We start from the raw sequence: 57,671 nt of genomic DNA, 5'->3' as shown, positions 1-57,671 counted from the left end.
GCCACCGCCGATGGCCGCGCGCTGCATGTGCGCATCGCCGTCGATTATTCCGCGCGCGACGCCATCCTCAATGCCGCGGCCAAGGCGGCCGCGCTGACCAGCCTGACGCGTGAAGCCTTCTCGCAGCTCGTCACGGGCGAGGCTGGCCTTCGCGACGTCGACCTCATCATCCGCACCTCCGGCGAGAAGCGGCTGTCGGACTTCCTGCTTTGGGAAGGCGCCTATGCCGAGCTGTACTTCACCGAGCGGATGTGGCCCGAATTCGACGCGGGCGATCTTGCCGAGGCGCTCGCCGCCTTCCATGGCCGCGAGCGCCGCTTCGGCGGGCTGCAAGCCATTATGCCCGGAGAGGCGCCCTCGCTCTCGCAGGTGTGAGGCGCCTCGGCGCCCGCCGGCTCCCCCACCGATTGCCGCTCGGCACGGATCGTGCTCTAGTCTTCCGGCGTTGTGTACCCCTGCGACGGGAGCGTTCGCACCATGCGCGCAGTCCTCGATTACTGCACCGGCGGAACGGAGCGGCAGCTTGCCGCCGGCACCATCATCGTCGCCGAGGGGGGCACCTCCGGCCATCTCTACGTGCTGATGCAAGGCAGGCTCGAGGTGCTCAAGGGCGAGATGGTGGTCGCCACCGTCACCGAGCCCGGCGCGGTGCTGGGTGAGATGTCCGTGCTGCTGGGCCAGCCACACACCGCAACGGTACGGGCCTGCTCCGACGCCATCGTCTACGAATTCGAGGATGCCGCCGCGTTCCTCGAGAGGGAGCCGGGCGTGGCGCTGCTGATCGCAAAAATGCTGGCGCAGAGGCTCAACGTCGCCAACACCTACCTCGCCGATCTGAAGCGGCAATATGCCGGCCACGGCACGCATCTGGCCATGGTCGGCGAAGTGCTCCAGAGCATGATCAACCTGCCGCCGGCTGAGGTTTCGCCCGGCTCTGATCGGCAATCCGATCCAAGAATGTGAGCCAGTCGGGCGGCGCCTCGATGGGGGCGGCGGGCCGCCGCAGCGGCGCATTCAGGTCGATCCATTGCGCCTCGCCGGCCGCCAGCCAGAACGCCTTGCCGGCGTCGAGATCGAGCACGATGCAGGTTGGGGGACGGCCGGGTTGCAGGCCCGTGTTGAAGACCCAGGTCTGGCCCAGCCGGTCGAACCACGATCCATTGCTGATGAAGGGCGATTGATGCACATGGCCCGAGATCACCATCGACGGCTGGTATTGCATGATCCACTGCACCAGCTCGACGTCGCCGAAGAAGCGCTTGCCGCCCCAGCTGGTCGGTGAATCCGCCGGCGGCGCATGATGCACCCAGATCCAACGCTGCGGCCTGACGGCTGCGGCATAGCGCAACTGCTCGATGAGGCGTTGCTTGACCTGAGGTCCATCCCACCACGGGCACACGGTGAACAGGGTATCGCCGACCGTCAGGCCGTCGCCGTCGCAGGCGATGCCGAGCTCGCGCACCTCCGAGATCCAGCGCGAAATCTTCTCACCTTCGGCGTTGCGCTCGTCGAGATCGTGATTGCCGGAGCAGAGGATCACGCGGGTCGTCGCGGCCAGCAGCGCGAGATACTTCTTCACCACCACGATCTGGGCGCGGAAATCCACCATCGAGCCGATGTCGAGCGCGTCGCCGGCGAAGATCACGAGGTCGAATTGCGGCGCCGCGCTGACCAGCCAGTCGAGCTGCGGCAGCGAATAGTGCAAGTCGGCCACGACCAGGCAGCGCATGGAAAATCCGACGGCCAGAGATCAAAATGTCAGGGAATTCCAAAACGATATAAAGCAAGAAGCAGACCAGCCCGGCCGCCCCTTTGCATCAATCCAATGAACGACAGCATGCTGCGTCCCGTCGCAGGGCGCAAGGGGCGGCAACGCGGGGCTGGACCGGATCGCCGAATTCTGGTGTCGTGGCCTGCCCTCAACACCCGTGTTCACATGACCCCCTTCAAGACCATTCGCGCCCGCGCCGAGAAGCGCAAGGGCGGGCCCAAGGCGCTGGACAAGTTGATGCCGGCCAAGCCGGACCTCAAGCAGCTCGCCAAGCTCGGCGACGATCGTATCCTCGCCGAAATGACCAAGCGGGTGTTCTGCGCCGGCTTTGCCTGGAGCGTGATCGACTCCAAATGGGACGGCTTCGAACAGGCCTTCCTGCATTTCCAGCCCGCCAAGCTCACGTTCCAGCCCGAAGACTATTGGGAAGGCCTGCTGCGCGACGCGCGCATCGTGCGCAACGGTGCCAAGATCATGTCGGTGCGCGACAACGCCGCCTTCGTGCAGGAGATCGCGAAGGAGCACGGCAGCTTCGGCAAGTTTCTGACGAAATGGCCGTCCTCCGACGAGATCGGCCTGCTCGACCTCCTCAACAAGCGCGGCAGCCGGCTGGGCGGCAACACCGGCCAGATGCTGCTCCGCTTCGTCGGCTGGGACGGCTTCGTGACGTCGAAGGACGTCGTGGCCTGCCTGCGCGCTGCCGGTCTCGACATCGCCGAGGAGGTCAAGTCGAAGGGCGATCTCGCCAAGGTGCAGGCGCAGTTCAACGCCTGGGCCGAGGAGTCCGGCCTGCCGTACACATATTTGTCACGCATCTGCGCGCTGTCGGTCGGCGAGAACAGCAGCGAGTAGCGCGTCGATCGATAGATCGTGTGCATCCTGTGGCGATCTTGTGCCGCGAACGCGGCCGATGAAACCCCGCGATCACGAAATACATTTCGCAGGAACATTTGTCCGCAGCACCTGTTCGGGACTCTGAGCCAGGCGCATAAGGGCGCAGGGAATGCTCGCTCCCGCCTGGCTCGATGAAACCGGATACAACAACGGAGCAGCTCATGAAGCTCACATCTGAACAGGTGAAGCAGACCGTCAACCAGCTCGGCGCTCAGGTGCTGCCCGACGAACATCCGGCGATGCCGCAGCTCAACAGCATGTTCGGCGAGCACACCTTCTTCGTCGACGAGATGGGCCTCAAGGTGCTCGAGCCGACGGGATCGCTCGGCGGCGACCGCCAGAGCGGCGAGGTCGTGAGCCTCGCTGATTGGGGCGATTCCGACCTGACGCGCCTGATGGCGCATGAGCCCGAACCGACCGGCGTGATCGTGGTGTTCGAGCATGTGAGGCATTGAGCAGCCCGACGGGACGTTTTGGAGACACGTGCGCCACGGCACTCCCGTGGCGCGCGGCTTTGGCGTGACTGGTGACGTGGTGATCAGCTCCGCCGTCTTGCGAACGGTCTGGTGCCGGTCGCATTATCTGTCGCGAATGCTCTGTGCGTAGCGCCACATTTCTCCGCGACAGGCCGGAAACAGCGCAACGATCGTGAGCGAAACCGCATATGAAAGGCAGAAGCAGGCTGCCAATTCCGGGATCCCTCCGATCGAACGCGCCAGCAGCCAGCGATGCAGCAGAGACACCGTCACCACGGAAGCGAGGGCTCCGGCGAGATGTGGCCCGACCACTTCCATGAGGTCTCGATGACGCACCGGGCCGCGTCGCCCAATCAGCCACCACAGGATGGGCGTGCGCACGCACTCGCTGATCGAGTATGCGCTGGCGACGCCGACTGGTCCGAACGGCAGCCCGCATATGAAAGCGAGAATCGATGTTGAGACATTGAACAGGCCCCAGCGCATGTATTCCTTGGTGCGGCCCTGGCTGAGGAAAAGCCAGTTGGCGGGGCTGTTGCTGGTCTGCAGCAGACCGGCGATGCTGAGGGCGACGAAGATCGGCGCAGCCTCGCTCCATTGGCCGCCGAGCAGGGTTTCGACCAGCGTATCGGCGGTCGCGATCATGAAGCCGACGCCAGGCAACACGAGCAGGAGCGCCGGCAGCACCGCGCGACGGAACGAATCCCGATAGCGCTCCGGCTCCTTCAGCAGGCCCGACAGCGTCGGCAGCATGATTCGCACCATCGGATTGCTGACTTGCTGAAGCGGAAACAGCAGCAACCGGTAGGCGCGGTTATACGCGCCAAGCGAGGCAGCCCCCCAGACCTTGCCGATCAACACCCCGTCGGTATTGCGGGACAGGAATTCGGCAAGATTGTAGCCGGTCACGCCGAGCCCGAAGTTCAGCATGTCGCGTGCAGCCTTGATCGAGCCGGGCCTCGACGGCAACCATCCCGAACTCAGCCACGCGCCGCTCGCGAGCACCAGACCTGATGTCAGGCTGCCGGCGAGAATGGCCCAATAGCTGTGATAGACGTACGCGACCGCGGCAGAGGTCAGTAATCCAGTCAGTGCGGCCGCGGACTCCAGGCCTGCCAGCGTCCAGAATCTCATCTGTCGCGTCAGCAACGACAAATGCTGGACGTCAGCGCCGCTGAGCAGCAACGTGACGCTCATACCAGATGTCAGTGGGGCGAGATTTGGCGCGCTGTAGAACCTGGCAACGAGCGGCGATAGCGCCACCTGTGTGGCCGCCAGTAGCGCGCCGACCGAGAGGTTCACCCAGAACAGCGCACTCAGCTCGTTGTGCGTCAACTCGTCCTTCTGCACGGTCGCGTGTCCAAGACCGAGATCCTGGAACAGCACCGCGAAGGCGAGCACCGGCGAAGCCATTGCATAAGTACCAAAGTCGACTGGCGTCAGTAGGCGCGAGAGCAGGATCACAGATCCGGTCTGCGTCGCTACACGCACGACCTGAGTGACGATCGCAGCGAGCGCACCTTTCCGTACGTTCCGGGACTGCTCGTCCTCGGACAAGCGCATGTTGAGTTGAGTCACGATCAGCTCCTCGAGCGGCGAACAACGAAAATTTCAAGCGCAGTTCGAAAGCAAGACGGTGAATCAAACGACAGTTTATCTTTTCGATTTCATGCGATTGGCGCTTCATTCATGTGCGATCAACCGGACGCCCTCATGCGCGGACCACCGCACGAGAGAGACATCGAGGCTATCGCGCGTGAGCAGCGTCGCGAAACGCCGACGACTATCCGTCAGTACGTGTCAATTGAATGGCGCGACCAAACTGCGTTCGCAAAAAACTTTACGTCGATCGCGCTCGAACGAACAGCCAATGGAGTGCATCTTGTTCAGAGCAGCGCGTCGAAATCGAAAAAGAGGCTGGTCTGTCAGCTTCACGTCAGGCAGTGCCTCGAAGATCGACACAGAACCGCTCGCAATAGTGTCAAACCTCTAGTCTTCGCGGTCCTCTTGCAACGTGTTCTTCAACGGGAATTTCGATGACGATCTGAGTTCCCGGACTCGCCTTGCTCTCGAGCAGCAAGCGCCCGTTGAGCGATGAGGTGACGAGATTGAACGCGATGTGCAGTCCCAGACCGGCATTGCCTTTCTCGCGACTTGTCGTGACGAATGGATCGAAGATGTGCGCCTGCAGGTGGTCAGGGATTCCGACGCCTTCATCAGCGCAGACAAGGCGGACTGATCTCGGATTCGGTTGGTTTACCGTGATCACGAACCGGCCGCCTCTCTTGTCAGGATACGCATGCGCTGCAGTGTTGAGGGCGAGATTGCTGATCACCTGAGCAAGCGCTCCGGGATAGCTGTTGAGCTTGATTCCCGCCGGGCAGTGTACCTCCACGGTCAGGGCATGATGCGACAGCAATGGCCCGAGCCGGGACATCAACTCCGATAGCCAATCCCTGAGCTCGAAACTGCGCCGGTCCTCATCGGCTTGATGGACCGCGACCTGCCTGAAGCTGTGCACCATTTCGGATGCGCGGTGCAGATTTTCGAAGGTCAGGTTGAGCCCCTGCTTGAGCCGGTCGATGCCCTTGGTTAGATCGGACCGCCGGACCGATGCTCCGCCCAATGCATCACTCATCGTTTGCAGGTCATCCTGCATGGCCGTCGACGTCGTCAAGGCGAGGCCGAGCGGGGTGCTGACCTCGTGAGCGACACCTGCCACCAATTGCCCGAGCGAGGCGAGCTTTTCCGCCTGCACGAGATGCTCCTGGGTCGCGCGCAGATCGCGCAACGATTTCTCGGAGCGTTCCTTTTCCTGTTGCAGCGCCTCGGATGTCCGGAACTGCTTTCGCGCCCGGTACTCGCGCGCAGCCACCGCGTAGAGCGACAATGCGTAGGCGTTGCCGACGAGAGAATGGTTGATGAAGCTCAGGCCGGTCGGCATTGTCGACGCGAATGTCTCGGCGACCAGCAACGCCACCCACGACAGCAGGCAGAAGATCGCCAGCGAGCCGATCCGCAAGGGCAGCATGGTCGAGACGAACAGTATGATCATCATCATGCCGGGCGCGGCAAAGGTGAAGCCCGAGGGAAGCACGAGATAGATGCTCGGCAAAATGCAGCCCGGGATGACGCAATAGATGAGAAAGATCGTCTCCGCCCATGGCTTCATCCGGCGCCGCGACAGCAGCGCCGTCAGCGGGAGCAGGATGACCACGGCGGTTCCACCGCGGATTGCGAGCGTGGTCGGCACGACTTCGGGGTAGAGCACCCAATCCCAGAGCGTGTAGCTGGCATAGGTGGCGGCGCCAAGCAGCATCGCGATCTGCGTCCATCCGAGACTGCCCCGGACATATTGGTCGACAAACCGGCGTTCCTCGATGCGGTCTTCGAAGCGCAGTCCGAGGCGTATCAATAAGGCAAGCATCCAAACTCAATCGCGAAAAGTCATGTCTGGTGTATCTACGACAGGTTTGGCGCCGCGTCGCGGATAAAGATGCCGCGTTCACCGAAGGGGCCTCAAGCCGCGTTCAGATGCCCAGCGTCAGCTGCGGCTCCGACTCGCCGGCGGGGTGGAGCGACGACAACGAGACCCCAAGCAGCCTGACGCGCTTGGGCAGCGGCATCTCGGCTTCGAGCAGGCCGCAGGCCAGCCGCTCCAGATCGTCGCGTCCGGCAACGGACGCCGCGACGGATCGGCTGCGCGTGATGATCTCGAAATCGGCGAACTTGATCTTCAGGGTGACGGTGCGGCCGCGATTGCCCGTCGCCTCGCAATGCCGCCAGACCTTGTCGACGAGCGGCCTTAGCTCGGCGGCAAGCGCGTCGAACGCATCGAGGTCGGTCGAGAACGTGTTCTCCGCGCCGACGGATTTGCGGATCCGGTTGGCGCGGACCGGCCGCTCGTCGACGCCGCGCGATATCCAATAATAATACGCGCCTGACTTGCCGAAATTCGCGTTCATGAACTCCAGGGATTGGTTGCGGATGTCCCGGCCGGTGAACAGGCCGAGCGCGTTCATCTTCGCAGCCGTCGCCGGACCGATGCCGTGGAATTTGCCGACCGGCAGCGGCTCGACGAAGGCCGGCCCCATCTCCGGCGAGATCACGAACTGGCCGTTGGGCTTGCGATGATCGGACGCGAGCTTGGCCAGGAACTTGTTGTAGGAGATACCCGCCGACGCGGTGAGGCCGGTCTCCGCCTTGATCTTCGCGCGGATCTCGAGCGCGATGTCCCGCGCCAGCGGGATGCCTTGCAGGTTCTCCGTCACGTCGAGATAGGCTTCGTCGAGCGACAGCGGCTCGATGACGGGCGTGTGCTCGGCAAAGATGTCGCGGATTTGTCTGGAGATCGCCTTGTAGACCTCGAAGCGCGGCCTGACGAAGATCAGATCGGGACATTGCCGCTTCGCCGTCACCGACGGCATGGCCGAGCGGACGCCGAACTTGCGGGCCTCGTAGCTCGCAGCCGCAACGACGCCGCGTTCCGCGGAGCCGCCGACCGCCACAGGCTTGCCGCGCAGCTCCGGATTGTCACGCTGCTCCACAGAGGCATAGAACGCATCCATGTCGATATGGATGATCTTGCGGACAGGCGAGGGCTCGCCGGTCGTCGGGTCGGATTCGCTCATGGAAAGATGATACGATCGCGTGGGGAGATGCGCGAGCTGAGGGATGCTTCCGTCGATCCGGCGGCTGAATTGAGCTGCACAATCGCGGCAGGGTCAAAAGCTATCTCAGGCTCGTGACGAGAGGCGCTCGTCAGTTCCGTTCAGTCGAGATGGCTTCGGCTCGGCCGCGATCGCTTGGGAGAGGCAGAGGCTCCTACTTGCCACGGATGAACTCAAGGAGCTGGCTTGAGGCTCCGTCGCCAACGCGCTGCGCACCTGCGACCGTGAGGTGATTGACGTCCCAATAGAGCCAGAGGCCGTCCATGGCGGTCGGACACTCGGCTTCTCCGCACAAATAGCGTTCTGGATAGAGCAGAAAGACCTGGTTCGGGTAGCGGCTCCGGATCTCCTCGAGCATGGCGTGGAATTCGCGATTGTCGGCCTGCACGCGATCAAGGGGCACGGCAGGACAGGGCTTGCTTGGTGCGTGCCAGAGGGGTCCCGGTGCGAAGCGGGACATCGGGCTGCGGCAGCCCGGCTCGACTCCGGGCGCTATGATCAGGATGCGCCGTCCGCTGCCGCCGAGCTCATGGATCGTGTTCTCGATGCCGGCCCGCCAGACCTGCAGGGCCGGTGCATTGACCTCCGGCGCGAGCTCGTTGCGGAGCGCATTGCCGTAAGTCATCCAGGATTGGCTGAGCACGATTGGAGCCTGGTTCTGCCTGATCGCGGCGAGGTAGGTATCGCGCTGGCGTTTGCAGTCCTGCGAGCCGTCGAACGCTGTTCGCACCAGCCCGACGAGCAACGGACAACCTTCGGCCGTATAGGCCTCTCCCCGGACGGCGGCGCGCTTTGCCGCCGGGTCCAGCGCTGCGACATAATGCTCGGCGAAGGAGTCGCCGAGCACTTGCACGCCAACGGGGTCGCTCAATGAACCGAAGGCACATTTCGATTGTGCGCTCTTGGCGCACGGCCAGAAGCCGAATCGCTGCAGATCGGCGACCTCGCGGGCCTGTGCCGGGAGCCGCCATGGCCAGCCATCTTGGCGGTTGGCCACAAATGCAACAATCGCGAGCGCGACGATCGTCGCGGCGGCGGGGCCGGCGACTCGCAGCAGTGACGAGCGACCCGCGCGATAAGGCTGTTCGATCAGCCGATACATCAGCGCAGCCAGCGCCATCGCGAGGACGACGATCAGCACTTTCACCGCGACCGACTTGGCGTCATCGCCCAGGATGTAGTTTGCGTAGACGATCAGGGGCCAGTGCACGAGGTAGAGCGAGTAGGACACCAGCCCGATCCCCGCACTCAGCGGATTGGTCAGGACAGGCGAAAGGACGTGACGCTCGCCCGCCAAGATCACGCAGGCTGCACCCAGGCATGGGATGAGGGCCGTCGCGCCAGGGAAGGAGGTCGCACTGTCGAAGCTGACGACCGCGTAAGCGATCAAAGCGAATCCGGCGGCAGCCAACAGCGAGCGCGCTCCGGCCGGGAAGGTCAGCCTCTGCTCAGCAAAGATGACCAGCGCTCCGATCGCAAATTCGAAGGCGCGACAGGTCGGCAGGTAGAAAGCACCCGAGCTGTCGGTTGCGAGTGTCGCTTGCGCGACGCCGAGCGAAAGAATTGCGATGCCAAGGATGAGCAAAGGCAGTGCGCGACCGAGCAATCGGCGCCCCAGCAGAATGAACACGGGCCAAAACAGATAGAATTGCTCCTCGACGGCCAGCGACCAGAAGTGAAGCACGGGGCTAGGATCGGTCGAGTTGGCGAAATAGGCGTGGCTGCCGCGCCAGAAGTAGAAATTCGAGACCGATACCAGCGTAGCCACGGCGTCTTGAGTCAGGCCCTTGAAAAGCTCCGGAGAGAACCAGAGGCCACCGACGGCCAAGATGCCGATGATGGTGACGATCGCTGCGGGAAAGAGGCGCCGGATGCGGCGCTCGTAAAATCGCTGGAGCGAAAATTCGCCGCGATCTGCCTCGCTGAGAATGATCCGAGAGATCAGATAGCCGGACACGACGAAAAACAGGTCGACGCCAACGAAGCCGCCGCCGAACGGCGGAACGTCCAAATGATAGAGGAATACGCTCAAGACGGCGATCGCCCGGAGCCCGTCAATGTCGCGTCGATGGGATAACTTTGTAACCAATTGCTGAATCCACTGGCGGCGGTTCGTCCGACTGCGGATCCGCGCGCGCCCGCTTGCCTTTAGCGCGCCCGCATGCGTTCCTCAACCGCAGGACGGGCCGAATTCTCCCCCAATCGGGCTCGCCCCGGTCAGGCCGTCTCCGTCAACGTCGGCAACCCATCCGACGCTGCTGCGAGAAGACGCAGGACTTTGCCATGGCGCTCAGCGCATCGCTTCTCGTCGCACGGCCGCGGCTGCGCCAGGCATCGAGTCGGATTGGCTCATGGAAAGATGTTACAATCGGATGATGAGAAGGGCGAGGTGACGGATGCTTCAGTTGTTGGTCTTCGTGGCGGGCGTCGTCGGCACCGGCTGGTTGATCGGAGCGACCAATCCCCCCGGTGAATGGTATGCCGGCCTTGCCAAGCCGAGCTTCGTCCCGCCGAACTGGGCGTTCCCGATCGCCTGGACCATCCTTTACGTTCTGATCGCTGTTGCGGGATGGCGGACCTTTCGCCGTGAGCCCAGGGGCAAGGCGATGCTGGCCTGGGCGGCGCAAATGGCGCTCAACTTCATTTGGTCTCCGGTCATGTTCACGATGCACCAGATCGGCGCCGCGCTCGTCATTCTCGTCGGCCTGTTCATCGCGATCGTGACCTACATCGGTCTCGAGCTGTCACGCGACAGGCTCGCCGCCGGATTGTTCGTGCCCTACGCAGCCTGGGTCGCGTTCGCCGGTGTGCTCAATGCGGCGATCTGGCGCTTGAATTGAGGCGCTGGGTCTCGACCGATTCAAAAAACAATCTCAGGCTTGTGAGTGGCAAGCATGGGCACGCGACCCAATATGAGCCCGCGGAGGACAGCCCATGCAATACAGCTCCGAGCTCATTCACACCATGCGTCAAGCGCTGGAGACCGTGATGGCGAGTGTGCCGGCCCATCAATCGGTGTTCGGCCTGAAAGCGGCCGTCGCCGAATGCATCCTGAAGGCCGCCGCACACGGCCACACGTCATACGATGGATTGGTGACGGCAGCGTCCGACCAGCTCCAGGCGATCATCGCGTTGCTGACGTGAGGGCCGGCCTCGTGCTCGTCTTCACGGTTCGGGTGCTGCGGGTCAGTGGGTGAGAGGCGCTGCTTCCTGCGCGCGGAGCTCTCGTCCAGTGCGCTGCCCAGCGCCGGGGTCATCATCGCGAGCAGCTCCGGATTGTGCCCGGGGAATATCGAACGCCCGGACAAATCTTACGCAATGCCGCCAATGATGAGATCGAAAGATCTTTCGTGCGTCGCTTTCGAGTAGTTTATCGCCCGGTGTAGCCGCCGTTAATGTAGACAGTCTGGCCCGTGACCCAATGCGATGCTGGCGACGCAAGGAACCGAATCAGCGGAACGACGTCGGAGACCGCGCCGAGGCGCCCCGCTACAGAAAGACGCGTCGCGTAGGCGATGGCGGCCGCGTCCTCGGGCGCCCGATAGAAGGGTGTATCTATTGGGCCGGGCGCAACGGCATTGACCGTGACACCGCGAGCCCCGAGTTCGCGCGCCATGGAGCGCGTGAACTGTTCGAGAGCTGCTTTCGATCCCTGATATAACGCATAGTTGGGAAGGTAGCCGTCGATCAGCGACGAGCATGCATTAATGATTCGCCCACCGTCCGGAAGATGACGGCTCACCTCCTTCATTATGAAAAAGCTCGCCTTGGCGTTCACTCCGAACACGTCGTCGTATTCGGCCTCGCTGATTTCGGCCACCGGCTTCTTGACCATGCGACCGGCGTTGTTGATCAGTATGTCGATGCGACCGAATTCGCGCAGCGTCGCCTCCACGAGGCGCGAGTGCGTCGGCATGTCGTGGAGTTCGCCTTCGATAGTGGCGGCACGAGCACCCTGTGCGCGGACAAGGTGCGCTGCAGTCTCGGCATCAGCTCGATCGCCCGCGTCATGATAGTGGATCATGATGCTCGCACCGTCCGCTGCGAGTCCTGCTGCATATGCGCGGCCGAGATTGCGCGGCCCTCCGGTGATCAGCGCGACTTTTCCCGCGAGAACACGGGTCGGGTCTCCCGACTGATTCGTTTGGGCGTCTGTTCGACCGACTGCAGCCGCCGTAGCCGCCGCCGCGGTGATGCCAAGTGTCATCGAACGACGCGATAGCCAAATGTTTTCGTTTTGAGTCATGGTTATCCTGCGCCTCCGCTTCAGCATGTCAGCAGGCCGTCGTTCACAAAAACGGCTTGGCTCTCCGGTCACGCGAACCTAGAGGCATGAGGCCGCTGCGCGGCAGGTCGATTCTTGCTGTCTTTTGCTTCAGCGCGCGCGGATATCAGACGGCAACAGACCTGTCCGGGCACGGAACTGACGACGAAAATGATTGATGTTCGAATAGCCGAGGTCGGCGGCGATCGCTTCAACGCTATCGGGCGTGTTCCGAAGGCGTTGGCGCGCGTGCTCTAGGCGGCGGCTCGACACATATTGATGCGGCGCAGATCCGGTGGCGGCCTTGAACGCCCTGGCAAAGTGAAACGGACTTAGTGCCGCAACTTCGGCCAGCCGCGCGAGCGTCAGATCCGTGGCGGTGTGTGCTTCTACAAAATCCAGCACTCTGCGCAGGCGCCGAGTATCCAGCGAGCCTTTTGAGCGCTCGATCGCCCGCCCTCCGAATTTTCCGCACAAGACAATCGCGTAGAGGGTCCGCACCAATGAATCGCGTTCGACGTCGTTCAAATGATGCCTCCCGCGCGCGGCTGCGCGGAAACGGTCAACGATCGCCCATGCGTGAAAGTGCTCCCAGCCATGAATATCGGCAAGATCGGCATGGCCCTCAGCACCAAGTTCCTCGGCAATTTGCCTCCGCAGCGAGCCATCCGCTGAAATTTCTACCACTTCAGCGGGCGAAGTTGTTCGCACCCATTTGACCGGTTCTCCGCCGGTCAGACCGATTGTTCCGGCAGGCGCATCGCGAGCGACCGTGCGTCCATTCGCCAGCATTACAGCGGCGTTCTTCTGGCCGTTAAACCCCACCGCGATCGCTCCAGGCAGCGCGAGCGATGCATCACCTGCGTCCGCCGCGGGCGGCAGACGGAGGTGCGCAACGCGCACGCTCCCCCATGTGAACCGGGCTATGTCGATGCGATTGAACATCCGACGTGAGATTTGGGGGACGGTGTACGTCGCATCAAGCCCGGTATCTCGCCGCCAATCGGTAACATTCGTCGCTCCGGGAGAGAGGCTCCGGCGGGCAGAACTGGCTCACGCGAGCCGAGGCCGTTGCATCGAAGACGTGATCGAAAAGGCTCTGGTGAATGTGGGGCGGTTCGGTAGCGCGAGCGACATTCCGCTGCTTCGCGCTTGGTCACTCTATCCTGATCTGGGGTGTGCTTCGCGATACAGGCCATCAGGGAGATTGATGAAGCGACCGGCCGGATGAAGCTGCCTGCCGAGGGCTAGTTGAGGTAGGGCTAGTTGAGGTAGCGCGCCGCATCGAGGGAGCTGCGCGTCAATCGGTGACAATATCGCGCAAATCACAAAGTGGCGCACCCGACACGATTCGAACGTGTGACCTTTGCCTTCGGAGGGCAACGCTCTATCCAGCTGAGCTACGGGTGCTAGTCGAGGTTCATTTAGCCGATTGGCGCGGGGCGGGCAACCGCTTCTCGATGGAAGCGCGCTTCAGGCCGATTTGCGCTTGACGGGGTCTGGAACCGGCTTGCCGCCGAGGGCGGCGAATTCGGCCAAAACCCGTTCGGCGCAGATGACGCGGTTGCGGCCGAGGCGTTTGGCGACATAGAGCGCCTCGTCGGCGGCGCCGAGCAGCCGGTCCGGGCTGCCGTCGGTACTACCAGGAATATGGCTGGCGACGCCGACGCTGAGGGTGACGTGGTCGCCGGCGCCCATTGCGCCATGGGCGATCGCCAAGGCCATCACGGCGCAGCGGATCGCCTCGGCCACCATGCAGGCGCTGTCGCAATCCATGTCGGGGAGGATCAGCGCAAACTCCTCGCCGCCATAGCGGCTGGCGAGGTCGAGCGGGCGCACTGCGTGCCGGTTGACGACAGAAGCGACCGCGCGCAGGCACTCGTCGCCGCTCTGATGGCCGTGCTGGTCGTTGAACAGCTTGAAATGATCGACGTCGACGAACAGCAGCGCCAGCGGCTTCTGCGTGCGCTGGGCGCGGGCCCATTCGCCGAGCAGCATCTGGTCGAAGGCGCGGCGGTTCGCGAGGCCAGTGAGCCCGTCCTTGGTCGCGAGCTCCTTCAGCGCCATCTCGGCGCGCTTCTGGTCGGTGAGGTCGCGCAGAGTCTCCACCACCGCGATCAGGTTGCCGGCCTCGTCGTGGATCGGGCCGGCGTCGATGGCGAGATAGAGCTGGCTGCCGAGCTTGGGCATCACGCACCAGTTCTCCGCGGAGAAGCCGAGCCCGTTGTGGCCGCGCGCGGCATATTCCGAATAATACTCCGGCAACTGCTCGGGCCGGTCGAGCGCGACGAGGTCGGCAAGGCAGGGGCGCTTCGTCTCGTAGAATGCCTGCCAGTGCTTGCTGGTGCCGATCACTTCGGCGGCCCCGACGCCGGTCAGCCGCTCGCAGGCTCTGTTCCAGATCACGACGCGGCGCTTCGGGTCAATCACGAAGGTCGGCACCACGAGGTGCTGCATCAGCCGGACGGCGTAGGAATCGGCGACATCGAGCGCCTTGCGCGACTTCGGCATCAGGCCACCGCAGCCACGGGCAAGCCATCGGAGGGACCGAACAGCTTGCGTACCTCGCTGGCCGGCTTCGGTGCACTGAACAGATAGCCCTGCATCTGCGTGCAGCCGAGCGCGCGCAGCATGTCGCGCTGCGCCTCGGTCTCGACGCCCTCGGCGACCGTGGTCATGCTGCTGGCGGCCGCGATGTTCACCACCGCCTGCACGATGATGGGCGAGCCGCTCGCCTCGGCGATGTCGACGACGAAGCAGCGGTCGATCTTGATCTTGTCGAACGGGAAGCGCTTCAGATAGCTCAGCGAGGAATAGCCGGTGCCGAAATCGTCGAGCGCGATGCGCACGCCGATCGACCGCAACTGGTGCAGGATCGAGAGCGCCGCCTCGTCGTCGCGGATCAGCACGGCCTCGGTGATCTCGAGCTCGAGCCGGCGCGGGTCGAGGCCGGAGGCGGCGAGCGCGCCCGCGATTCGCAGCGCCAGCGTGTCGCATTTGAGCTGCACGGGCGAGACGTTGACCGCGAGGCGCACATGCGCCGGCCAGGTCGCGGCCTCACTGCAGGCGGTGCGCAGCACCCAGTCGCCGAGCTCGGTGATGAGGCCGGTGTCCTCGGCGACCGGAATGAACTCCGCCGGCGACACCATGCCGCGCTGGGGATGGCGCCAGCGCAGCAGCGCCTCGCAGCCGGAGACTTCACCCGAGCGCAGGTCGACCAGCGGCTGATAGTGAATCTCGAAGCCGCCGTTGACGAGGGCCTGGCGTAAATCCTGCTCCATGCTGAGGCGTGCCTTGGCGCAGGCATCCATTGCGGGCTCGAAGAAGCGGTGGGTGCGCCGCCCCTCGGCCTTGGCCCCGTACATCGCGAGGTCGGCGTTCTTGACCAGCTGATCGAGATCGGCGCCGTCCTGGGGCGCCAGCGCGATGCCGATGCTGGCATCGGTGGAGAGCTGATGGCCGAGGCAATGATAGGGCTGCCGGATCGCCTGGTAGATCCGCTTCACGAAGGACAGCACGTCGGCGGAAGACCCGATGTCGGTCTGGATCACGGCGAATTCGTCGCCCCCGAGCCGCGCGATCAAATCGCCCTGCTTGAGACAGCCGCGCAGACGGCCGCCTATCGCCTTCAACAGCTCGTCGCCGACGTGATGACCGAGCGAATCGTTGATGCCCTTGAACTCGTCGACGTCGATGTAGAGCAGCGCAAACTGGCCGCCTTCGGCCACCTTCTCCAGCTCGCATTCGATCTGCTCGCGGAACAGGGCCCGGTTCGGCAGGTCGGTCAGCGCGTCGTAATGCGCCATATGCGCGATCTTCTCGTGATCGCGCCGCCGCTCCGTGACGTCCTCGACGACATTGATGATGTAGCGCGGCTCGCCCGACCTGTCGCGGATTCCGATCCGGGTGGACGTGATGTAGCGCCGCCCGATGCTTGGCGTGGTCCACACGTGCTCGTCCAGGAACAACCCGTCCGGCGATTGCAGCAGCTTGTCGTCGTCCCGGGTGATGATCCCGGCGGTTTCTGCCGGATAGAGATCGAACGCGGTCTTGCCGACGATCGTCTTGCTGGTTTCGCCGAGTTGTTGCTCGGCCACCTGGTTGGCCAGCAGGTAGCGCCGCGTGCGGGCATCCTTCACGGTGATCCGTGACGGGATATGGTCGATGATCTCGCGCAGGAAGGTGTAGTTGCGGTCGCGCTCCTGCTCCAGATTGCGCTGCTCGGTGATGTCCTCGATCGTGGCGACCCAGCCGCCCTGCGCGAGCGGCGTGTTGATGACCTGGAAGGCGCGGCCGTTGGCCAGCTGATGCGTTCTCGTCGAGACCGTGCCTTCGGCGACGACCCTCATGACGTCGGCGCAAAACGCTTCGACATCGCCATCGAATGCGCCGCGCTCCTTGCGATGATACATCGCCTCGCGGATGTGGCAGCCGGGCTTGATGACGTCGTGGGACAGGCCGAACATGTCGGCGTAGCGGCGGTTGCAGGTGACGATGGTGCCGCCCGCGTCGTACAGGATCAGCCCTTGCGACATGTTGTTGAGGGCGGTGTCGAGCCGCAGCCGCTCCGCTTCGATGCGCTGCTGGGCTTCGCGGTTCTGCCGGTTGATCTGGCGGATGATCAGATAGAGGATCAGCGCGATCACGCTGGCCGCGACGCCTGCCGTGGCCACCATGAAGCCGGTTTGCTGCCGCCAGTCCGCAAGTGCCGCTGCCGTGGTGTTGGTGGCGATGATAACCAGCGGGAAATGCGTCAGCGACGCAGCCGAGCCGAGCCGCTCCTCACCGGTGACGGGGCTCCTGCCGCGGAGCGTCTGCTGACCGCCTTCGGCCAGCACTTTCTGCATCAGCGGCCCGTCCTTGAAGTTCCGCCCGATCAGCTCCTCGGCGTGCGGATAGCGCGCCAGCATCTTGCCCTCGCGATCGAACAGCGAGATGGCCGTGCCGTCGGCGAGCGCGACCGAAGCAAAATATTGCTGATAGCTGCTCGGGTCGATCCGCCGCACCATGGCGCCGAGGAATGTGCCGTCCGCGCCGCGCAGCCGGCGTGCGACGACCGTGGTCCATTTGCCGATGATGAGGCTGCGGACCGATTCCAGGATGACCGGCTCGGCCGCCGGGTTGAACTTGAACGACTGGAAATAGCCGCGCGAGGAGATGTTGATCTTGGGCAGCGGCTGGGCCCGCGACCAGTTGATCAGATCGCCCTCGGCATCGTAGATCGCGATGTCGCCGAGATACGACACGGAGCTGATCTTGCTGCGCAGCATCTGGTTTGGCGCAGGCCCGGACATGCGCTCGCGGAACATCGCAGGCGAGGTGATCTCCGCCAGGTTCATCTGTCCGATCAGGTCGGCGGCGACGACGTCGGAATCCTCGAATTGCTGATCGAAATGCCGCGCGATCAGCTTCACCGTGTTTTCGAGCTCACGCTCGCGGTTGGCGAGGGTCCGCTCGCGGAATTCGCCGACCGCCATGGCCGTGACGATGAAAATGCCCGCGACCAGAAATACGCCGCACAAGGTCAGCCACAGGACAGGACCGCGGCGCGCCAAGGCCTCCCAGCCGTTCCCCGCGGCTAGAGACATTCCGGCTGCTACCTTGGCAAAGACCTGGCGCATTCCCCCTCCCTGGAAGAACAGGAATACACCGCACAAATGGCGCAAACCTTAGGAAAACCAGTTACCTGAGCGTTAATCCGGTTGCGTGATGGCGCCGATATGTAGCCGCGCTTGTATCGCGCCGGTTGTGCGGCGCCGCCGCAAACGCGGCGCTGCATCATGAATCATCGGTTAATGCGAGGCGCCAGCGGTCTTCTTGCCGCCGCCATGGCGCAGCCGTCCGACCACGCCGGTCGGGAAGAAATAGACGCTGGCGATGAATAGCAGCCCGAGCCACAGCAGCCAGCGGTCGGGATGCAACAGCCCCGGCAGCAGTGGCAGCCCGGCTTCGCCCGCCGCCTTGGAGGCGACGCCCATCAGCGACTGCAGATAGTTCTGGGCGAGGATGAAGATGGTGGCGCCGATGATCGCGCCGTAGATCGTGCCCATGCCGCCGATCACCACCATCAGCAGGATGTCGAGCATGATGGAGAAGCTCAGCGAGGTGTCGGGACCTGCATAGCGCAGCCACAGCGCATTCAGGATGCCGGCGCTGGCTGCGACGAGAGCGGCGAGGCAGTTGGCGTAGGTGAGGTGGAACACGGTGCGGAAGCCGAGCGCCTCGGCCCGGAAACGATTTTCGCGGATCGCCTGGAGCACGCGCCCGAACGGCGAGTTCACGACGCGCAGCAGCGCGAGGATCATCAGGGCCGAGATCGCGAACACCAGGTAGAAGGTCAGGATGCGGCCGTTGATCTCGAAGCCGAACAGGTTCTTGGAGATCAGCACCGTGCCGGGGCGCAGCAGCTCCGGCAGCTGGAAGCTGCGCCCGTCCTCACCACCGGTCAGCCAGGACAGCTGCGAGGCCAGCACCTGGAAGGCCGAGGCGACCGCGAGCGTGATCATGGCGAAGAAGATCGCCGCGACCCGCAGCGAGAACAGCCCGATGGCGAGCGCAAGCAGGGCTGCGAGCGGCAGGCCGGCGACGATGCCGGTGGCGACCGCGGCCCAGTTCGGACCCATGCCGTACAGCGCGATCGCGATCGCGTAGCTGCCGATGCCGTAGAACATGGTGTGGGCGAACGACACCGAGCCGGTATAGCCGAGCAGGAGATCGTAGGAGGCGACGAGGGCTGCGAAGATGCAGATCTTGGCCGCGACGTTCAGTGCCTTGGCGCCCGGGAACAGGAATGGCGTTGCCGCCAGCGCCAGGATGATGACGACGAGAACGAGCGTCAGGACGCGGCTGCGCGGCGGATCGCCTGAGAGGATCATCATCGGCTGGTCACCGCATAGAGGCCGCGCGGCCGCCACATCAGAATGGCGACCATCAGCAGGATGTTGGAGACGAGGGCGAGCTTCGGCACCAGGAAGCCGCCGTAATTGGCGACCATGGCGACGAGGATGGCGCCGATGAAGCAGCCGCCGATCGATCCCAACCCGCCGATGATGACGACGATGAAGATCAGGACGGTGAGGTCGTCACTCATGGAGGCGTGCACCTGCTCGCGGTAAAGCGCCCACATCACGCCGCCGAGGCCGGCCAGCGCCGATCCGGTCATGAACACGCCGAGGAACAGGCGGCGGATGCGGTAGCCGAGCGCCTCCACCATCTCGCGGTTCTCGACGCCGGCGCGGATCAGGAGGCCGAGCTTGGTGCGGTTGAGCACGAGCTGGATCGCGATGAAGACGGAAAGCCCGATCAGCATCGCCAGCACGCGGTACTTGGCGATCGCGACGTCGCCGATGATGAAGGAGCCGCGCAGCGAGGCCGGCAGCGGCATCGGGATGATCTGCGGTCCCCACAGCGCATAGAGCGTCTGCTCGGCGACGATCAGGCCGCCGGTGGTCATCAGGATCTGCTTCAGGTGCTGGCCGTAGACGGGAAGGATGAGCACGCGCTCGACGACGAGGCCGAGCGCACCCGACACCGCCATTGAGAGCAGCGCGGCTGGCCCCAGCACCGCGAGGTTCATCCAGAGCGAATCGGCCTGGATGGACGCCGCGAACGGCGCCAGCACCAGGGTCGCGACATAGGCGCCGACGGCGATGAAGGCGCCGTGGCCGAAATTGAGCACGTCCATCAGGCCGAACACCAGCGTTAGCCCTGAGGCCATGATGAAGATCATCATGCCCATGGCGAGGCTTGCGACGGTCAGGGTCAGCCAGGACGAGGTCGATCCGATCAGCGGGATCATCAGCAGCGCGAGCGCGAGCGGCAGCAGGATCGGCGCGAGATCGCGCTTCGGCTTCGGCAGCGGATCGGTTGCGGCAAGGTCTGTCACTGATGCGCCTCCAGGCTCAGGCCGAGCAGCCGCTCCTGCAGCGGCACGTCGGCGGCGAGTGCCGCCATCTCGCCGCGATGAACGATGGTGCCGTTGTCCATCACCAGCACGTTGTCGCCGAGCTCGCGGGCGGCAAAGAAATTCTGCTCGACCATCAGGATCGTGGCGCCCTTGCGCTTGATCTCCTTCAGGCACTCGATCAGCGCCATCACGATGGCGGGCGCGAGGCCCTTGGTCGGCTCGTCGATCAGGAGCAGCTTGCGCGGCTCGACGATCGCGCGCGCAATCGACAGCATCTGCTTCTGCCCGCCCGACAGGCTTCCCGCGCGCGACAGCCAGAAGCGGCGCAGCGCCGGGAAGAAGCCGAAGATCCAATCCAGCTGCTTGTCGTCGAGCGGCGCGTCGCGCGCCGCCAGCACCAGGTTCTCCTTCACCGTGAGATCGGAGAACACTGCCATGCTCTCCGGCACGTAGCCGACGCCGAGCCGCGCGATGTCGGGCGTCGCAAGGCTCTCGATGCGCTGGCCTGCCAGGGTGATCTCGCCTTTCGAGGCCTGCCACAGGCCCATGATGGTCCGCAGCGTCGTGGTCTTGCCGGCGCCGTTGCGGCCGAGCAGCATCGTGACCTGTCCTTCCGCAACGGCGAGATCGATGCCCTGCAGGATGTGATAGCGCCCGATATGGGTGTGCACGCCGGAAAGCTTGAGGAGATCGCTCATGCTGCGCTCCCTGCAGCGCTTTTGGGCGCGACGCCGAGATAGGCTTCCTGCACGATCGGCGAGGCGATCACCTCGGCGGGTGCGCCGTCCGCCACCAGCTGCCCGTTATGCAGCACGATGATGCGGTCGGCGAGCGAGCGCACCACATCCATCTTGTGCTCGACCAGGAGGATGATCTTGCTCCTGTCCTGCTTGAGCTGCGCGATCAGGTTCAGGACGATCGGCACCTCGTCGATGCTCATGCCGGCGGTCGGTTCGTCGAACATGAAGACTTTTGGCTCGAGCGCGATCATCAGCGCGACCTCGAGCTTGCGCTGGTCGCCATGCGACAACGCGGTCGCAGTGACGCCGCGGCGATTGCCGAGCGCGACCTGGTCGAGGATGGCGTCGGCGCGCGCGATCAGGTCACGGCGCACCATCCAGGGCCGCAGCATGTCGTAATGCGTGCCCGCTGCCGCCTGCACTGCGAGGCGGACATTCTCTTCCACTGAGAGGTTCGGGAAGAGATTGGTGAGCTGGAAAGCACGTCCGAGACCCGCACGGGTGCGCATTGGTGCGGAATGCTCGGTGATGTCGGCGCCGTCGAACACGATGCTGCCGCCGGATGCCCGCAGCTGGCCCGAGATCAGATTGAAATAGGTGGTCTTGCCAGCGCCGTTCGGCCCGACGATGGCGGTCAGCTCGCCCGGGCGAAACGTGCAGGAGACATTGTTGACCGCGACATGGCCGCCGAAGCGGATGGTGAGGTCGCGGGTTTCGAGGGTGAGCGGCATGGAGAGTCTGGCAAATGATGAAACGAGATAGATCCGCAGGTCACGCTGCGCTCCCTCCCCCGCTTGCGGGGGAGGGTCGGGGAGAGGGCTGTCTCCGCAGGCGAGAACCCCCAAGAGGAAGGTGTCCTCTCCCGGCCTCTCCGCATCCGCCTTCGCCAAGGCTTCGGCGGACAAGAGCGGGAGAGGTGAAGCAAGAAAGCTTACCGCTTGTTCTTGATCGGAACGTTCATGTCCTCGATCTTCAGCTCGCGCACCGGCTCGAGCACGGCCCAGGCGACGTTCGGATCGACCTTGACCTTGAAGTGATACATGCTCTGCAGCGCCTGATGGTCCTCTTTCCGGAACACCATCTTGCCCTTGGGCGTGTCAAACTCCAGGCCCTCCATGGCGCTGATCAGCTTCTCGGTGTCGGTCGACTTCGCCTTGGTGACGGCGGCGACGACGGACATCGCAGCCGCAAAGCCGCCCGCGGTGAAGAAGTCCGGCGGCGCGTTGAAGCGCTTCTGATGCTCGGCGACGAGCCAGTCGTTCACCGGGTTCTTCGGGATCTCATAGAAGTAGTAGGTCGCGCCTTCCATGCCGGGCAGACCCTTATAGGCGGCGAGCGCCGGCAGGATGTTGCCGCCGGTGGAGAGCTCGATGCCGTAGCGCTTCGGGTCCATGTCCTGGAGCTTGGCCAGCGGATTGCCGGCGCCGGCCCAGATCACCCAGATCACCTTGCGGCCCGGCTTGTCCTTCAGCGCGTCGAACAGGCGCTGGCCGACCGCGGTGAAGTCGGTGGTCGAAGTCGGGGCATATTCTTCGGCCGCGAGCGTCGCGCCGGTCTTGGCGAGCGCCTCCTTGAACGCGGCGACGCCGTCGCGGCCGAAGGCGTAGTCCTGCGCCAGCGTCGCCACGGTGACGCCCTGCTTGCCGATCGCGACCGCGTTGGAGATCGCGTCCTGCGAGGAGTTGCGCGCCGTGCGGAAGATGTAGCGATTCCATTTCTCGCCGGTAATCTGGTCCGCGACCGCGGGCTCGACGATCAGGATCTTCTTGTTCTCCTCGGCGACGGGAAGAATGGCGAGCGCCGCGGCCGACGAGGTCGTGCCGATCGCGATATCGACCTTGTCATCCTGATAGGCCTCCGAGAGCGCGGCCTTGGCGAGGTCCGGCTTGCCCTGGTCGTCCTTGGTGATGATGACGATCTTGCGGCCGTCGAGCGTCATGCTGCCCTTGGTGGCGTATTCGAATCCCATCTTCAGGCCGGTCTCGGTCTGCTTGGCGTAGGCCTCGAGCGGACCGGTCTTGCCGTAGATCAGCGCGATCTTGAGATCGTCGGCGAGCGCGGAGGTGCCCGCGCCGAGCGCGAGGATGGTTGTTGTTATGATGAGTGATCGACGCACGATGGTCCCTCCTGATGTAAAGTTTCTGCCAACAGCGATTTGCACAACGTCACGAACATTGCAATTGATCCTTCCGGCGGCGTGCGCCGGCGCGAGAGCATGCATCATTTTTGAGCCTGGCTCGCATTGCGCGCCGCGCCGGCCTCGACCTGGCGCCAGTCCGACTGCGCTTCCTCCGCGCTCTCGAAGATGTGCGGCGCGACGCCGCGCTTCTCCAGGGCTTCGCCGAGCTTGATGCGCAGGAAACCCGACGTGGTGTAGCGCGACACGCCGGAATAGAAGCGGTCGACGAGGCTGCGCACCATGGCCGAATAATCGTCCATCAGTTCCGGCAGGATAGAAAAATTGTCATAATTGACGATGGCGTAGACGCGGCGTCCGAGCGGCGCCAGGCGGGCCTCGACGATGGCGGCGATGGTGTCGATCTCCGCCTTGCTGCGCAGCGGATAGCGCTCGAGATTGACGAAGAACAGGTTCTGCTGCTCGTCCAGCGTGAAGCGCTGGTCGAGCGGGATGGTGAGCAGGCGCTCGCGCAGATCCATCAGGCCGTCGCCGAAGATGCGCGCGTCCATCAGGGCGGGGTCGCGCGGGATCAGCGGCTTGAAGTCCATCAGGCGCAGGATGTCGCGCTCGATCTCGATGCCGGGCGCGACCTCGACGAGCTCGAGCCCGTCCTCCCGGAGCTCGAACACGCAGCGCTCGGTGACGTAAAGGGTGCGTTGCTTGCGTGCGGCGGCAAACGGGCCGCTGAAGGTGACGTGCTCGACATTCTCGACGAATTTGCGCGACGTGGCCTCGTCCAGGATGACGAGCTTGCCGTCCTTTACCGCGATGCGTTGCTTGCCCGCACCGAACGTGCCGACGAAGATCACTTCCTTGGCGTTCTGGCTGATGTTGATGAAGCCGCCAGCGCCTGCGAGCTTCGGCCCGAACTTGCTGACATTGAGGTTGCCGGTGCGGTCGACTTGGGCAAGCCCAAGGAAGGCGGCGTCCAAACCGCCGCCGTCGTAGAAGTCGAACTGGTAGGGCTGGTCGATCACCGCCTGCGTGTTGATCGCCGCGCCGAAATCGATGCCGCTCGCCGGGATGCCGCCGATCACGCCCGGCTCCGCCGTCAGCGTGATGAGGTCGATGATCCGCTCTTCATTGGCGACCGAGGCGATCCCCTCGGGCATGCCGATGCCGAGATTGACGACGCTGTTGGCCTTCAGCTCCAGCGCCGCGCGCCGGGCGATGATCTTGCGCTCGCTGATCGGCATCACCGGCAGCGAGGCGGCGCGGACCCGGATCTCGCTCGAGAAGGCCGGATTGTATTGCGTGCCGAAAGTCTGCCAGTGGTTCTCGGGCCTCGACACCACGACGCAGTCGACCAGGATGCCGGGAATCTTGACCTGGCGCGGATTGAGGCTGCCGGCCTCGGCGACGCGCTCGACCTGGGCGATGACGATGCCGCCGGAATTATGCGCCGCCATGGCGATGGCGAGCGCCTCCAGCGTCAGGGCCTCCTTCTCCATGGTGAGATTGCCGTCGGGATCGCCGGTGGTGGCGCGGATGATCCCGACATCGATCGGGAAGGTCTTGTAGAGCAGGCACTCCTCGCCGCGCAGCGTGATCAGCTCCACCAGGTCCTCGGTGGTGCGTGCGTTCAGCTTGCCGCCGCCGTGCCGGGGGTCGACGAAGGTGCCCATGCCGACACGGGTGATGTGGCCGGGCCGGTGCGCGGCGATGTCGCGGAACAGGTGCGTGATGACGCCCTGCGGCAGGTTATAGGCCTCGATCTGATTCGCAATCGCGAGCTGCTGCAGTTTCGGCGCAAGGCCCCAATGCCCGCCGATCACGCGCCGCACCAGGCCTTCATGTCCGAAATGATTGAGGCCGCGCTGCTTGCCGTCGCCCTGACCGGCCGCATAGACCAGCGTCAGATTGCGCGGCTTGCCTTGCGTATAGGGCGCATCGCCCTCATGGGACAGATAGAGCTCCTCCAGTGCGATGGCGATCTCCTCGGCAAAGCCGATGCCGACGAAGCCGCCGGTCGCCACCGTGTCGCCGTCGCGGATCAGCATGACGGCTTCATTCGCCGAGACGACCTTGCCCTTCTCGGAGTTGCGCAAGTAAGGCAGAGCTGGATGATGGCTCACGGCGTTCCTCCCGCTCCCTGGACCGTAGGCCTTGTTGTGCTTGATCTTATCGCGAAGCGCTGCCCCGGAACAGGTTGCTCCTCGCGAAGGAAAGACGGCAAAGCGGAGAGCAAGGTCCGCGCCAGATCCCGCAGCTTCGCGCAAGACCGCTGAAATCTGCGGCAATTGCCTGCAATTCGCCTCGGAAGAGCAGCCGGGTGCGGTGTCCGGAATCCGAGACTCCGGACAGTCCGGTGTCTCGAAACTCAGACGGGCGCCGATCCCGAGGCGAGGCCGAATTTCGCGAGCTTCTTGTAGAAGGTCGCGCGCGAGATCCGCAGCATCCGGGCGGCCTCGGTGATCTGGCCGTTGCTGGCGGCGAGCGCCTGTTCGAGCGTGTGCTTCTCGAACTCGGCCTCGGCCTCGGCATAGGGCACCACCAATCCGGCCGGGCGCTCGGCCGGTGCGAGCCTGACCTCGGTGCCGATGGGGAGGATGCGGGCGACATCCTCGCCGGTCAGCCGCCCGGAATCGCTGAGGATCAGCGCGCGCTCGAGGATGTTGCGGAGCTCGCGGACATTGCCCGGCCAATCGTAGCGGGCGAGCGCGGCGAGCGCGCTCGGCGTGATCTTCGCCTTGACGTAGTCGCCCGACGCGCTGATGTCGTCGAGCAGCCGGGCGCAAATGTCGGGGAGATCGTCGAGGCAGTGGCGCAGCGGCGGCAGGTCGACTGAAAGCACGTTGAGCCGGTAGTAGAGATCGGCGCGAAATGCGCCGTCGCTGACACGCTTGCGCAGGTCCACATTGGTCGCGGCGATGACGCGGACGTCGACCCTGGTGATCTTGTCCGAGCCGAGCGGCTCGATCTCGCGCTCCTGCAGCACGCGCAGCAGCTTGGCCTGCAATTGCAGCGGCATCTCGCCGATCTCGTCGAGGAACAGCGTGCCGCCGTCGGCAATGCGGAACTTGCCCTCGCGTCCCCGTCGGTCGGCACCGGTATAGGCGCCCGGCGCAGTGCCGAAGAACTCCGACTCGATCAGCGTCTCCGGGATGGCGGCGACGTTGACGCTGACGAACGGCTTGTCGGCGCGCGAGGAGGCGTTGTGGATCGCCTGCGCCAGCATCTCCTTGCCCGTCCCGGTCTCGCCGGTGAGCAGGACCGTGACGCTCTGCCGCGCGGCTCGGCTGGCGAGCTCCTTGGCGTGAGCAATGGCAGGCGTCGTGCCGACGAAATCGGCGAAGGTGAAGCGCGCCGCGCGGGCGTTGGACAATTGCCGCCGAGCCAGCCGCAGATCGCTCTCGAGCTGGGCGACGCGGGCGAGCAGGGGCTTCAGGCTTTCGAGATGATCATAGAGCACGAAGCCGATCGCGCCGATCACCGTCCCGTTCTCGTCCTCGATCGGCATGCGGGTGACGACGAGCTGCTCGCCGCCGAGCTCCATGATGTCGAGCAGGATCGGCTCGCCGGTCTCGGCCACCTTCCGCATCAGGCTGTTCGGGATCACCTCCTCGATCGACCGGCCGATCGCCTCGCTGGCATGGTCGAGACCGAGCGCGGCAAGATATTTCTCGTTGACGTAGACGACGCGCCCGCCGCGATCGATCGCAATCGCGCCCTCGCAGAGCTTCTCCAGCCGCTCGAACAGCGTTTCCATCGCGCGCGCACGGAGATAGGCGGGATCGCTGATCGAGGAGGCGGCGGCAGGCATGAGATACCTCGGGGAGGTCCGCCCCGTGTATTAGCAAAAGTCCAGCGATTTCAAAGGGGGAAATGGCGCCAAAGGAGGAATGGGCGCTGAACCCAGCTCAGCAATCGCTGTCGTCCCGGGCTCGCTTCGCGCCCCGGGACGACAGCGGTATGTGTCGTGCCGCCCCTACCGCCGGTACCCGCTCGCCCGCGAATAGCCCTGGCGGTGCTGTTGCGCCGGGCGGCTTGCCACGCTGACCCGCGCCTCGCTCGAGGAGGGCGTTGCGAGCTTCAGCTCCTCCAGGAAGATCGGCCGGGAGAAATAATAGCCCTGCGCGTAGCGGATCTTGGTCGCCGCCTGCAGATAGGCCAGCTCCTCGTAGGTTTCGAGGCCTTCGGCGATCACCGTCATGCCGAGCGCCTCGCTCAAGGATTCGATCGCGCGCAGGATACCCTGGCTGCGCGGACGATTATGAATGTCGGTGATGAAGGAGCGGTCGATCTTGATCTCGTCGGCGGTGATGTCGGCCAGCGCCGAGAGCGAGGAATAGCCGGTGCCGAAATCGTCGATGGAGACGCCGACGCCGAGCTTGCGGAACATCGGCAGGATCTCGTCCTGAAAATGATTCTTGGCGACGAAAGCATCTTCCGTCACCTCGATCATGAACCGCTGCGGAAAGCCGGTCTCCTCCAGCGCCTGCGCAAAGCTGCGCATGAATTCGGGATTGCCGGCCTGCTTGGCGGCAACGTTGATGCTGATGGTCGCTTCCGGGCCGAACGTGTCGTTGATCAGGTCGATCGACTTGACGATCTCGGCGAGCACGAGATGGGTCAGCTCGTCGATCAGGCCGAGCTCGCCGGCAAGATTGATGAACGAGCCGGGCGCCTGGATCACGCCTTCGTCGTCGCGCAGGCGCACCAAGGCCTCGATGCCCTTCACGGCCTGCGTGCGGATGTCGACCTTGGACTGGAAGGCGCAGCAGAAGCGCTTTTCCAGGATGGCGAGCCGCAGCGACTGCTCGACCTTCATCCGCGCCTGCGCCTCGCGCTCCATGCTGGCATCGAAGAAGGCGGCCAGTCCCTTGCCGTTGTTCTTGATGCGGTACATCGCGATGTCCGCGTTCTGCCGCAGCGTCTCGAAGCTGCGTCCATGGTCGGGATAGAGGCTGATGCCGACCGAGGTCGAGGCGAACACTTCCGAATTGTCGATGAAGAACGGCGCGGTCAGCCGCTCCAGCGTCGATTGCATGAATTCGGCGACCTCCTCCTGGCTCTGGATCGGTGACAGCAGCAGCAGGAATTCGTCGCCCGAGATGCGCGAGAGCATGTCGGAATCGCGCAAGTCCCGTCCGAGCCGCTTCGCCAGCTCGACCAGCAGCGCATCGCCCACGGCGTGGCCGTAATAGTCGTTGATGTGCTTGAAATTGTCGACGTCGAGAAAGGCCAACGCAAAGCGTTCGCCGCCGTGGTCGTGCGCGAGCAGGGCATTGGCGCGGTGCTCGATCACGCGGCGCGAGGGCAGCCCGGTCAGCTCGTCGAAATAGGCCGAGCGGAACAGCTGGTCCTCGAAATTCTTCTGCTCGGTGATGTCGGAGGATGCCGAGATCAGCAGCTCGCGTCCGTCGAGACGAACGGGGCGATGGGTCGTGAGCAGCACCTTTCGCGCGGCGCCGACGTGAAGCGCTTCCTCGGTCACGACCGGCTGCCCGTCGCTCAGGGCCTGGCGGCAGGCCTCGCGCCGCGGCGTCAGATCGGGTGAAGGACGGCTGCCGTCCAGGCCGAGCTGCGCGGCGGCGGCATCGTTGACCAGCAGCAACTCGCCATGCGCGTCCTGCACGGTGAGGCCGGCCGGCAGCATTCTAACGATTTCCTTGAGAAAACCGAGCTCGGCTTCAGTCGCGCCGGAATATTGATTGTCGTTCATAGAAGTCATGAATCTTGTTGTTTCAGCGCGCCTTTGCAATGGGCGCGATCTTCCGCGGTTCCCTCTTAAGTTTGGTTAAGGGGTCAGGAGAAATACGGGGGTGTTTTGGAGAAAACTTGCGACGATCGGACGCGCGCTGGCGATCGTCATTAACGGAGCGTCAACGCGCTCGGCGAAACAGCGAAGTATCCGCGTGGGAGCGATTTCGCCTGCGGCCATCCTTCGAGACGCCCGCCGTGGGCGGGCCCTCAGGATGAGGGCCGGAGTGCGCTGCGCGATATCACCCGAGCACCGATGCCGCTTAGCCTCATCCTGAGGAGACCGCGAAGCGGTCGTCTCGAAGGACGAGGCGCTTGCTCAGGTCGCGCAAGTGCCACACGCGATTGCGCCACCGCGCGGGCAGCAAGGAGCACACCTTACATGTTGCGACGTCTACTCGCTTCGTGGAATTCGGCACTGCATGATGCAATGCAGCCCGGTTTTCAGATACGAGATCTCAGTTTTGCCGTCGAAAGCCGACAGCGCCGACTTCAAGAGCTTGGTGCCGAAGCCGGGCTCCGACACCTTGTCCACGCTCGGTCCTTCGGTTTCGTCCCAGGTGATCGTCAGGCGGTCGTCGGTGATGGTCCATGACACCTGCAACAGACCGCGCGGTGAGGAGAATGCGCCGTACTTGCCTGCATTGGTGGCAAGCTCGTGAAACATCAATGACAGCGTGACCGCGAGCTTGGGCGGCAGGAACAGCCGCTCGCCGTTGAGCGTGAAGCGGACATGGCCGTAAGGCCCGAGCTCGGAGATCAGAAGGTCGCGGATGTCGCAGCCGGCTTTGTCGATCCGCGAGATCAAATCATCGGTTGCGGCCAGCGAGCGCAGCCGCGGATCGACCCGGGCCCAGACCTGCGGCTGGTCGTGCAACACCTGGTGCACCACGGCATGCACCGTCGACAGCTTGTTCTTCAGCCGATGCTGGAGCTCCTCGACCAGCAGCTTGCGATAATCTTCTTCCTCGATCAGGCGTCTGGAAATTCGGCGCTGCTCGGCCAACATGGTGCGGTAGTGCTCGACACCCCAGATGGTGATCGCGCACACGGTCCAGTAAAGCGCCAGCAGGACAAACCGCGCGCGATCGGCAAACGCATCGCCGAAATTCAGCGCGACGCCGAGCACGCCGCCGACGAGCGCCGTCACGATGCCGATCCGGAATCCGCCCAGGGCCGCAGCAAAGAAGACGGCCGGGAAGTACGGCGTGAAATAGATGTCGGGACGAACCTGAGCGAGGCCCCAGCGGACCAGGGTTGCAGCCAACAGGCAGACCACCGCAAAGCCGATGCTCAGAGCGAGCGAGGGCGGCGCCGCACCCTGCCAGCCCTTGCGGAACTCCTCGATCAGCTTCCTCATGCACTGCCTGGTTGCGATAGGCGTTCGACGATCGAGCGGCCCGTGAGGATGTTACGCATGCCGCCCCTACAAGCATAGCTTGCCTTGTCGGAAGCGGGCAGGAATAGTGACCGCTGCGGCGACGGCGGCGGCCGGCATTCGCCATTTGGCATCAAATCACTCGAAAACAGGAACATTCCATGGGCAGGCTGGACGGCAAGGTTGCGGTGATCACGGGGGCGACGAGCGGCATCGGATTGCGCACTGCGGAAGTCTTCGTTGCCGAAGGTGCCAAAATTGTGATCGCAGGCCGGCGCGTACCGGAAGGCGAGGCACTGGCGAAGCAGCTCGGCGAAAGCTGCGTCTTCCGTCAGACCGACGTCACCGTCGAAGCGCAGATGCAGGCGCTGATCGCGCTCGCGGTCGACAAGTTCGGCAGGATCGATTGCCTGTTCAACAATGCCGGCGGGCCGGCACAGACCGGCGGCATCGAAGGCCTCGAGGTCGAGCGGTTCGATGCGGCGATGGCGACGCTGGTGCGCAGCGTCATGCTCGGCATGAAGCACGCCGCACCCTACATGAAGAAGCAGGGCGGCGGCAGCATCATCAACAATGGCAGCATTGCCGGCCGCCTCGCCGGCTTCTCGTCGTCGATGGTCTATGGCGCGGCCAAGGCGGCGGTGATCCATCTCACCAAATGCGTGGCGATGGAGCTCGGCGAATCCAACGTTCGCGTCAACTCGATCTCGCCCGGCGCGATCGCGACCGGCATCTTCGGCAAGGCGCTGGGGCTCTCGACCGATGCCGCCGAGAAGACGCCGGCGGTGATGCGCGAAGTCTACAAGACCGCGCAGCCGATCCCCCGCGCGGGTCTTCCTGAAGATATCGCCCAGGCCGCAGTGTTCCTGGCCAGCGACGAATCCAGCTTCATCAACGGCCACGACCTCGTCGTCGACGGCGCCATGACCGGCGGCCGCAACTGGAGTCAACAGCAGCAGGGCTATGTGGCCCTGCGCAAGGCGTTCGACCAGGGGGCGTAGCAGCTCCGGCGATGGTGCCGTAGGGTGGGCAAAGGCGCGCCCTTCGCGCGCCGTGCCCACCATCGATGTTTGCACCCGGAGAAACGTGGTGGGCACGCTTCGCTTTGCCCACCCTACGAGATCGGCGCCTAAACCGCCTTCACCTTCACCCGCAGCCCGTCCCGCGGCTTCGGGATCGGCCACATCTGCCAGTCGGGCTTGTAGCCTGGCGCGAGCGACACTTCGATATTCTCCAGGAAATGCCGCGCGAAACATTTCGCCTGCATGTAGGCGAAGTGCAGGCCGAGGCACATATGCGCGCCGCCGCCGAAGGGCACGAAGGCGAAACGGTGACGGCCACGCTGTGCGTCCTCGGTGAAGCGCAGGGGATCGAAACGGTCCGGCTCCGGCCAGATCTCCTTCATGTGGTGGGTATAGAGCGGGTTGATGCCGATCGCCGTGCCGGCGGGAATCGCAAAACCCTTGAAGCTGAAATCGCGCATCGCGCGGCGCGGCATCGACGGCACCGGCGGCTTGAGCCGCAGCGCTTCCTTGAACGCCATCTCGGTCAGCGGCATCTTCTCGAGATCGTCGAAGCTGGTCGGCGCGCCGGAGGCGAGGCCGAGCGCGAGCACCTCCGCGCGCAGCCGGTCCTGCCAGTCCGGATGGCGGCGAGCTCGCCGATGAAGGAGGTCAGTGACGAGGTCAGCGTGTCGTGCGCGGCCATCATCAGGAAGCTCATATGGTCGATGATGTCCTGGTCCGACAGCAGCGCGCCGTTCTCATGGGTGGCGCGGCAGAGCTGCGAGAACAGATCGTCGCCACCGTGATTGCCGCGCCGCAGCGGAATCTGCTCGCGGAAATAGGCGATGATGCGCTTGCGTCCCTTCACCCCTCGCGCCATCTGGGTGCCGGGCAGGGGGCGGCGGATCGGGGTGACGGCGGCGGCCACCATGTCGATGAAGGCGCGGTTGATCTCGTCGACCTCGGGCCCGATATCGGCGCCGAGGAACGAGGCCGCGGCGAGATCGAGCGTGAGCTGTTTCATCGCCGGATAAAGCTGCATCTCGCCCGGCTTCGCCTTCCACTGCGCGACGCGCGCGGAAATGCCCCGGTCGAGATCGCCGAGATAGGACTTCATCGGCCCCGACTTGAACGCGACCGAGAGCGCCTTGCGATGCAGGCGATGCTCCTCGAAATCGAGCAGCATCAATCCGCGCGGAAACAACAGCCCCAGCACCTTGTCCCAGCCATGGGTCGAGGAGAACAGCTTCTGCTGGTCGAACAGCACGAGCTCGTTGGCCTCGGGCCCGAGCAGCACGACGTTGGTCTCGCCGAAAAAGTGCGTGCGGTAGACCAGACCGTATTTGGCGCCGTTCGCCTCGATATGGCCCTTGGGATCGGCGAGCACCTGAAAGGTCTTGCCGATGATCGGCCAGCCTTCGTCGCCGGGAATGTGGGTCAGCTCGTTGCGCTTGGGCGGAGTGAACGGAAGCGCAGGGGCGGCCACATTCTGCATCGACATGACGATTGCTCCGATTGCCTAGCCCAGCAAACATAGCACGATCCGGCCGCGATGAGCTGCGGTCGTCTTGCGCACAAAATCGTCACTCCCACCGCCGTCGTCCCCGCGGAGGCGGGGACCCATAACCACAGGGAGGAGTTTTGGTGCGAGGCTGGTAGCTCCGAGTCTTCGTAAATCCGCATCCTGTGGTTATGGGTCCTCAGATGCGCAATTGCGCATCATAGCTCGCGCTGCGCGCGCCCCGGGACGACGAGTGGAGTGCCTACCGCTTCGCCGCTTCCTTCTGCAGATCCGGCGCGTTGACGGCGGGAATGGCGATGCGGCCGGGGCCTGTCACCTTCAGCGCCTCGGCGGCCTTCTCATTCTCCATGATCTTGGCCATCACCGCCTGGCCCGCGCGCTCGAAGATCGCGCGGTTCTCGATCACGAATTTCTGCGACCTGCGCAGCCCGTCGATATAGCCGTTGATCTCCGGCACGACGTAGCGCGCCACCATGTCCCAGCTGCGCCGGGTGGCTTCCGGATTGGCCCAGTCGTGAACGAAGCCGATGACGGCGCCGACGCCGCCGGAGACCTGCATCACGTTCTTGATGGTTTTGACGAGATCGTCGGGCGTGCCGATGGTGGACGCCGCCCCCTCGACGAAGGCGGTCTTGTCGACGGCCTCGTCGGGCGAGGAGAACGCGGTGAGGCCCGGCCGCTGCAGCGTGCCGACATTATACTCGTTGTGCCAGCGCATCAGCCCGGCGCCGGCCTCGCGGCGGGCTTGTTCGCGCGTTTCCGCGATGTGCCAGGTCAAGAGCACGCGCCAGTCGGCGCGACGCACCGTGGTTCCGTGCTTCTTGGCGGCATCCTCGGCGAACTGCCATTGCTGCTGCAGCGACATCAGCCCCTGCGTCGTCATCGAGCCCAGCGAGATGATGCCGATGCCGTATTTTCCGGCGAGCGTCATGCCGGAGGGCGAGATCTGCGAGGCCACCACGAACGGCATCTCCTCCTGCAGGGGCAGGATCTGCAGCGCGGCGTCGTTCATCGTGAACCAGTCGCTTTTGGCGGTGACGCGCTCGCCGTCGAAGAGGCGGCGGATGATGCCGATCGCCTCGTCCTGGCGGTCGCGCTGCGTCATCGGATCGATGCCGAGCGTGTGCGCGTCGGAGGCGAGCGCGCCCGGTCCGGAGCCGAAAATGGCGCGGCCGCCGGTCATATGGTCGAGCTGCACCATGCGCTGGGCGACGTTGAAGGGATGGTGATAGGGCAGCGACACAACGCCGGTGCCGAGCTTGATCCGCTTGGTGCGCTCGCCGGCGGCGGCCAGGAACATCTCGGGCGAGGCGATCATCTCCCAGCCCGAGGAATGATGCTCCCCGCACCAGAACTCGTCATAGCCGAGCGCATCCAGCTGCTCGACCAAGTCGAGATCGCGCCGGAACTGCAGCATCGGATGCTCCCCGATCGGGTGATGCGGGGCAAGAAAGGCTCCGAACTTCAGGCGCGCCATGGCGGTCTCTCCGGCTGAATTTTCTGTTTGTTGGCCGTGTCAGGCTACGTGCCTGACGGCACGAACGCAATCACGCGATGTCCCGCGCGGTGGAATGCAGGCATGCGCGGTGGCAAGCGAGACGTTGCGTAGTCCTCGCCTCCTTCGCGCTTCATCACGATAACGACACGCGAGCGCGATTGGGCGGGTCCCTTCATTCGCGTTCGACACCTCCGCGAAGCCTCACAATCAGCGCGCGCAGAATTCCTCGCCTCGCTCTTGTCATTTGTGACATTCGTCATGATGGGCGCCGCATTTCCGGCGCGGATACGCCGCGCATCGGCACGAGATTGCGACGTTGCGGTTAATACGTGCGGATTCTTGCAGATTTTCAGCCAATTTCCCGAGATTGACAGCGCACGGTCTTTTTATTTTGCGCCGCAGCAACTATCTGGTTGGGCTAGACGTTGAACGTCGCCCACCAGGAACTTGCCGTGTCGTTAGCCAGAAACATCGATCTGTTGAGACGTCTGCCCCGGCTGGACGGACTGCGCTTCGCCGAGCCCGGCCGCGGTGCAGATGGATCGAGCCCGCTGCAGGAGGTCACTGGCTTCGGCGACAATCCCGGCGCCTTGCGCATGTTCGCGTTCGTGCCGGCGCAATTGCAGCGGCCGCGCGCGCTCGTCGTCGTGCTGCATGGCTGCGGGCAGACGGCGGCCGCTTACGATCTCGGTGCGGGCTGGTCGACGCTCGCGCAACATTACGGCTTTGCGCTATTGATGCCCGAGCAGCAGCGCATCAACAATGCCAACACCTGCTTCAACTGGTTCAATCCGGAGGACACCGCGCGGGACAGCGGCGAGCCGGGTTCGATCCGCGCGATGATCGCGCATATGGTGAAGACGCATCGCATCGATCCCAGGCGCGTCTTCATCACCGGCCTGTCGGCCGGCGGCGGCATGACCTCGGTGATGCTCGCGACCTATCCGGAAGTCTTCGCGGCCGGCGCGATCATTGCCGGGCTGCCTTACGGCATCGCCTCGAACTTGCGCGAGGCGCTCGACGGCATGTTTCATTCCCCGGCGCGCCCTTCGCGCGAGCTCGGCGATCTCGTGCGCAGCGCCTCCGATCATCGCGGGCCCTGGCCGAGGGTCTCGGTGTGGCACGGCAGCGCCGACCGCACCGTCAATCCCGGCAATGCCAACGAGATCGTCAAGCAATGGCTCGACCTGCATGGCCTGCCCGAACTGCCGATGGCGGAGACCAATGTCGACGGCTATCCGCGCCAGGCCTGGTGGGACAAGGACGGCGAGACGCTGGTCGAGTCCTATGCCATCACCGACATGGCGCACGGCACGCCGCTGGGGCTCGCCGACAACGATCAGCGCTACGGCATCGAAGGCGCCTTCCTGATCGAGGCCGGCATCTCCTCGTCCTACCACATCGCGAAGTTCTTCGGCCTCACCGGCTGGATTGCGGACGCCGCGACGACGAAGGCGGAAGCCAAATCCACGACGAAGCCCGCGACGAAGCCTGCCGCGAAACCGGCGCTCTCGCCCGCGCCGCATCTCGCCCGCTCGATCCGCACCGCGGTCGCCGCGGAGCCGGCCGAGCCGCAGGGCGAGAAGGCGCGCGGCTTCGACCTCGGCCAGATCATCACGCGCGCGCTCACAGCCGCGGGGCTGATGAAGTAGCGCCGCTGTCGTCCCGGACAAGCGCGCCTGAAGCGCGCGCCGATCCGGGACCCATAGCCACAGGACAAAGTTGGGCACGAAGAGGTGACTCCGAGTCCCCGTAACCACATCTCCCTGTGGTTATGGATCCCGGATCTGCGCTTGCGCTTGTCCGGGATGACAGCGGAGTTTGTAGCGGCGGCTTCAATTCAGCTCCGCGAAAAGCTACCCCGTCTGATCGATCACCTCGACCGGTGTCACGCTGATCTCGCCGCCCGCGACCTTCCGCGTCACCTCCTGGTAGTGCTTGAAGAAGTCCCGCGATTGCAGCGTTTTCTGCGCAGCATCGTCGGCGACGCTGGCGAAGTGGAGATAGCTGCCGTCGTCGCGATGCTTCAGGCAACGATAACCGATCCTCCCCTTCAGCTCCGCATCGGCGTCGATCGCCCTGATGAAGCGGCCGATCTCGCGGTGCCATTCCTCCGTCGTGCCGTTCTTGAACGCGTATCTGATCATGAAGTGCTTCATGTGACGCTCCCTGTTCGTCTTGTGCGTCATCATCTGCGCGCTCGATACGATCCCGCAAGTATGGACAAAATTGATAGTATGGACTTTTTCGCCGTTGCTCCTATCCTCATCGCATAGCGTTTTCGAGCGAAGTGGATACCGGTTCGCGTAAAGAAAACGCGTCAAAACAAGAATCTTCCACGTGGAGGAAACGACATGGCGAAGACGTCTCCCGCGCGCACCTGTCCGGTTGCGGCGTTTCAGAAGATGATCAGCGGCAAATACAAGCTGCGCATCGTCTGGGACCTCAAGGACGGCCCGCGCCGCTACGGCGAGATCAGAAGCGGCTTGCTGCGCGGCGCATCAGGCAGCGCCGAGATCACCCCGCGCGTGCTCAGCCGCGAATTGAAGGCGTTGACGATGAGCGGCCTGATCGACCGCAAGGATTTCGGCGAGGTGCCGCCGAAGGTCGAGTACCGCCTGACGCGCAAGGGCAAGAGCTTCGTCCCCGTCGTTGCCGCAATCCGCGAGTGGGGCGAGCGCAATCTCGGTGAGGCGACGGCACTCGCGGACGCCGCTGAATAAGCCTACATCTCGCCGGTGATGAACGGATTGGTCATCCGTTCCTGGCCGATGCTCGAGCCGGCGCCGTGGCCGCAGATGAAGCCGACATCGTCGCCGAGCGGCAGCAATTTCGTCTTGATCGAACTGATCAGCGTGGCGTGACTGCCGCCGGGCAGGTCGGTGCGTCCGACCGAGCCGGCGAACAGGACGTCGCCGACATGGGCAAACCGAAGGTCCTTGTTGAAGAACACCACGCTGCCGGGCGAATGACCCGGACAATGCAGGATATCGAACTGCAAGCCGCCGATCGACACGCTGTCGCCCTCGTCGAGCCAGCGGTCGGGCGTGAAATCGCGTCCTCCCGTCATGCCGAAGCGCGCGCCGCTCGCCACGACGTTGTCGAGCAGGAACTTGTCCGCGACATGCGGTCCCTCGATCGGCACCGTCAGCGCATCGCGCAGCTCGGCCGCGCCGCCGACATGGTCGATATGGCCGTGGGTCAGCCAGATCTTCTCCACCGTGACGCCGGTCTGCTTGATCGCATCCAGGATCTTCGGCACGTCGCCGCCGGGATCGATCACCACGGCCTTCTTGGAAGGCTCGTCCCAGATGATGGTGCAGTTCTGCTCGAACAGCGTCACGGGAACGATGATCGCGCCCGCCTTGGCTTGCCGGGGTTCTCGCCGGGATTCTTGGCTGTCGTTTTGCTCGGTCATGGCCTCACAATGCCGATTTTTGCCGGGCCGCCAAGCAAAAGATTCGGGCCCGCGCCAGGGAACAACCGTCACACGGCCGTCCCGATTGGCCTGCCAATTTGAACCGGGGCGTTGCTGTCGCGTTCTCCCGCGCAAGGCGTCAGATTTGGGTGGTCTTCGGCATGGCTCACGACAACGAGAATTGGTGGCGCGACGGCATCTTCTATCAGATCTATCCGCGCTCGTTTCAGGACTCGGACGGTGACGGCGTCGGCGATCTCGCCGGCATCCTCAAGAGGCTGCCTTACGTCAAATCGCTCGGCGTCGATGCGATCTGGCTGTCGCCGATCTTTCCCTCGCCGATGGCCGATTTCGGCTACGACATCTCGGACTATGTCGGCATCGAGCCGCTGTTCGGCACGATGGCCGATTTCGACGCGTTGCTCGCGGCCGCCCACGACAATGGCCTGATGCTGATCCTCGATCTCGTGCCGAACCACACCTCCGACCTGCATCCCTGGTTCACCGAGAGCCGGTCCTCGCGCGACAATCCCAAGCGCGACTGGTACATCTGGCGCGATCCTGCGCCAGGCGGCGGCGTTCCGAACAATTGGTTGTCCGAGTTCGGCGGCAGCGCGTGGGCTTTCGACGAGACCACGGGACAATATTACTACCACGCCTTCCTCGCCCAGCAGCCGGATCTCAACTGGCGCAATCCGGACGTCCGCAAAGCGATCTACGACGTGATGCGGTTCTGGCTCGACAAGGGCGTCGACGGCTTTCGCGTGGACGTGATCTGGCACCTGATCAAGGACGCCGAATTCCGCGACAATCCGGCCAACCCGCACTACGTCGAGGGCCGTCCGCCGAACGAAAAAATCCTCACGCAATATTCCACCGACCAGCCGGAGGTGCATGACGTTATCGCCGAGATGCGGCGCGTCACCGATTCCTATGGCGCGCGCGTCTTGATCGGCGAGATCTATCTGCCGCTGCACCGGCTCATGGCCTATTACGGCAACGATCTCACCGGCGCGCAGATGCCGTTCAACTTCGCGCTGCTCTCGACCTTCTGGAGCGCCCGCTCGATCGAAAAGATCATCGAGGATTACGAAAAGGCATTGCCGCGCGGCGCTTGGCCGAACTGGGTGCTCGGCAATCACGATCGTCCGCGCGTCGCGAGCCGCGTCGGGCCCGAGCAGGCCCGCGTCGCGGCCATGCTGCTGCTGACGCTGCGCGGCACGCCGACGCTGTACTACGGCGACGAGATCGGCATGCACCAGCTCGCGATCGCGCCGGAGGACGTGCGCGATCCTTTCGAGAAGAACGTCCCCGGCATCGGTGTCGGCCGCGACGGCTGCCGCACGCCGATGCAATGGGATTCCTCGAACTTCGCAGGTTTTTCGCAAGCAAGGCCCTGGCTGCCGCTGCCGGAGGACCACATCCGCGAGAATGTCGCCAATCTCGAAGCCGACCCGCGTTCGATCCTCAACCTCTACAAGCGCCTGATCGGCTTGCGGAAGAGCTGCCCTCCGCTGGTCAGGGGCGATTATCATCCGATCGCCGCGCAAGGCGATCTGCTGATCTATCGCCGCGCGGCCGGCGGCAAGGCCGTGATCGTCGCGCTCAATCTCGGCCCCGATCCGGTCGCGGTGACCAGCAGCGCGATCCGTTTCGGCAGCAGCATCTTGCTGTCGACGTTCCTGGATCGCGAAGGTGAGGAGATCGAAGGCGTGCTGGACCTGCGCGGCAACGAGGGCGTGGTGGTGGCGTCACCCACCTAACTGTCGTCCCGGGGCGGGACGAAGTCGCGAGCTATGATGCGCAATTGCGCATCTGAGGACCCATAACCACAGGAAGAAGTTTTGCGACGATTCGGAGTTGCCCGCTTTGCCCCACACGTCTCCCTGTGGTTATGGATTCCGGGCTCGCGCTGCGCGCGTCCCGGAATGACGGGCGGGATGGAATCGGCTATTCTCCCGCCATGGACAACACCGCCCGCATCACACTCGTGCCGCCGCCGGATCGTCGCCAGTCGGAGACGGCGCTGGCGATCGCGCGCGGCACCGCGCGTCTGTTGCGCTCGCTCGGCTTCTCCTGCATCAGCGAATTGCCGCTGCCGTCGGGCCGGCGCGCCGATCTCGTCGCGCTGAACGAGCGCGGCGAGATCTGGATCGTCGAGATCAAGTCCTCGGTCGAGGATTTGCGCGCCGATCAGAAATGGCACGAATACCGCGCCCATTGCGACCGGCTGTTCTTCGCCTTCACGCAGGATCTGCCCTGCGAGATCTTCCCCGATGACACCGGCCTGATCGTCGCCGACGCCTACGGCGCGCACCTGCATTGCGAGGCACCCGAGCACAAGCTCGCCGCCGCCACACGCAAGCAGATGACGGTACGTTTCGCGATGACGGCGGCCTTGCGGATCAACCGCCTGGTCGATCCGCAGGGCCACGCGGATTTCTGGGAGTAGGCTGACTTCGTAGCCCGGATGGAGCGCAGCGCAATCCGGGACAATTGCAGCCCGTCGCGCCAATCCCGGATTACGCTGCGCTCCATCCGGGCTACGCAGTGTCGTAGGGTGGGCAAAGCGAAGCGTGCCCACCAATTAAAATTAATCAGGATCGAAATAGAGAACGTGGGCACGGCGCTTCGCGCCTTGCTCACCCTACGCGACCGCTACCTCGGCGCGCGCTTCGCCAGGATCCGCTGCAAGGTACGCCGGTGCATGTTGAGCCGGCGCGCCGTTTCCGAGACGTTGCGGTTGCACATCTCGTAGATGCGCTGGATGTGCTCCCAGCGGACGCGGTCGGCCGACATCGGGTTGGCCGGCAGCTCGGATTTGTCCGTGTTGGTCGACAGCAGTGCGGCGACCACGTCGTCGGCATCCGCGGGCTTGGAGAGATAATCGATCGCGCCCATCTTCACTGCGGTCACCGCAGTGGCGATGTTGCCGTAGCCGGTCAGCACGATCGCGCGCGCATCCGGCCGCTTCTTCTTGAGCGCCGAGACCACGTCGAGGCCGTTGCCGTCGCCGAGCCGCAGATCCACCACCGCGAACGCCGGCGCCGATTTGCCGATCTGCGCAAGCCCGTCCGAGACCGTGTCGCATGATGTCACCGAAAAGCCGCGGCTCTCCATGGCCCGTGACAAACGCTCCAGAAACGGCTTGTCGTCTTCAACGATGAGCAGCGAGCGGTCGGTCTGTTCGTTCAGGTCGGCAATGGCGTTCAAGGTTGTTTCCTCTCTCCAGCGCATCGACATATGGCGTCGCAATCGCGCGGTGCCAAGGCGGCAAATGGTCGACCCGCCCCGTTGTGCGACGCAAGGTCGCGGCTATCCTATTGTTTCTTCGAGCGTCTCGATAGCCTCAAAACGCTGTCTCGGCCATGTGATCTGAACCACCGCACCATGGTCCGGAAAGATTCGGTTGGTAAACGAGACCTTCGCGCCGGTGCGCTCCAGCAAGGTGCGCGCGATGAAGACGCCGAGGCCCAGGCCGCGCCGTTCGCCGCCACCGTCATCCTGGGGGCGTCGCCGCGACAGATAGGGCTCGCCGATCCGGTTGAGGATATCGGGTGGAATGCCCGGTCCGTCGTCGGAGATCACGAGCTCGATATGGTCCTGGTTCCACCAGGCGTTCACCTCGACGGTGGTGCGGGCGAAATCGACCGCGTTCTCGACGATGTTGCCGATGCCGTAGAGGATCGCGGGATTGCGCGAGCCGACCGGCTCCGCCGCCGCGGCCACCGCGATCCGCACCTTGATCTCGACGCCGAAATCGCGATGCGGCGCCACCACCTCCTCGATCAGCTCCGACAGCTTCATGTGGTCGAACGGCGCGCCGGTGGGGGAAAGCTGGGTGATCTTGCTGAGGATGTCGCGGCAGCGCTGGGTCTGCTCGCGCAAGGTCTTCAGGTCGGCGGCGATGCTTGGCTCCTTCACCGTCTTTTCCAGCTCGCGCGAGATCAGGAAGATCGTCGCGAGCGGCGTGCCGAGCTCGTGTGCGGCCGCGGCGGCAAGGCCGTCGAGCTGGGTCAGGTGCTGCTCGCGCGTCAGCACCAGTTCGGTTGCGGCCAGCGCGTCCGCAAGCTTGCGCGCCTCCTCGGTCACCTGGAACGAGTAGAGGCTGGTGACGCCGATCGCGAGCGCAATCGAAAGCCAGACCCCGACGAGATAGACCGGCGGCAGCACCAGGGGATCCTCGGAATCCCACGGCAGCGGAAAATGGAAGAAGAAAAGCACCGACGCGCAGGCCACCGCGAGCAGGCCAAGGCCGAAGGTGAAACGGGCCGGCAGCGCCGTGGCCGAGATCAGCACGGGCGCGAGGAACAGGAACGAGAACGGGTTCTGCAGTCCGCCGGTGAAGAACAACAGGCCGGCCAGCTCGACGATGTTCAGCGCAAGCAGGCCGGCCGCCTGCATCGGCTCCAGCCGCTGCATCGGATTGGCTGCGGTCTGGAGTGCGAGGTTGAGCGCCGCCGAGAGCGCGATGATGCTGACGCAGGGAATGATCTCGACGTTGAACTCCAGCCCCTGGGCCACGATGAAGATCGCGGCGAGCTGCCCCAACACCGCCAGCCAGCGCAGCCGCAGGATCGTGTCCAGCCGGATATGCCGCTGCGCGTGATGGAAGTCGGAATCGGCAATTTTGGTCATATCGGCCAATGTGGCGGCGCCTTCCAAGGTCACGGACGCCGGGCTGACGGAACCGCCCGGTGAGGAGCCCTTACATCGAGCCTTGCGCTCGCCGATGCAATAGCAGAAGAACGGCCAGCATGACCGAGAATGGCAAGGCTTCAAGTCGGCCGACTGTCGCGGATCGAGATTCGTCCGCGGCAATTGCGGTCGATCACCTCGTCAAGGTCTACAAGCAGACCCGCGCCGTCGACGACATCTCCTTCTCGCTGCCGCGCGGCAGCATCACCGGGCTGCTCGGCGGCAACGGCGCCGGCAAGACCACGACCATCGCGATGATCATGGGCTTGGTGCTGCCGACCTCCGGCCGCGTGCAGGTGCTCGGTCACGAGATGCCGGACGAGAGTGCGTCCGTGCTGGGGCGGATGAATTTCGAAAGCCCCTATGTCGACATGCCGATGCGGCTCACGGTGCGGCAGAACCTCACCGTGTTCGGCAAGCTCTATGCGGTGAAGAACCTCGCTGACCGCATTGCCAGGCTCGCCGCCGACCTCGACCTCGGCGATTTCATCGACCGCGCCAACGGCAAGCTCTCCGCCGGGCAGAAGACCCGTGTTGCGCTGGCAAAGGCGCTGATCAACCAGCCGGAGCTGCTCTTGCTGGACGAGCCGACCGCCTCGCTCGACCCCGATACCGCCGATTGGGTGCGGGCGCATCTGGAGCGGTATCGCCGGGACAACAACGCCACCATTCTCCTCGCCTCGCACAACATGCTCGAGGTCGAGCGGCTCTGCGACCGCGTCATCATCATGAAGCGCGGCCGCATCGAGGACGACGACACGCCCGAGGCGATCATGGCCCGCTACAACCGCACCACGCTGGAGGAGGTGTTTCTCGACGTCGCCCGCGGCCGGGCAAACGGGGCGAAGGAGGCGGTGAGGTGAGGGAGAGCTGTAATCGTAACTTCAATGGATCGACGTCATTCCGGGGTGCGCAGAGCGCGAGCCCGGAATCCATAACCACAGGCGGCAGCTGTGAGGCGAGACTGGTAAATCCGAGTCTTCGCCAAATTCAATCCTGTGATAACTACGTCGCGCCCCGGGATGACACTTTCCATCCCGGCCACGGGGTACGGCCATGACCGAGCTCTCCCTCCACCGCGGCATCTCGCTCCACCGCATCGGCGCGATGATCCTGCGCTATTGGTATCTGCTGCTGTCGTCCTGGCCGCGGCTGCTCGAGCTGCTCTATTGGCCGGCGCTGCAGGTCATCACCTGGGGCTTTCTCCAGTATTACATCGCCGAGAACGCCAATTTCTTCGCGCGCGCCGGCGGCACGCTGATCGGCGCCGTCATCCTCTGGGACATCCTGTTCCGCGGCCAGCTCGGCTTCTCCATCTCGTTCCTGGAGGAGATGTGGGCGCGCAACCTCGGCAATCTCATGATGAGCCCCTTGAGGCCGATCGAGTTTCTGTTGGCGCTCATGGTCATGAGCCTGATCCGGCTTGCGATCGGCATCATTCCGATGACCCTGCTCGCGCTGTTCCTGTTTCACTTCAACATCTATGCCCTCGGCCTGCCGCTGATCGCGTTCTTCTGCAATCTGATCTTCACCAGTTGGTCGGTCGGCATCTTCGTCTCGGGCCTCGTGGTGCGTAACGGCCTCGGCGCCGAGAGCATCGTCTGGACCTTGATGTTCGCAATCCTGCCGCTTGCCTGCGTCTACTACCCCGTCAGCGTGTTGCCGGTCTGGCTGCAATACGTCGCCTGGGCGTTGCCGCCGACCTATGCCTTCGAGGGCATGCGCGCGCTGCTGATCGAGCAGACCTTTAGGAGCGATCTGATGATGGAGGCGTTGCTCATCAACGCCGTCCTTTTGGTTGCATCTTTTGGGGCATTCCTTGCCCTTTTGCGCAGCGCAAAGCGGCACGGCTCGCTGCTGTCGGGCGGTGAATAAAGTCACTTTCCCGTGGATTCACGCCGATTTGGCGGTTTTCGGCACGTAGATGTACGGAACCATGCATTGACGCAATATTACGCATTCGGCAGTATGCTGCGATGCGAAGAGGAATATGACGATGCCTATTGGTGAGTTCGGCGGCGCACCGCCCCTGGCGGCAGAAGGCAGTCCGGCCCTGACGACGCCGATGTACTGGATGTACGAGATGGCGCACGCCTCTCTCAATCCGGCGCGTGCGGTCACCGACGCGACCAAGCTGCTGTTTCAGAACCCCCTAAATCCCTGGTCGCGCACCGAGGTCGGCAAGTCGGTCGCCGCGGCCTGCGAATTGTTCGAGCGCACCACGCGCCGCTACGGCAAGCCGGAATGGGGTCTCAACGACACCGAGGTCAACGGCATCCGCGTCCCCGTCGAGATCCGCTCGGTCTGGGAAAAGCCATTCTGCAAGCTGCTCTACTTCGACCGCAAGTTCGCCCGTCCGCTGCGCAGTCCGCAGCCGCGCGTGCTGATCGTGGCGCCGATGTCCGGCCATTATGCGACGCTGCTGCGCGGCACGGTTGAAGCCTTCCTGCCGGCGCATGAGGTCTACATCACCGACTGGGCCGATGCCCGCATGGTGCCCTTGAGCGAAGGCCGCTTCGATCTCGACGATTACATCGACTATGTCATCGAGATGCTGCATGTGCTCGGCGGCAACACCCACGTGATGGCGGTGTGCCAGCCCTCCGTGCCCGTCGTCGCGGCGGTCTCGATCATGGAAGCGCGGCGCGATCCGTTCGTGCCGACCTCAATGACGCTGATGGGCGGCCCGATCGACACCCGCCGCAATCCGACCGCGGTGAACAATCTCGCCCAGGAGCGCGGCATCGACTGGTTCCGCAACCACGTCATCACAAAGGTGCCGTTCCCGCATCCGGGCATGATGCGCGACGTCTATCCGGGATTCTTGCAGCTCAACGGCTTCATCAGCATGAATCTCGACCGGCACATGGATGCCCACAAGCAGCTGTTTGCCCATCTGGTGAAGGGCGACGGCGATCTCGCCGACAAGCATCGCGACTTCTACGACGAATATCTCGCGGTGATGGATCTGTCGGCCGAGTATTACCTGCAGACCGTCGACACCGTGTTCGTGAAGCACTCGTTGCCGAAGGGCGAGATGACCCATCGCGGAACCCGCGTCGATCCTTCCAAGGTCAAGCGCGTCGCGTTGATGACGGTCGAAGGCGAGAACGACGACATCTCCGGTCTCGGTCAGACCGAGGCGACGCACACATTGTGCAGCGCGATTCCCGATCATCGCCGCGTTCATTACGTCCAGAAGGGCGTCGGACATTACGGCGTGTTCAATGGATCGCGTTTCAAGTCGGAGATCGTGCCACGGATTCACGACTTCATGGTTTCGGCTGCGAATCCTGCTTCGTTGCAGGCGCTTGCGGCTGAATAACCTCGAATTTCGGCTTTCCCGTCGAAATTTCGGCCCCTGTCGCGGCCTCCGGCGGGCGCAACTCCACGCCAGATTCGCGGTATTTAGGTAGCTTTATAGGAGTGAGTCTGCCCTCACCCCTTGGGGGTGTTGCATGCGTCCAGCGGGGGCGAAAAAAGCCGGTTCCAACCCCAGTCTGTAGGGTCTCCCGGACGCCTGACCGCTGTATATTGGGCAAATGATTTGTTTTTGCGCCGAGCGCTTCCCATGGCGGCGGTTATGGCAGAATCCGGGCGCCCTCCTGCCCCCCGGACTGACAGACATGGCCACCCGCGCTCTCCTTTATCGTAGGCCCCACGAACCGAAGACCCTCGTCATCACCCACGGATCGCAATTTTTTGCGATTCGGCTGCGCCGGCACCGCCGCGCGCGCCGTTACACGCTCAGAATCCATCCGAGCGACCGCGAAGCCATCCTCACCATGCCGCCGCGCGGCACGCTTGCGGAGGCCAAGGACTTCGCACAGCGTCACGGTGCGTGGATCGCAGCGCGCCTCGGCCGCTTGCCGAAGGCCGCACCGTTCCAGCCGGGCACGGTGATACCGCTGCGCGGGACGCCGCATCGCATCGTTCATCGCGCCGGCACCCGCGGCACGGTGTGGACCGAGGTGCGTGACAGCGGTGAGCGCATTCTCTGCGTCGCTGGCGGCCTCGAGCATGTCGATCGGCGCGTCAGCGATTTCCTCAAGCGCGAGGCGCGCCGCGACCTGCAGCGCTCGGCGGAGGTCTACGCGGCCGAGCTCGGGGTCAGGGTCAAGCGCCTCTCGATCCGCGATCAGTCCAGCCGTTGGGGCTCCTGCACCTCGGCCGGCTCGCTGTCGTTCTCCTGGCGGCTGATCCTCGCCCCGCCCTTCGTGCTCGACTACCTCGCCGCGCACGAAGTCGCCCATCTCGTCGAGATGAACCACTCGCCGCGCTTCTGGCGCGTCTGCGGCAAGGTCTGCCCGTCGATGGAGCGCGCCAAGAAGTGGCTCGACACGTACGGGAATGATCTGCACCGGTATGGCGTCGAGGATTAGTTCCTCGCAGATCAGGCCGCGCTCTCAGCGCTGTCATCGCCCGCGAAGGCGGGCGATCCAGTACGCCGCAGCAGCCGTTATGAATCTCGATGCCTCGGAGTACTGGATTCCCCGCCTTCGCGGGGAATGACAGGAGAGAGTGGGCAGGCATCACCGCTCCATTCTCGCCACACTTCGCGACGATTGCGCCGCTTGCCTGATTAATCCCGGCGCATCAACCGCTTCGCAGCATCCAGCGCGCATCGCGCCGGACCTCGTCTTCTACTGTGCATGGGGTTGTTTTCGCAGTTTGTGCTTTGAGGCCCGAAGGGTCCCAACCCACAACTACCGATTCCCGCCGAACAGCCGGTCCATCAGCCAGCCATCGAGCCCCGCCGCCGCTTCCGGCCGGACATTGGCGCGCGTCGGAGGCGGCGGGCGATAGCCGCCGGCGTTCGGTTGTGGCGGTGCCGCGGGCGTCGGCGGCGACACCTGCGAGGCCGCCTGCGCGAGGTTCGACAGGCCCCAGCCGCCGGGTGAGCTCGGCAAGGCCGCCACCGGCACGCCCTCGTGCGCGGCCTTCATGAAGCGCGACCAGACTTCGACCGGCAGGCCGCCGCCGGTCGCCTTCTTGGTCGGCGAGTTGTCGTCGTTGCCGAGCCAGACGCCAGTGACGAGATTGGCGGTGTAGCCGATGAACCAGGCGTCGCGATAATCCTGGCTGGTGCCGGTTTTGCCCGCCGCCGGCCAGCCCGGGATCTCCGCCTTCTTGGCAGTGCCCGAAACAAGCGTCTCCCGCATCATCGCGTTCATCATGCCGACATGGCGGGGGTCGATGACCTGGTTGCGCTCCTCCGCCTGGCGCATGTAGAGCAGCTTGCCGCTGACTGTCCTGATCCTTGTGACGACATGCGGCGCCACGGCGAGGCCGCCATTGGCGAACGGCGCATAGGCGCCGACCAGCTCGACCATGGAGACTTCGGAGGTGCCGAGCGCGATCGAGGCGTTGGGCTCGAGCTTGGAGGAGATGCCGAGGCGGTGTGCGGTGCGCACCACGTTCTTCGGCCCGACCTCGAGGCCAAGACGGATCGCGACGGTGTTGAGCGACATCGCCAGCGCCTGGGTCAGCGTCACCGCGCCGAAATATTCATGGGTGTAGTTCTCAGGACGCCAGCCCTTGACCTCGATCGGCGCGTCCTGGCGCATGGTGTCGGGCGTCAGCCCCTGCTCGAGCGCGGTCAGGTACACGAACGGCTTGAACGAGGAGCCCGGCTGACGTTTTGCGGTGACCGCGCGGTTGTACTGGCTGTCGGAATAGTTCCGCCCGCCCACCATGGCGCGCACCGCGCCGTCGGGCGTCATGGCCACCAGCGCGCCCTGGCTGACGTTGAACTTCACGCTCTTGGCCGCGAGCTCGTCGATGATGGCGGCTTCCGCCACGCTCTGCAGTTTCGGATCGATCGTGGTCTCGACGTTGATGCTCTCGTCGATCTGCCCGACCAGATCGTCCAGCACCTCGCCGATCCAGTCGGCGACGTAGTTCACCGTGCCGGCGCCGGCCGGCTTCACGTTGTAGGAGGGATGGCCGATCGAGGCCTTCGCCTGCGCGTCGGTGATGAACTTCGCATCCGCCATCGCCGCGAGCACGATCTGGGCCCGCGCTTCGGCACCTTCCGGGTTGCGGTTCGGGGCAAGGCGGGACGGCGACTTGACGAGGCCGGCCAGCATCGCGGCTTCCGCGACCGTCACGTTCTTGGCCGACTTGCCGAAATATTTCTGCGCCGCCGCCTCGACGCCGTAAGCGCCGGAACCGAAATAGACCCGGTTGAGATAAAGCTCCAGGATCTCGTCCTTGGAATGCTTGCGCTCCAGCCAGATCGCGAGCTCCACCTCCTGCAGCTTGCGCTGGATGGTGCGCTCCTGGGTCAGGAACAGGTTTTTCGCGAGCTGCTGCGTCAAGGTCGAGCCGCCCTGCGATACGCCGCGATGGAGCACGTTGGTGACGAGCGCGCGCAGGATGCCGACCGGGTCGATGCCGAAATGCGAATAGAAGCGGCGGTCCTCGATGGCGATGAACGCCTTCGGCAAATGCGGCGGCAGATCCTTCAGCGCGACATTGGCGCCGGCCATCTCGCCGCGCTGGGCCAGAATGCTGCCGTCGATGCCGACGATCTGGATCGTTGGCGGGCGCTTCGGGATCTCCAGCGACTGGATCGGCGGCAGATGCGCGCCGACATAGATCACGACGCCGATCACCGCGATGACGCCCCACAGGCTCAGCACCGCGCCCCAATAGACAAGGCGGCCGAGACCGAACCCGCCACGCGACTTCGCTCGACGCTTGGCGCCGCTGCGGCCGGCTGGCGCCTTGCGCTCGCGCGGCGGCTCGGTGCCGGCATCCTCGCTCTTGCGCTTGGCGGATGGTTTCGCGGATTTCTTCGGCTTGTCGTCGCCGCCGGGAACGCGGTCTGCCGGGGTGAGCCGCAGATCGGCGAGCGCCGCGGGCAAGCCGAACAGCGGCTCCTTCCGCGCACCCTTTTTCTTTCCCCACGCCATACGCAAAACGCCCGGTCAGCCCGCCCCGCCGAGACGCTAGCGGTCGCTGTTTAAGGCCGGGTTACCCCGGCGTTAACGCACGATTAGGAGATGCGGCATTCGCCGGCCGCAGTTCCGCTTCGGGGGCCGCAAGGCTAAGATCGCTCGTATCAATAAGATGAGGGAGCGCCATGGGCCATATCGATCCGACCAAGGAGATCTTCGCGCAATTCCGGGAGAACGATCGGCCGGGCCCGATCCACATGCTCAACCTGGTGCGCCTGCGCAAAGAGGCGGCCTATCCCGACGGCCGCAAGGCCAGCGGCGCGGAAGCCTATGCGGCCTATGGCCGCGAAAGCGGCCCGGTGTTCGAACGGCTCGGCGGGCGCATCGTCTGGCAGGGCAAATTCGAGCTGATGCTGATCGGCCCGCAGGAGGAACGCTGGGACCATTGCTTCATCGCCGAATATCCAACCGTCGCCGCCTTCGTCGAGATGATCCGCGACCCCGTCTATCGTGAGGCGGTGAAGCACCGCCAGGCCGCGGTGGAGGATTCGCGGCTGATCCGGCACGCCGTGCTGCCGGTCGGGAAGAACTTTGGAGAGATACCGACCTGAACGCCAAGTAGGAGGCTCTCTCGATCGTCATGGCCGGGCTTGACCCGGCCATCCACGGCTTCCTTGACGCCCCAACAACGTGGATGCCCGGGCCTTCGCCTCGCCGAAGCGGCTCCGGCCGCGCAGGCGGGACAAGCCCGGGCATGACGTCGCAGAGGCAGATGCGTTCTAGCCCGACGGGCCGGTGTCCTCGATGATCGGTCCGAACAGCTCCCAGCGCTCGCCGTTGAACTTCATCATCTGCATCTGCTTGTTGACGCGGTAGTCGTTCGGCCCGGTGTTGATCTTGATGCCGGGCAGCGCCAGGCTCGGCGTGTAGCCCTTGATATTGGCGGCCTGCTTCATGATGTTCGCACGCGTCAGATCGTCGCCGCATTGCTTCAAGACCTGCACCAAGAGCTCGGCGACCGAATAGGCGTAGGTGTTGATGGTGTTGAGCTTGTCACCTTCCGGGAAATACTTGTCCATGAAAGCGAAGAAAGCCTTCACGCCGGGATCGTCCTTCCACTGCGGGTCGCTCGGCTCCTTGCCGTAATTGGTCGAGATGATGCCCTTGGAGATGTCGAGGCCTGCCGGCTTCAGCGTCGCCGAAATCGGGCTCGCATTGATGTCGAGGATGTGCACCGGCGTCCAGCCGAGATCGGCAAGCTTCTTGATCGCCTGCGCCGCGAATTTCGGCGTCGAGGCGTTATAGAACAGGTCGACGCCCATCGACTTCAGCTTCACCACCTGCGAGTCGACGGTGGGGTCGGTCACCTCATACGACACCTCGCCGACGATCATGTTGGCCTTGTCGCCGAGGCCGCTCTTGAGGCCGGCAAGATAGTCGCGGCCCATGTCGTCGTTCTGGTAGAGCACGCCGATCTTGGCGTTGGGGTGATTGGCGAGAATGTATTTTGCGTAGATCCGCCCCTCGGACACATAGTTGGGATTGTAAGCGATGGTCCAAGGATAGTTCTGCGGATCGTTGAAGCGCGCGGCGCCGGTCGAGGCCAGCAGCTGAGGTACCTTCTTGCCGTTGAGGTACTTCTGCACGGCGGCGTTCGCGGCTGTGCCGATCAGCTGAAAGGTGAACAGGACCTCGTCGCCCTCGACCAGCTTGCGCACCTGCTCGACGGTCTTCGGCGGCGAATAGGCGTCGTCATACTGGATCAGGTTGATCTTGCGGCCGTTGATGCCGCCCTGATCGTTGATCATCCTGAAATATGCGGCCTGGGTCTTGCCGATATTGGCGTAGACCGAATAGGCGCCGGAGAACGGCACGGTCTGGCCAATCTTGATCTCGGTGTCGCTTGCGCCGGTGTCGTATTTCTTCTGGGCGAGGGCCTGGCTGGTCGAGACTGCGACGGCGAACGCCGCCGTGGCAGCTAGGAAGGCTCTGCGATTGTTCATGTTGGTTCGTTCCTCCTGACGGAATTTTAGGTCGATGGTCTTTCTCCGTTGATTGCAACGGTCGCCATCGCTGCCGAAGATTGTGGAGGAAGCTTCGCCGCAGCGCAAGGATCGCGGCGCCGCGCCGTAGCGTCTCAGGCGAGAAACATCGCAATCAGCGCGATTGCCGCCGGCAGCGCCTGCACGATCAGGATCCGCGTGCTGACGGTCGCCGCGCCATAGGCGCCGGCCACGATCACGCAGAGCAGGAAGAACACCTTGATCTGGAATGCGAAGGCCGGGTTGCCGTGGAACAGGCCCCAGACCAGGCCGGCCGCGAGGAAGCCGTTATAGAGACCCTGATTGGCGGCCAGCACCCTGGTGATCTCGGCCTTCTCGGGCGAATTCCGAAACACCTTCAGGCCCAGCGGCTTGTCCCAGAGAAACATCTCCAGGACGAGGAAGAAGACGTGCAGCGCCGCGACCAGCGCCACCAGGATATTGGCGATCAGGATCAAGGCGAGCTCCCCCAAAAGCATCAGCTTTCGGGTGGACGTTAGCACGGCCGCCGTGGCAAGTGCGATCGATGTGTTTCGATTGCTGGTGCCGCAATGTCCGCTCGATCAACCAAGGTGCCTGAACGCTTCGGTCTCGACCACCTGGCGACGCCGATCGGGATTGCGCTGCTCGTCACCGATGCCGAGGGCAAGCTGCGCGCGCTCGACTGGGAAGACTATGAGCACCGCATGCGCGATCTGCTGCGCCTGCACTATGGCACAGTGGATCTGCGTGATCAGCCTGCGCCGTCGGACATGCGGACCGCACTCTCGCGCTATTTCGACGGTGATCTCGGTCAGCTCCAGAGCATCGCATGGCGTATCGCCGGCACGCCGTTCCAGCAAAAAGTCTGGACCGCGCTCGCGCAGATCCCCGCCGGCACCACGATGAGTTACGGCGCGCTCGCCGCGAAGATCGACATGCCCAGGGCGATACGAGCCGTCGGCCACGCCAACGGCTCAAATCCGATCAGTGTGGTGCTCCCGTGCCATCGCCTGATCGGAGCGGACGGTTCGCTGGTGAAGTATGGTGGTGGCCTCGAGCGGAAGAGATGGCTGCTGCGGCACGAGGGGGTGGAGATTTGACGCGCAGCTCAGATGCTGTTCGGGTTAATGCGCGGATCCCCCTGTTTCCAGTCAACCCATTCCTCTGCGTCTCGAAGCGAAACAAAGTCGGCGATCGGAATGTCTGTTAGGTCAGCGCGCCGTTCGATCACACGCCATCCGCCCTGTTCGAGGCGCTGGATTATGTAAGATTCGACCGGAAGGTAATCAGTCATTGCGGCTGAGCCTTTTGGGATTGCGAGGCTGGTTCAAGCCGCCGGCTGCACCGCCTTGTCGCCGGCCATCACATGGGTCAGCGCGCTCTTGATCGCGGCCTGGCGCGTCGGCGCGTTGATCTGGGCGCCCAGCAGGTCGGTGACGTAGAACACGTCGCGCGCGCGCTCGCCGAAGGTCGCGACATGGGCCGAGGCGATGTTGAGATTGAGCTTGGAGATCGCGGTGGTCAGCTCGTAGAGCAGGCCGGGCCGGTCGAGCCCGGAGACCTCGATCACGGTGTAGCGATCGGACCATTGGTTGTTGATCGTCACCTCTGGTTCGATCACGAAAGGCTTCGCCTTGCTGCGCACGGTGCGCCGCGCCACCACTTCGGGTAGGCGCAGCTTGCCCTCCAGCACGTCCTCGATCATCTCACCGATGCGCGTGGCGCGCCGTCCCTCGTCCTCGTCGCGGTCGTATTCGCGCGAGATCGAGATGGTGTCGAGCGCGCGGCCGTCGGTCGTGGTGTAGATCTGGGCGTCGACGATGTTGGCGCCGGCCGAGGCGCAGGCGCCGGCGATGATCGACAGCAGCCAGGGATGGTCGGCGGCGAAGATCGTCAGCTCGGTGACGCCGCGCACCTCGTCGAAACCGACATTGATCGCGAGCTTGTGGCCGGCCTGCTCGCTGGAGCGGACGAAGCGGGCGTGCCGGATCTTGCGCGGCAGCTCGACCTTGAGCCAGTAGGCCGGATAGTGCCGGCCGATATAGGCGTCGAGCTCGTCGTTCGGCCATTCGGCGAAGGCCATGCGGAATTCGGCGTGCGCAGCGGCGAGGCGCTTGCCGCGGTCGACCTCTGAGAAGCCGCCGGTCAGCACCGGCTCGGTCTCGTAGTATAGCGAGCGCAAGAGCTGCGCCTTCCAGCCGTTCCACACGCCAGGGCCGACGCCGCGGATGTCGGCGGTGGTCAGGATGGTCAAGAGCTTCATCTGCTCCACCGACTGCACCACGGCAGCGAAATTCTCGATGGTCTTGCGATCGGAGAGGTCGCGCGACTGCGCGACTGTGGACATCGTCAGGTGCTCCTCGATCAGCCAGGCCACGAGCTCGGTATCGGCCGGGCTGAAGCCGAGCCGCGGGCAGAGCCGCCGCGCCACCTTGGCGCCGGCGATGGAGTGGTCCTCGGGCCGGCCCTTGGCGACGTCGTGCAGCAGCGTTGCGATGTAGATCACCGCGCGGTGCTCGGGCCGGGTCTTGCGGAACAGGTCGCTCGCCAGCGCGAACTCCTCGATGCCGCCGCGCTCGATGTCCTGGAGGAAGCCGATGCAGCGGATCAGGTGCTCGTCGACGGTGTAGTGATGATACATGTTGAATTGCATCATCGAGACGATCTTGCCGAAGGCGCGGATGAAATGGCCGAGTACGCCGGTCTCGTTCATCCGCCGCAGCACGATCTCGGCATTGTCGGAGGTCAGGATCTCCATGAACAGCCGGTTGGCCTCGGGATTTTCGCGCAAGCCCGCGTTGATCAGGCCGAGCGAGCGCGTCACGTCGCGCATCGCATCCGGATGGAAGGCGAGGTTGTTCTTCTGCGCGAGGCGGAAGATGCGGATCAGATTGACCGGGTCGTGCTTGAACACGTCGGGCGCGGCGACGTTGATGCGGTTGTTGTCGACGATGAAGTCGTCGCTGTCGGGGACGCGCCGCTTCACTGCGCTCGGTCGCAGCCGCGCCATCACCCGGCTCAGCACCGGCGCGGGCTTGGCCTGCTGGTCCTCGAGCTTGGCGCAGAGGATGGCGGTGAGGTTGCCGACTTCCTTGGCGACCAGGAAGTAGTGCTTCATGAAGCGCTCGACGTCCTGCATGCCCGGATGCGAGGTGTAGCCGAGACGTATCGCGATCTCGCGCTGGAGATCGAAGGAGAGGCGCTCCTCGGCGCGGCCACAGTAGAAATGCAGGTTGCAGCGCACCGACCAGAGGAAGTCGGCGCAGCGGCGGAAGCTGCGATATTCCTGCGCGTCGAACACGCCGCGCCCGACCAGCTCGTGGGTGTCGCGGACGCGGTAGACGTATTTGGCGATCCAGAACAGTGTGTGCAGGTCGCGCAAGGCCCCCTTGCCGTCCTTGACGTTGGGCTCGACCAGATAACGCGACTGGCCGCCGCGGCGGTGTCGCTCCTCGCGCTCGGCGAGCTTTGCGGTGACGAATTCGGACGCGGTGCCCTGCACCACTTCCTTGTCGAAGCGCTCGACCAGGTCGTCGTAGAGCGGCTTGTCGCCGGTCAGGAAGCGCGTCTCCAGGATCGCGGTCCGGATGGTCATGTCGCCGCGCGCCTGCCGGATCGATTCATCGACCGATCGCGTGGCGTGGCCGACCTTCAACCCCATGTCCCAGAGGCAATAGAGGATCGCTTCGGCGACCTGCTCGCCCCAGGCGGTCTGCTTGTAGGGCAGGATGAAGAGCAGATCGATGTCCGATTCCGGCGCCATCAGCCCGCGGCCGTAGCCGCCGGTCGCCACCACCGCCATGCGCTCGGCGCCGCTCGGGATCGGCGAGCGGTAGAGATGGCGCGTCGCGGCCGAATACAGGATGCGGATGATCTCGTCCTGCACGTGGCACAGCCGCTCGGCGCAGCGGCGGCCGTGGCGGTCCTTCAGAAGGATCGCCTGGGCGGCGGCGCGCGCCGCGATCAGCTCCGCCTTGAGCAATAGCGCCATCGCCGTGCGGAACGCGTCCTCGCGCCCCTCGTGCTTCTCGGCAAGCGCATCGACCGCGGCGGTGATCCGCGCGGTATCGAAGCGCTCGTCCACCTGTGGCTTCTGCTCAGTCGCGACGCTGTCCATGTCTTACCGGATATAAGAGGTGACAGGCGCTGTCACGAGACATTCGCAAGGGACGACCGGCGAGTTTCGCCATGCAGATGAATCGGCTTCGATACCGATATCGGCGCCTGGGGTAACGTCATGAATGTGCTCAGATTTTTCTCCTGGATCCCGGCTGGTCATGACTGCCTCCACCAATCATGGGCTGACACAAAACCAATCGCGCTCTATACCGCTCGTCGATATCCCCGGGAGAGAACAAGATGGACGCTGCAGAGCTGCGCCAGATGCAGGCCCCGATCAAGGAGCGCTACAAGACCGATCCCAAGGCTGCGCTGATCACGCTGAAGGCCAAGGGCTCCACCGATAGCGAAGGCATTGCGTGCAAGGTCGAGACCGGCCGCGCTATCGCGATGGCCGGCCTGCACCCGGGCACAGGCGGTTCCGGCCTCGAGCTTTGCTCCGGCGACATGCTGCTCGAAGCCCTGGTCGCCTGTGCCGGCGTCACGCTGAAATCGGTCGCGACCGCGATCGAGGTGCCCTTGAAGACCGGCAACGTCTACGCCGAGGGCGATCTCGATTTCCGCGGCACGCTCGGCATCGACAAGGAGACCCCGGTCGGCTTCGCCGAGATCCGCCTGCGCTTCGAGGTCGACACGTCAGCGCCGCAGGACAAGCTCGATCTGCTGCTCAAACTCACCGAGCGGTATTGCGTGGTCTATCAGACCATCAAGAACGGCCCGAAGGTTTCGGTGTCGATGCAAAGGATGTAAGACGCAGGTCGTCATTCCACCGATTGGTGTCGTCCCGGGGCGCGCCGCTTGGCGCGAGCCCGGGACCCATAATCCCCGGCCGTCGGGATTTTCGGACGGTCGTTGCTCCTAGCTCTTAAGCCACCATGGCCTGTGGTTATGGATTCCGGGCTCGCGCTTCGCGCGCCCCGGAATGACAGATAAAATGTCCCTCGACCTCCACTTCCTCCTCTTCCTGCTCCTGCGCATGGCGATCGCGGCGGCGTTCGTGGTGACGGCATCGATCATCACCGAACGCTCGGGACCCGTGATCGGCGCGCTGATCGCGACCCTGCCGGTCTCGGCCGGGCCGTCCTACGTCTTCCTTGCGATCGATCATGACGCCGCGTTCGTCGCCCAGGGCGCGCTGGCGAGCCTGCCGGTCAATGCGGCAACGATCTTGATGTGCCTCACTTACGTTGTGCTGTCGCAGCGGCACACTCTCGTGGTGAGCTGCGGAAGCGCTTTCGCGGTATGGATCGGGATGGCCTCGATCATCCGCCAGTTCGACTGGTCGCTCGCCGCGGGGCTCGCCGCCAATCTGATCGCGTTCGGCATCTGCATTCCACTGCTCGCGCGCTATCGCCATGCGAAGATGCCGCTGGTGACGCGCCGCTGGTACGATGTGCCGATGCGCGCTGCGCTGGTTGCGACCCTTGTCGCCATCGTGGTTTCGACATCGAGTTGGGTCGGCCCGCGCATCAGCGGCATCATTGCACTCTTTCCCGTGGTGTTCTCCAGCATCATGGTCATCCTGCATCCGCGCATCGGTGGACCGCCGACCGCTGCCGTGCTCGCCAACTCCGCCTGGGGCCTGCTCGGATTTGGCATGGCGATTGCGGTCCTGCACGTTGCAGTCGTGTGGTTCGGCTCCGCCGCCGGCTTGTGCCTCGCGCTCGCAACCTGCGTGGCATGGAATCTGACGCTGTGGAGAATAGGACGGCGCGCCTTGCGCCGCACGCGGCCGATGCCGTGAGACTACGGATATGCGCGACGCGACGTCGCGAGAAGCCGATGTGGCCCGCTCGGATCAACCGTTGAATGAGCGCCATCATTTCAAGTCCTGCCGTACTGTTCCGGTGTGAGCTCCAGCGGCTCCTCGCGCTGACATGCTGATAACCCCCGTCGAATTCCCGACAGTAAAATTAGAACTTTGTTCGAGCTTTTGCCGTAAAGAATCAGGCTGCTCGCCCGCTTCGTTGCTGTCCGACCATCGCGACGGACCTTCCAATCGGATCTGGGGGAGACGCAGATTGGAATATGTCAGCACTGCTGCGCGATCAGTTCCTCGATACTGACGAGCATATCCCCCTTCGGCTCAATTCGAGATGGAGATTTCCTGATGTTCGGCCGTAAATTCCACACTGATGCACAATCGCGGCTCGATGCCATCGGCCGTTCGCAGGCGATGATCGAGTTCAATCTTGATGGGACGATCATCACGGCCAACAAGAATTTTCTCGACGCACTCGGCTACCGTCTCGAGGAGATCCTGGGCAAGCATCACTCGATGTTTGTGCCGGCCGACCAGCGCGACAGCGCCGAGTACAAGGCGTTTTGGGCCGCATTGAACCGTGGCGAGTATCAGGCGCGCGAGTTCAAGCGGATCGCGAAAGACGGCCGCGAGGTCTGGATCGAAGCATCCTACAATCCGGTGCTCGACGGCAACGGCAAGACGGTGATGGTCGCCAAGATTGCGACCGACATCACCGAGAAGAAGATCCGCAGCATGACGGA

At 64.2% G+C, this 57,671-nt stretch carries 48 protein-coding genes, 1 tRNA gene and 1 pseudogene (2 of these 50 only partly in view); 20 read left to right on the top strand and 30 right to left on the bottom strand.

Annotation, left to right across the window (positions count from 1 at the left end):
• Positions 1-375, top strand: partial view of a di-trans,poly-cis-decaprenylcistransferase gene (locus I6F36_RS19560; RefSeq protein WP_036024036.1) — the 3' portion only. The gene continues 366 nt to the left of window position 1, outside the view; only the last 375 of its 741 coding nucleotides appear in the window; the start codon falls outside the window, past its left edge; it ends in the stop codon at positions 373-375.
• A 102-nt stretch (positions 376-477) separates the two neighbouring features.
• Positions 478-963, top strand: a complete 486-nt coding sequence (locus I6F36_RS19555) for a Crp/Fnr family transcriptional regulator (protein ID WP_036002505.1) — start codon at positions 478-480, stop codon at positions 961-963.
• Here I6F36_RS19555 and I6F36_RS19550 read toward each other — a convergent pair.
• A complete protein-coding gene (locus tag I6F36_RS19550) occupies positions 902-1,729 on the bottom strand; it encodes a metallophosphoesterase (protein ID WP_225113279.1) in 828 nt (275 codons plus the stop codon). The genes I6F36_RS19555 and I6F36_RS19550 overlap by 62 nt on opposite strands.
• A gap of 207 nt (positions 1,730-1,936) precedes the next feature.
• Here I6F36_RS19550 and I6F36_RS19545 point away from each other — a divergent pair, with 207 nt between their 5' ends.
• Positions 1,937-2,623 carry a DNA-3-methyladenine glycosylase I gene (locus tag I6F36_RS19545; protein ID WP_109142059.1) on the top strand — a complete coding sequence of 229 codons (687 nt, stop codon included), beginning with the start codon at positions 1,937-1,939 and terminating at the stop codon, positions 2,621-2,623.
• A 203-nt stretch (positions 2,624-2,826) separates the two neighbouring features.
• Positions 2,827-3,120, top strand: a complete 294-nt coding sequence (locus I6F36_RS19540; protein ID WP_225153653.1) for a hypothetical protein — start codon at positions 2,827-2,829, stop codon at positions 3,118-3,120.
• A 123-nt stretch (positions 3,121-3,243) separates the two neighbouring features.
• On the opposite strand, the gene I6F36_RS19535 is transcribed toward I6F36_RS19540, so the two are convergent.
• The 4 genes from I6F36_RS19535 to I6F36_RS19520 form a co-directional block, all read right to left on the bottom strand.
• Positions 3,244-4,704 carry a lipopolysaccharide biosynthesis protein gene (locus I6F36_RS19535; protein ID WP_225171994.1) on the bottom strand — a complete coding sequence of 487 codons (1,461 nt, stop codon included), beginning with the start codon at positions 4,702-4,704 and terminating at the stop codon, positions 3,244-3,246.
• A 418-nt stretch (positions 4,705-5,122) separates the two neighbouring features.
• Positions 5,123-6,568 (bottom strand): sensor histidine kinase, encoded by a 1,446-nt coding sequence (locus I6F36_RS19530; RefSeq protein WP_225130172.1) that lies wholly within the window; start codon positions 6,566-6,568, stop codon positions 5,123-5,125.
• A 103-nt stretch (positions 6,569-6,671) separates the two neighbouring features.
• Positions 6,672-7,772, bottom strand: coding sequence for a DNA polymerase IV (dinB, locus tag I6F36_RS19525; RefSeq protein WP_225143030.1), 1,101 nt, complete (start codon positions 7,770-7,772; stop codon positions 6,672-6,674).
• A 193-nt stretch (positions 7,773-7,965) separates the two neighbouring features.
• Positions 7,966-9,900: an acyltransferase family protein gene (locus I6F36_RS19520; protein ID WP_225171968.1), complete on the bottom strand. Its 1,935-nt coding sequence runs from the start codon at positions 9,898-9,900 to the stop codon at positions 7,966-7,968.
• A gap of 307 nt (positions 9,901-10,207) precedes the next feature.
• Here I6F36_RS19520 and I6F36_RS19515 point away from each other — a divergent pair, with 307 nt between their 5' ends.
• Positions 10,208-10,651: a TspO/MBR family protein gene (locus I6F36_RS19515; RefSeq protein WP_036024016.1), complete on the top strand. Its 444-nt coding sequence runs from the start codon at positions 10,208-10,210 to the stop codon at positions 10,649-10,651.
• 94 nt (positions 10,652-10,745) lie between these two features.
• A complete protein-coding gene (locus I6F36_RS19510) occupies positions 10,746-10,955 on the top strand; it encodes a hypothetical protein (protein ID WP_225130166.1) in 210 nt (69 codons plus the stop codon).
• 226 nt (positions 10,956-11,181) lie between these two features.
• Here I6F36_RS19510 and I6F36_RS19505 read toward each other — a convergent pair whose 3' ends face one another.
• The 14 genes from I6F36_RS19505 to I6F36_RS19440 form a co-directional block, all read right to left on the bottom strand.
• Positions 11,182-12,057, bottom strand: coding sequence for an SDR family oxidoreductase (locus tag I6F36_RS19505; RefSeq protein ID WP_225130163.1), 876 nt, complete (start codon positions 12,055-12,057; stop codon positions 11,182-11,184).
• 129 nt (positions 12,058-12,186) lie between these two features.
• Entirely contained in the window at positions 12,187-13,020 is an 834-nt protein-coding gene (locus tag I6F36_RS19500; protein WP_225130162.1) for a helix-turn-helix domain-containing protein, read from the bottom strand.
• 388 nt (positions 13,021-13,408) lie between these two features.
• Positions 13,409-13,485 (bottom strand) — tRNA-Arg (locus I6F36_RS19495).
• Between the two features lie 63 nt (positions 13,486-13,548).
• Entirely contained in the window at positions 13,549-14,586 is a 1,038-nt protein-coding gene (locus tag I6F36_RS19490; protein WP_057025902.1) for a diguanylate cyclase, read from the bottom strand.
• Positions 14,586-17,696 (bottom strand): EAL domain-containing protein, encoded by a 3,111-nt coding sequence (locus I6F36_RS19485; protein ID WP_225171967.1) that lies wholly within the window; start codon positions 17,694-17,696, stop codon positions 14,586-14,588. The genes I6F36_RS19490 and I6F36_RS19485 overlap by 1 nt, the downstream gene beginning before the upstream one ends.
• Positions 17,697-17,867: 171 nt before the next feature.
• Positions 17,868-18,953 carry a branched-chain amino acid ABC transporter permease gene (locus tag I6F36_RS19480; RefSeq protein WP_225130158.1) on the bottom strand — a complete coding sequence of 362 codons (1,086 nt, stop codon included), beginning with the start codon at positions 18,951-18,953 and terminating at the stop codon, positions 17,868-17,870.
• Positions 18,950-19,960 (bottom strand): branched-chain amino acid ABC transporter permease, encoded by a 1,011-nt coding sequence (locus I6F36_RS19475; RefSeq protein ID WP_036002397.1) that lies wholly within the window; start codon positions 19,958-19,960, stop codon positions 18,950-18,952. Before I6F36_RS19475 ends, I6F36_RS19480 begins: the two co-directional genes overlap by 4 nt.
• Complete coding sequence (locus tag I6F36_RS19470) at positions 19,957-20,679, bottom strand: ABC transporter ATP-binding protein (protein ID WP_036038610.1); 723 nt, start codon at positions 20,677-20,679, stop codon at positions 19,957-19,959. Before I6F36_RS19470 ends, I6F36_RS19475 begins: the two co-directional genes overlap by 4 nt.
• Positions 20,676-21,452, bottom strand: coding sequence for an ABC transporter ATP-binding protein (locus I6F36_RS19465; protein ID WP_225130156.1), 777 nt, complete (start codon positions 21,450-21,452; stop codon positions 20,676-20,678). The genes I6F36_RS19470 and I6F36_RS19465 overlap by 4 nt, the downstream gene beginning before the upstream one ends.
• Positions 21,453-21,652: 200 nt before the next feature.
• A complete protein-coding gene (locus I6F36_RS19460) occupies positions 21,653-22,837 on the bottom strand; it encodes a substrate-binding domain-containing protein (RefSeq protein ID WP_036002387.1) in 1,185 nt (394 codons plus the stop codon).
• Positions 22,838-22,941: 104 nt separating this feature from the next.
• Positions 22,942-24,975, bottom strand: coding sequence for an acyl CoA:acetate/3-ketoacid CoA transferase (locus I6F36_RS19455; RefSeq protein ID WP_225153641.1), 2,034 nt, complete (start codon positions 24,973-24,975; stop codon positions 22,942-22,944).
• Positions 24,976-25,220: 245 nt separating this feature from the next.
• Positions 25,221-26,663, bottom strand: a complete 1,443-nt coding sequence (locus tag I6F36_RS19450; protein ID WP_225153639.1) for a sigma-54-dependent Fis family transcriptional regulator — start codon at positions 26,661-26,663, stop codon at positions 25,221-25,223.
• 165 nt (positions 26,664-26,828) lie between these two features.
• A complete protein-coding gene (locus I6F36_RS19445) occupies positions 26,829-28,565 on the bottom strand; it encodes a bifunctional diguanylate cyclase/phosphodiesterase (protein WP_225153637.1) in 1,737 nt (578 codons plus the stop codon).
• A 432-nt stretch (positions 28,566-28,997) separates the two neighbouring features.
• Positions 28,998-29,963, bottom strand: a complete 966-nt coding sequence (locus tag I6F36_RS19440; RefSeq protein ID WP_057025911.1) for a sensor histidine kinase — start codon at positions 29,961-29,963, stop codon at positions 28,998-29,000.
• 179 nt (positions 29,964-30,142) lie between these two features.
• Between I6F36_RS19440 and I6F36_RS19435 the strand changes: the two genes are divergently transcribed.
• A complete protein-coding gene (locus I6F36_RS19435) occupies positions 30,143-30,982 on the top strand; it encodes an SDR family NAD(P)-dependent oxidoreductase (RefSeq protein ID WP_036002369.1) in 840 nt (279 codons plus the stop codon).
• A 128-nt stretch (positions 30,983-31,110) separates the two neighbouring features.
• On the opposite strand, the pseudogene I6F36_RS19430 reads toward I6F36_RS19435, so the two are convergent.
• Both I6F36_RS19430 and I6F36_RS19425 read right to left on the bottom strand, forming a co-directional pair.
• Positions 31,111-32,486 (bottom strand): annotated as a pseudogene (locus tag I6F36_RS19430) (cytochrome P450).
• A gap of 262 nt (positions 32,487-32,748) precedes the next feature.
• Positions 32,749-33,984, bottom strand: a complete 1,236-nt coding sequence (locus I6F36_RS19425; RefSeq protein ID WP_225171966.1) for an LLM class flavin-dependent oxidoreductase — start codon at positions 33,982-33,984, stop codon at positions 32,749-32,751.
• 473 nt (positions 33,985-34,457) lie between these two features.
• Here I6F36_RS19425 and I6F36_RS19420 point away from each other — a divergent pair, with 473 nt between their 5' ends.
• Positions 34,458-35,657, top strand: coding sequence for a PHB depolymerase family esterase (locus I6F36_RS19420; RefSeq protein ID WP_225130143.1), 1,200 nt, complete (start codon positions 34,458-34,460; stop codon positions 35,655-35,657).
• A 204-nt stretch (positions 35,658-35,861) separates the two neighbouring features.
• On the opposite strand, the gene I6F36_RS19415 is transcribed toward I6F36_RS19420, so the two are convergent.
• Positions 35,862-36,164 carry a hypothetical protein gene (locus I6F36_RS19415; protein WP_225130141.1) on the bottom strand — a complete coding sequence of 101 codons (303 nt, stop codon included), beginning with the start codon at positions 36,162-36,164 and terminating at the stop codon, positions 35,862-35,864.
• A gap of 195 nt (positions 36,165-36,359) precedes the next feature.
• Here I6F36_RS19415 and I6F36_RS19410 point away from each other — a divergent pair, with 195 nt between their 5' ends.
• Positions 36,360-36,728, top strand: coding sequence for a helix-turn-helix domain-containing protein (locus I6F36_RS19410; RefSeq protein WP_036038584.1), 369 nt, complete (start codon positions 36,360-36,362; stop codon positions 36,726-36,728).
• A gap of 2 nt (positions 36,729-36,730) precedes the next feature.
• On the opposite strand, the gene I6F36_RS19405 is transcribed toward I6F36_RS19410, so the two are convergent.
• Positions 36,731-37,423: an MBL fold metallo-hydrolase gene (locus I6F36_RS19405; protein WP_225171965.1), complete on the bottom strand. Its 693-nt coding sequence runs from the start codon at positions 37,421-37,423 to the stop codon at positions 36,731-36,733.
• Positions 37,424-37,584: 161 nt separating this feature from the next.
• Here I6F36_RS19405 and I6F36_RS19400 point away from each other — a divergent pair, with 161 nt between their 5' ends.
• A complete protein-coding gene (locus I6F36_RS19400; protein WP_225171964.1) occupies positions 37,585-39,186 on the top strand; it encodes an alpha-amylase family glycosyl hydrolase in 1,602 nt (533 codons plus the stop codon).
• A 200-nt stretch (positions 39,187-39,386) separates the two neighbouring features.
• Entirely contained in the window at positions 39,387-39,875 is a 489-nt protein-coding gene (locus I6F36_RS19395; RefSeq protein ID WP_109145569.1) for an MmcB family DNA repair protein, read from the top strand.
• 206 nt (positions 39,876-40,081) lie between these two features.
• On the opposite strand, the gene I6F36_RS19390 is transcribed toward I6F36_RS19395, so the two are convergent.
• Positions 40,082-40,636 (bottom strand): ActR/PrrA/RegA family redox response regulator transcription factor, encoded by a 555-nt coding sequence (locus I6F36_RS19390; RefSeq protein ID WP_036002403.1) that lies wholly within the window; start codon positions 40,634-40,636, stop codon positions 40,082-40,084.
• 102 nt (positions 40,637-40,738) lie between these two features.
• Entirely contained in the window at positions 40,739-42,061 is a 1,323-nt protein-coding gene (locus tag I6F36_RS19385) for an ActS/PrrB/RegB family redox-sensitive histidine kinase (protein WP_109142077.1), read from the bottom strand.
• 119 nt (positions 42,062-42,180) lie between these two features.
• Here I6F36_RS19385 and I6F36_RS19380 point away from each other — a divergent pair, with 119 nt between their 5' ends.
• The 4 genes from I6F36_RS19380 (at position 42,181) to I6F36_RS19365 (ending at position 46,503) form a co-directional block, all read left to right on the top strand.
• Positions 42,181-42,984, top strand: coding sequence for an ABC transporter ATP-binding protein (locus I6F36_RS19380; protein WP_225171963.1), 804 nt, complete (start codon positions 42,181-42,183; stop codon positions 42,982-42,984).
• 193 nt (positions 42,985-43,177) lie between these two features.
• Positions 43,178-43,996 carry an ABC transporter permease gene (locus I6F36_RS19375; RefSeq protein ID WP_036002338.1) on the top strand — a complete coding sequence of 273 codons (819 nt, stop codon included), beginning with the start codon at positions 43,178-43,180 and terminating at the stop codon, positions 43,994-43,996.
• Positions 43,997-44,117: 121 nt separating this feature from the next.
• Complete coding sequence (locus I6F36_RS19370) at positions 44,118-45,446, top strand: polyhydroxyalkanoate depolymerase (RefSeq protein ID WP_036023987.1); 1,329 nt, start codon at positions 44,118-44,120, stop codon at positions 45,444-45,446.
• Positions 45,447-45,663: 217 nt separating this feature from the next.
• Complete coding sequence (locus tag I6F36_RS19365) at positions 45,664-46,503, top strand: M48 family metallopeptidase (protein WP_036023974.1); 840 nt, start codon at positions 45,664-45,666, stop codon at positions 46,501-46,503.
• A 324-nt stretch (positions 46,504-46,827) separates the two neighbouring features.
• Here I6F36_RS19365 and I6F36_RS19360 read toward each other — a convergent pair whose 3' ends face one another.
• Complete coding sequence (locus I6F36_RS19360; RefSeq protein ID WP_225171962.1) at positions 46,828-49,038, bottom strand: transglycosylase domain-containing protein; 2,211 nt, start codon at positions 49,036-49,038, stop codon at positions 46,828-46,830.
• Between the two features lie 170 nt (positions 49,039-49,208).
• Here I6F36_RS19360 and I6F36_RS19355 point away from each other — a divergent pair, with 170 nt between their 5' ends.
• On the top strand, positions 49,209-49,634 hold the full coding sequence (locus I6F36_RS19355; RefSeq protein WP_036002330.1) for a DUF1330 domain-containing protein: 426 nt from the start codon (positions 49,209-49,211) through the stop codon (positions 49,632-49,634).
• A 168-nt stretch (positions 49,635-49,802) separates the two neighbouring features.
• On the opposite strand, the gene I6F36_RS19350 is transcribed toward I6F36_RS19355, so the two are convergent.
• Positions 49,803-51,026, bottom strand: a complete 1,224-nt coding sequence (locus I6F36_RS19350; RefSeq protein WP_036002328.1) for an ABC transporter substrate-binding protein — start codon at positions 51,024-51,026, stop codon at positions 49,803-49,805.
• A gap of 134 nt (positions 51,027-51,160) precedes the next feature.
• Positions 51,161-51,544 carry a DUF1304 domain-containing protein gene (locus tag I6F36_RS19345; RefSeq protein WP_081492917.1) on the bottom strand — a complete coding sequence of 128 codons (384 nt, stop codon included), beginning with the start codon at positions 51,542-51,544 and terminating at the stop codon, positions 51,161-51,163.
• Between the two features lie 72 nt (positions 51,545-51,616).
• On the opposite strand from I6F36_RS19345, the gene I6F36_RS19340 reads away from it, so the two are divergent.
• Positions 51,617-52,147, top strand: a complete 531-nt coding sequence (locus tag I6F36_RS19340) for a methylated-DNA--[protein]-cysteine S-methyltransferase (RefSeq protein ID WP_036023966.1) — start codon at positions 51,617-51,619, stop codon at positions 52,145-52,147.
• Positions 52,148-52,155: 8 nt separating this feature from the next.
• On the opposite strand, the gene I6F36_RS19335 is transcribed toward I6F36_RS19340, so the two are convergent.
• Both I6F36_RS19335 and I6F36_RS19330 read right to left on the bottom strand, forming a co-directional pair.
• Positions 52,156-52,341: a hypothetical protein gene (locus tag I6F36_RS19335; RefSeq protein ID WP_036023964.1), complete on the bottom strand. Its 186-nt coding sequence runs from the start codon at positions 52,339-52,341 to the stop codon at positions 52,156-52,158.
• A gap of 33 nt (positions 52,342-52,374) precedes the next feature.
• Positions 52,375-55,164 (bottom strand): [protein-PII] uridylyltransferase, encoded by a 2,790-nt coding sequence (locus tag I6F36_RS19330; RefSeq protein WP_225141300.1) that lies wholly within the window; start codon positions 55,162-55,164, stop codon positions 52,375-52,377.
• Between the two features lie 242 nt (positions 55,165-55,406).
• Between I6F36_RS19330 and I6F36_RS19325 the strand changes: the two genes are divergently transcribed.
• From I6F36_RS19325 to I6F36_RS19315, 3 genes are all read left to right on the top strand, one after another.
• The gene (locus tag I6F36_RS19325) at positions 55,407-55,916 is read left to right on the top strand and encodes an OsmC family protein (RefSeq protein WP_036002314.1); all 510 of its coding nucleotides are present in this window, start codon (positions 55,407-55,409) and stop codon (positions 55,914-55,916) included.
• A gap of 184 nt (positions 55,917-56,100) precedes the next feature.
• Complete coding sequence (locus I6F36_RS19320) at positions 56,101-56,910, top strand: hypothetical protein (protein ID WP_036002311.1); 810 nt, start codon at positions 56,101-56,103, stop codon at positions 56,908-56,910.
• A gap of 366 nt (positions 56,911-57,276) precedes the next feature.
• Positions 57,277-57,671, top strand: partial view of a PAS domain-containing methyl-accepting chemotaxis protein gene (locus I6F36_RS19315; RefSeq protein ID WP_225130567.1) — the beginning only. It continues 1,282 nt past the right edge of the window; only the first 395 of its 1,677 coding nucleotides appear in the window; its start codon is at positions 57,277-57,279; the stop codon falls past the right edge of the window.

Origin of the sequence: Bradyrhizobium sp. BRP19 (genome assembly GCF_020194195.1) — a bacterium.
Taxonomy (GTDB): domain Bacteria; phylum Pseudomonadota; class Alphaproteobacteria; order Rhizobiales; family Xanthobacteraceae; genus Bradyrhizobium; species Bradyrhizobium yuanmingense.
Note: the sequence above shows the minus strand (reverse complement) of the source record. Positions and strands in the feature narration are given on the sequence as shown.

Excerpts from the sequence above, each read along its gene's own strand:
- I6F36_RS19555 (WP_036002505.1), top strand. The coding sequence starts at position 478 with ATGCGCGCAGTCCTCGATTACTGCACCGGCGGAACGGAGCGGCAGCTT.
- I6F36_RS19550 (WP_225113279.1), bottom strand. The coding sequence starts at position 1,729 with ATGCGCTGCCTGGTCGTGGCCGACTTGCACTATTCGCTGCCGCAGCTC.
- I6F36_RS19545 (WP_109142059.1), top strand. The coding sequence starts at position 1,937 with ATGACCCCCTTCAAGACCATTCGCGCCCGCGCCGAGAAGCGCAAGGGC.
- I6F36_RS19540 (WP_225153653.1), top strand. The coding sequence starts at position 2,827 with ATGAAGCTCACATCTGAACAGGTGAAGCAGACCGTCAACCAGCTCGGC.
- I6F36_RS19535 (WP_225171994.1), bottom strand. The coding sequence starts at position 4,704 with ATGCGCTTGTCCGAGGACGAGCAGTCCCGGAACGTACGGAAAGGTGCG.
- I6F36_RS19530 (WP_225130172.1), bottom strand. The coding sequence starts at position 6,568 with ATGCTTGCCTTATTGATACGCCTCGGACTGCGCTTCGAAGACCGCATC.
- dinB (WP_225143030.1), bottom strand. The coding sequence starts at position 7,772 with ATGAGCGAATCCGACCCGACGACCGGCGAGCCCTCGCCTGTCCGCAAG.
- I6F36_RS19515 (WP_036024016.1), top strand. The coding sequence starts at position 10,208 with ATGCTTCAGTTGTTGGTCTTCGTGGCGGGCGTCGTCGGCACCGGCTGG.
- I6F36_RS19510 (WP_225130166.1), top strand. The coding sequence starts at position 10,746 with ATGCAATACAGCTCCGAGCTCATTCACACCATGCGTCAAGCGCTGGAG.
- I6F36_RS19505 (WP_225130163.1), bottom strand. The coding sequence starts at position 12,057 with ATGACTCAAAACGAAAACATTTGGCTATCGCGTCGTTCGATGACACTT.
- I6F36_RS19500 (WP_225130162.1), bottom strand. The coding sequence starts at position 13,020 with ATGTTCAATCGCATCGACATAGCCCGGTTCACATGGGGGAGCGTGCGC.
- I6F36_RS19490 (WP_057025902.1), bottom strand. The coding sequence starts at position 14,586 with ATGCCGAAGTCGCGCAAGGCGCTCGATGTCGCCGATTCCTACGCCGTC.
- I6F36_RS19485 (WP_225171967.1), bottom strand. The coding sequence starts at position 17,696 with ATGCGCCAGGTCTTTGCCAAGGTAGCAGCCGGAATGTCTCTAGCCGCG.
- I6F36_RS19480 (WP_225130158.1), bottom strand. The coding sequence starts at position 18,953 with ATGATGATCCTCTCAGGCGATCCGCCGCGCAGCCGCGTCCTGACGCTC.
- I6F36_RS19470 (WP_036038610.1), bottom strand. The coding sequence starts at position 20,679 with ATGAGCGATCTCCTCAAGCTTTCCGGCGTGCACACCCATATCGGGCGC.
- I6F36_RS19465 (WP_225130156.1), bottom strand. The coding sequence starts at position 21,452 with ATGCCGCTCACCCTCGAAACCCGCGACCTCACCATCCGCTTCGGCGGC.
- I6F36_RS19450 (WP_225153639.1), bottom strand. The coding sequence starts at position 26,663 with ATGCCTGCCGCCGCCTCCTCGATCAGCGATCCCGCCTATCTCCGTGCG.
- I6F36_RS19445 (WP_225153637.1), bottom strand. The coding sequence starts at position 28,565 with ATGAACGACAATCAATATTCCGGCGCGACTGAAGCCGAGCTCGGTTTT.
- I6F36_RS19440 (WP_057025911.1), bottom strand. The coding sequence starts at position 29,963 with ATGAGGAAGCTGATCGAGGAGTTCCGCAAGGGCTGGCAGGGTGCGGCG.
- I6F36_RS19435 (WP_036002369.1), top strand. The coding sequence starts at position 30,143 with ATGGGCAGGCTGGACGGCAAGGTTGCGGTGATCACGGGGGCGACGAGC.
- I6F36_RS19425 (WP_225171966.1), bottom strand. The coding sequence starts at position 33,984 with ATGGCGCGCCTGAAGTTCGGAGCCTTTCTTGCCCCGCATCACCCGATC.
- I6F36_RS19415 (WP_225130141.1), bottom strand. The coding sequence starts at position 36,164 with ATGAAGCACTTCATGATCAGATACGCGTTCAAGAACGGCACGACGGAG.
- I6F36_RS19410 (WP_036038584.1), top strand. The coding sequence starts at position 36,360 with ATGGCGAAGACGTCTCCCGCGCGCACCTGTCCGGTTGCGGCGTTTCAG.
- I6F36_RS19405 (WP_225171965.1), bottom strand. The coding sequence starts at position 37,423 with ATGACCGAGCAAAACGACAGCCAAGAATCCCGGCGAGAACCCCGGCAA.
- I6F36_RS19400 (WP_225171964.1), top strand. The coding sequence starts at position 37,585 with ATGGCTCACGACAACGAGAATTGGTGGCGCGACGGCATCTTCTATCAG.
- I6F36_RS19395 (WP_109145569.1), top strand. The coding sequence starts at position 39,387 with ATGGACAACACCGCCCGCATCACACTCGTGCCGCCGCCGGATCGTCGC.
- I6F36_RS19385 (WP_109142077.1), bottom strand. The coding sequence starts at position 42,061 with ATGACCAAAATTGCCGATTCCGACTTCCATCACGCGCAGCGGCATATC.
- I6F36_RS19380 (WP_225171963.1), top strand. The coding sequence starts at position 42,181 with ATGACCGAGAATGGCAAGGCTTCAAGTCGGCCGACTGTCGCGGATCGA.
- I6F36_RS19375 (WP_036002338.1), top strand. The coding sequence starts at position 43,178 with ATGACCGAGCTCTCCCTCCACCGCGGCATCTCGCTCCACCGCATCGGC.
- I6F36_RS19370 (WP_036023987.1), top strand. The coding sequence starts at position 44,118 with ATGCCTATTGGTGAGTTCGGCGGCGCACCGCCCCTGGCGGCAGAAGGC.
- I6F36_RS19365 (WP_036023974.1), top strand. The coding sequence starts at position 45,664 with ATGATTTGTTTTTGCGCCGAGCGCTTCCCATGGCGGCGGTTATGGCAG.
- I6F36_RS19360 (WP_225171962.1), bottom strand. The coding sequence starts at position 49,038 with ATGGCGTGGGGAAAGAAAAAGGGTGCGCGGAAGGAGCCGCTGTTCGGC.
- I6F36_RS19355 (WP_036002330.1), top strand. The coding sequence starts at position 49,209 with ATGGGCCATATCGATCCGACCAAGGAGATCTTCGCGCAATTCCGGGAG.
- I6F36_RS19350 (WP_036002328.1), bottom strand. The coding sequence starts at position 51,026 with ATGAACAATCGCAGAGCCTTCCTAGCTGCCACGGCGGCGTTCGCCGTC.
- I6F36_RS19345 (WP_081492917.1), bottom strand. The coding sequence starts at position 51,544 with ATGCTTTTGGGGGAGCTCGCCTTGATCCTGATCGCCAATATCCTGGTG.
- I6F36_RS19340 (WP_036023966.1), top strand. The coding sequence starts at position 51,617 with ATGTCCGCTCGATCAACCAAGGTGCCTGAACGCTTCGGTCTCGACCAC.
- I6F36_RS19335 (WP_036023964.1), bottom strand. The coding sequence starts at position 52,341 with ATGACTGATTACCTTCCGGTCGAATCTTACATAATCCAGCGCCTCGAA.
- I6F36_RS19330 (WP_225141300.1), bottom strand. The coding sequence starts at position 55,164 with ATGGACAGCGTCGCGACTGAGCAGAAGCCACAGGTGGACGAGCGCTTC.
- I6F36_RS19325 (WP_036002314.1), top strand. The coding sequence starts at position 55,407 with ATGGACGCTGCAGAGCTGCGCCAGATGCAGGCCCCGATCAAGGAGCGC.
- I6F36_RS19320 (WP_036002311.1), top strand. The coding sequence starts at position 56,101 with ATGTCCCTCGACCTCCACTTCCTCCTCTTCCTGCTCCTGCGCATGGCG.